General features: G+C 52.5%; 59 protein-coding genes (2 of these 59 cut by a window edge). 12 read left to right on the forward strand and 47 right to left on the reverse strand.

From position 1 onward, the window contains the following. Nucleotides 1–552, forward strand: partial view of a M24 family metallopeptidase gene (locus CHM34_RS02140; RefSeq protein WP_094262916.1) — the 3' portion only. Its footprint begins 549 nt before the window's first position; 552 of the gene's 1101 nt are visible here — the last part of the coding sequence; its start codon lies off the left edge, out of view; the stop codon is at nucleotides 550–552. 411 nt (nucleotides 553–963) lie between these two features. Here the strand turns inward: CHM34_RS02140 and CHM34_RS02150 are convergent, their stop codons facing one another. The 31 genes from CHM34_RS02150 to CHM34_RS02300 form a co-directional block, all read right to left on the reverse strand. Then, on the reverse strand, nucleotides 964–1812 hold the full coding sequence (locus CHM34_RS02150; protein WP_094262918.1) for a hypothetical protein: 849 nt from the start codon (nucleotides 1810–1812) through the stop codon (nucleotides 964–966). Continuing rightward, on the reverse strand, nucleotides 1809–2492 hold the full coding sequence (locus CHM34_RS02155) for a glycosyltransferase family 2 protein (protein WP_094262919.1): 684 nt from the start codon (nucleotides 2490–2492) through the stop codon (nucleotides 1809–1811). Before CHM34_RS02155 ends, CHM34_RS02150 begins: the two co-directional genes overlap by 4 nt. Beyond that, nucleotides 2489–3133 carry a copper transporter gene (locus CHM34_RS02160; RefSeq protein ID WP_169713540.1) on the reverse strand — a complete coding sequence of 215 codons (645 nt, stop codon included), beginning with the start codon at nucleotides 3131–3133 and terminating at the stop codon, nucleotides 2489–2491. Before CHM34_RS02160 ends, CHM34_RS02155 begins: the two co-directional genes overlap by 4 nt. Nucleotides 3134–3145: 12 nt before the next feature. Further along, on the reverse strand, nucleotides 3146–4303 hold the full coding sequence (gene steA / locus CHM34_RS02165; protein ID WP_094263084.1) for a putative cytokinetic ring protein SteA: 1158 nt from the start codon (nucleotides 4301–4303) through the stop codon (nucleotides 3146–3148). Between the two features lie 248 nt (nucleotides 4304–4551). Then, a complete protein-coding gene (gene spo0A / locus CHM34_RS02170; RefSeq protein WP_439116303.1) occupies nucleotides 4552–5319 on the reverse strand; it encodes a sporulation transcription factor Spo0A in 768 nt (255 codons plus the stop codon). Nucleotides 5320–5362: 43 nt separating this feature from the next. Beyond that, complete coding sequence (spoIVB, locus tag CHM34_RS02175) at nucleotides 5363–6760, reverse strand: SpoIVB peptidase (protein WP_094263085.1); 1398 nt, start codon at nucleotides 6758–6760, stop codon at nucleotides 5363–5365. A gap of 170 nt (nucleotides 6761–6930) precedes the next feature. Continuing rightward, complete coding sequence (gene recN, locus CHM34_RS02180) at nucleotides 6931–8625, reverse strand: DNA repair protein RecN (protein ID WP_094262922.1); 1695 nt, start codon at nucleotides 8623–8625, stop codon at nucleotides 6931–6933. 12 nt (nucleotides 8626–8637) lie between these two features. Continuing rightward, nucleotides 8638–9084: a transcriptional regulator AhrC/ArgR gene (gene ahrC / locus CHM34_RS02185; RefSeq protein WP_094262923.1), complete on the reverse strand. Its 447-nt coding sequence runs from the start codon at nucleotides 9082–9084 to the stop codon at nucleotides 8638–8640. Beyond that, on the reverse strand, nucleotides 9081–9965 hold the full coding sequence (locus CHM34_RS02190) for an NAD(+)/NADH kinase (RefSeq protein ID WP_094263086.1): 885 nt from the start codon (nucleotides 9963–9965) through the stop codon (nucleotides 9081–9083). The genes ahrC and CHM34_RS02190 overlap by 4 nt, the downstream gene beginning before the upstream one ends. 113 nt (nucleotides 9966–10078) lie before the next feature. Beyond that, nucleotides 10079–10597: a hypothetical protein gene (locus CHM34_RS02195; protein WP_094262924.1), complete on the reverse strand. Its 519-nt coding sequence runs from the start codon at nucleotides 10595–10597 to the stop codon at nucleotides 10079–10081. Between the two features lie 86 nt (nucleotides 10598–10683). Further along, entirely contained in the window at nucleotides 10684–11514 is an 831-nt protein-coding gene (locus CHM34_RS02200) for a TlyA family RNA methyltransferase (RefSeq protein ID WP_094262925.1), read from the reverse strand. Between the two features lie 5 nt (nucleotides 11515–11519). Continuing rightward, on the reverse strand, nucleotides 11520–13415 hold the full coding sequence (gene dxs, locus CHM34_RS02205) for a 1-deoxy-D-xylulose-5-phosphate synthase (RefSeq protein WP_094263087.1): 1896 nt from the start codon (nucleotides 13413–13415) through the stop codon (nucleotides 11520–11522). Between the two features lie 383 nt (nucleotides 13416–13798). After that, nucleotides 13799–14695: a polyprenyl synthetase family protein gene (locus tag CHM34_RS02210; RefSeq protein WP_094262926.1), complete on the reverse strand. Its 897-nt coding sequence runs from the start codon at nucleotides 14693–14695 to the stop codon at nucleotides 13799–13801. Beyond that, nucleotides 14696–14968: an exodeoxyribonuclease VII small subunit gene (xseB, locus tag CHM34_RS02215; RefSeq protein ID WP_094262927.1), complete on the reverse strand. Its 273-nt coding sequence runs from the start codon at nucleotides 14966–14968 to the stop codon at nucleotides 14696–14698. It abuts the gene before it with no gap. Next, nucleotides 14955–16319: an exodeoxyribonuclease VII large subunit gene (gene xseA, locus CHM34_RS02220; protein WP_094262928.1), complete on the reverse strand. Its 1365-nt coding sequence runs from the start codon at nucleotides 16317–16319 to the stop codon at nucleotides 14955–14957. The genes xseB and xseA overlap by 14 nt, the downstream gene beginning before the upstream one ends. A gap of 21 nt (nucleotides 16320–16340) precedes the next feature. Further along, complete coding sequence (gene folD, locus CHM34_RS02225) at nucleotides 16341–17204, reverse strand: bifunctional methylenetetrahydrofolate dehydrogenase/methenyltetrahydrofolate cyclohydrolase FolD (RefSeq protein WP_094262929.1); 864 nt, start codon at nucleotides 17202–17204, stop codon at nucleotides 16341–16343. 132 nt (nucleotides 17205–17336) lie between these two features. Beyond that, entirely contained in the window at nucleotides 17337–17783 is a 447-nt protein-coding gene (gene nusB / locus CHM34_RS02230) for a transcription antitermination factor NusB (RefSeq protein WP_169713541.1), read from the reverse strand. A gap of 48 nt (nucleotides 17784–17831) precedes the next feature. Continuing rightward, nucleotides 17832–18044: a DUF2273 domain-containing protein gene (locus CHM34_RS02235; RefSeq protein ID WP_094262931.1), complete on the reverse strand. Its 213-nt coding sequence runs from the start codon at nucleotides 18042–18044 to the stop codon at nucleotides 17832–17834. Nucleotides 18045–18056: 12 nt separating this feature from the next. Next, nucleotides 18057–18620, reverse strand: coding sequence for an alkaline shock response membrane anchor protein AmaP (gene amaP, locus CHM34_RS02240; RefSeq protein WP_094262932.1), 564 nt, complete (start codon nucleotides 18618–18620; stop codon nucleotides 18057–18059). A gap of 48 nt (nucleotides 18621–18668) precedes the next feature. Beyond that, complete coding sequence (locus CHM34_RS02245; protein WP_094262933.1) at nucleotides 18669–19091, reverse strand: Asp23/Gls24 family envelope stress response protein; 423 nt, start codon at nucleotides 19089–19091, stop codon at nucleotides 18669–18671. 3 nt (nucleotides 19092–19094) lie between these two features. Then, a complete protein-coding gene (accC, locus tag CHM34_RS02250) occupies nucleotides 19095–20444 on the reverse strand; it encodes an acetyl-CoA carboxylase biotin carboxylase subunit (RefSeq protein WP_094262934.1) in 1350 nt (449 codons plus the stop codon). A gap of 21 nt (nucleotides 20445–20465) precedes the next feature. Then, complete coding sequence (gene accB, locus CHM34_RS02255; protein WP_094262935.1) at nucleotides 20466–20960, reverse strand: acetyl-CoA carboxylase biotin carboxyl carrier protein; 495 nt, start codon at nucleotides 20958–20960, stop codon at nucleotides 20466–20468. 352 nt (nucleotides 20961–21312) lie between these two features. Next, a complete protein-coding gene (locus CHM34_RS02260) occupies nucleotides 21313–21879 on the reverse strand; it encodes a SpoIIIAH-like family protein (protein ID WP_094262936.1) in 567 nt (188 codons plus the stop codon). Between the two features lie 15 nt (nucleotides 21880–21894). After that, complete coding sequence (spoIIIAG, locus tag CHM34_RS02265; protein ID WP_169713542.1) at nucleotides 21895–22533, reverse strand: stage III sporulation protein AG; 639 nt, start codon at nucleotides 22531–22533, stop codon at nucleotides 21895–21897. A 13-nt stretch (nucleotides 22534–22546) separates the two neighbouring features. Next, a complete protein-coding gene (spoIIIAF, locus tag CHM34_RS02270) occupies nucleotides 22547–23200 on the reverse strand; it encodes a stage III sporulation protein AF (RefSeq protein WP_169713543.1) in 654 nt (217 codons plus the stop codon). 9 nt (nucleotides 23201–23209) lie between these two features. Then, nucleotides 23210–24394 (reverse strand): stage III sporulation protein AE, encoded by a 1185-nt coding sequence (spoIIIAE, locus tag CHM34_RS02275; protein WP_240511816.1) that lies wholly within the window; start codon nucleotides 24392–24394, stop codon nucleotides 23210–23212. Nucleotides 24395–24407: 13 nt separating this feature from the next. Further along, entirely contained in the window at nucleotides 24408–24797 is a 390-nt protein-coding gene (spoIIIAD, locus tag CHM34_RS02280; RefSeq protein ID WP_094262939.1) for a stage III sporulation protein AD, read from the reverse strand. 19 nt (nucleotides 24798–24816) lie between these two features. Then, entirely contained in the window at nucleotides 24817–25023 is a 207-nt protein-coding gene (gene spoIIIAC / locus CHM34_RS02285) for a stage III sporulation protein AC (RefSeq protein WP_094262940.1), read from the reverse strand. A gap of 20 nt (nucleotides 25024–25043) precedes the next feature. Beyond that, a complete protein-coding gene (spoIIIAB, locus tag CHM34_RS02290; RefSeq protein WP_169713544.1) occupies nucleotides 25044–25562 on the reverse strand; it encodes a stage III sporulation protein SpoIIIAB in 519 nt (172 codons plus the stop codon). Next, on the reverse strand, nucleotides 25559–26524 hold the full coding sequence (gene spoIIIAA, locus CHM34_RS02295; protein WP_094262942.1) for a stage III sporulation protein AA: 966 nt from the start codon (nucleotides 26522–26524) through the stop codon (nucleotides 25559–25561). Before spoIIIAA ends, spoIIIAB begins: the two co-directional genes overlap by 4 nt. Before the next feature lie 132 nt (nucleotides 26525–26656). Then, on the reverse strand, nucleotides 26657–27109 hold the full coding sequence (locus CHM34_RS02300; protein WP_094262943.1) for a CD1247 N-terminal domain-containing protein: 453 nt from the start codon (nucleotides 27107–27109) through the stop codon (nucleotides 26657–26659). A gap of 140 nt (nucleotides 27110–27249) precedes the next feature. Here CHM34_RS02300 and CHM34_RS02305 point away from each other — a divergent pair, with 140 nt between their 5' ends. The 4 genes from CHM34_RS02305 (at nucleotide 27250) to CHM34_RS02320 (ending at nucleotide 30681) form a co-directional block, all read left to right on the forward strand. Then, on the forward strand, nucleotides 27250–28515 hold the full coding sequence (locus tag CHM34_RS02305) for an MFS transporter (protein ID WP_206093731.1): 1266 nt from the start codon (nucleotides 27250–27252) through the stop codon (nucleotides 28513–28515). Nucleotides 28516–28591: 76 nt separating this feature from the next. After that, nucleotides 28592–29398 carry a phosphosulfolactate synthase gene (gene comA, locus CHM34_RS02310; protein ID WP_094262944.1) on the forward strand — a complete coding sequence of 269 codons (807 nt, stop codon included), beginning with the start codon at nucleotides 28592–28594 and terminating at the stop codon, nucleotides 29396–29398. Further along, on the forward strand, nucleotides 29395–30102 hold the full coding sequence (locus CHM34_RS02315) for a 2-phosphosulfolactate phosphatase (protein WP_094262945.1): 708 nt from the start codon (nucleotides 29395–29397) through the stop codon (nucleotides 30100–30102). Before comA ends, CHM34_RS02315 begins: the two co-directional genes overlap by 4 nt. Nucleotides 30103–30219: 117 nt before the next feature. Then, nucleotides 30220–30681: a DUF441 domain-containing protein gene (locus CHM34_RS02320; RefSeq protein ID WP_094262946.1), complete on the forward strand. Its 462-nt coding sequence runs from the start codon at nucleotides 30220–30222 to the stop codon at nucleotides 30679–30681. 51 nt (nucleotides 30682–30732) lie between these two features. Here CHM34_RS02320 and efp read toward each other — a convergent pair whose 3' ends face one another. The 3 genes from efp to aroQ are packed head-to-tail and all read right to left on the reverse strand — an operon-like array spanning nucleotide 30733 to nucleotide 32851. After that, nucleotides 30733–31290, reverse strand: coding sequence for an elongation factor P (gene efp / locus CHM34_RS02325; protein ID WP_094262947.1), 558 nt, complete (start codon nucleotides 31288–31290; stop codon nucleotides 30733–30735). 34 nt (nucleotides 31291–31324) lie between these two features. Further along, nucleotides 31325–32395, reverse strand: a complete 1071-nt coding sequence (locus CHM34_RS02330; RefSeq protein WP_094263090.1) for a M24 family metallopeptidase — start codon at nucleotides 32393–32395, stop codon at nucleotides 31325–31327. Between the two features lie 15 nt (nucleotides 32396–32410). Then, nucleotides 32411–32851 carry a type II 3-dehydroquinate dehydratase gene (aroQ, locus tag CHM34_RS02335; protein WP_206093732.1) on the reverse strand — a complete coding sequence of 147 codons (441 nt, stop codon included), beginning with the start codon at nucleotides 32849–32851 and terminating at the stop codon, nucleotides 32411–32413. A 321-nt stretch (nucleotides 32852–33172) separates the two neighbouring features. Here aroQ and CHM34_RS02340 point away from each other — a divergent pair, with 321 nt between their 5' ends. Together CHM34_RS02340 and CHM34_RS02345 are read left to right on the forward strand one after the other, a co-directional pair. After that, nucleotides 33173–34087, forward strand: a complete 915-nt coding sequence (locus tag CHM34_RS02340) for a DUF1385 domain-containing protein (protein ID WP_094263091.1) — start codon at nucleotides 33173–33175, stop codon at nucleotides 34085–34087. Between the two features lie 21 nt (nucleotides 34088–34108). Next, nucleotides 34109–34432, forward strand: a complete 324-nt coding sequence (locus CHM34_RS02345; protein ID WP_094262949.1) for a hypothetical protein — start codon at nucleotides 34109–34111, stop codon at nucleotides 34430–34432. Nucleotides 34433–34450: 18 nt separating this feature from the next. On the opposite strand, the gene CHM34_RS02350 is transcribed toward CHM34_RS02345, so the two are convergent. From CHM34_RS02350 to mntR, 3 genes are all read right to left on the reverse strand, one after another. After that, entirely contained in the window at nucleotides 34451–34825 is a 375-nt protein-coding gene (locus tag CHM34_RS02350; RefSeq protein WP_169713545.1) for a protease complex subunit PrcB family protein, read from the reverse strand. A gap of 1 nt (nucleotide 34826) precedes the next feature. Next, nucleotides 34827–35792: a patatin-like phospholipase family protein gene (locus tag CHM34_RS02355; protein ID WP_240511817.1), complete on the reverse strand. Its 966-nt coding sequence runs from the start codon at nucleotides 35790–35792 to the stop codon at nucleotides 34827–34829. Nucleotides 35793–35889: 97 nt separating this feature from the next. Continuing rightward, nucleotides 35890–36327: a transcriptional regulator MntR gene (gene mntR / locus CHM34_RS02360; RefSeq protein ID WP_094262951.1), complete on the reverse strand. Its 438-nt coding sequence runs from the start codon at nucleotides 36325–36327 to the stop codon at nucleotides 35890–35892. 280 nt (nucleotides 36328–36607) lie between these two features. On the opposite strand from mntR, the gene CHM34_RS02365 reads away from it, so the two are divergent. From CHM34_RS02365 to recQ, 3 genes are all read left to right on the forward strand, one after another. Beyond that, nucleotides 36608–37072, forward strand: a complete 465-nt coding sequence (locus tag CHM34_RS02365) for a DinB family protein (RefSeq protein WP_169713546.1) — start codon at nucleotides 36608–36610, stop codon at nucleotides 37070–37072. 367 nt (nucleotides 37073–37439) lie between these two features. Next, nucleotides 37440–38984 carry a histidine ammonia-lyase gene (hutH, locus tag CHM34_RS02370; protein ID WP_094262953.1) on the forward strand — a complete coding sequence of 515 codons (1545 nt, stop codon included), beginning with the start codon at nucleotides 37440–37442 and terminating at the stop codon, nucleotides 38982–38984. Between the two features lie 124 nt (nucleotides 38985–39108). After that, nucleotides 39109–41232, forward strand: coding sequence for a DNA helicase RecQ (recQ, locus tag CHM34_RS02375; protein ID WP_240511818.1), 2124 nt, complete (start codon nucleotides 39109–39111; stop codon nucleotides 41230–41232). Between the two features lie 67 nt (nucleotides 41233–41299). Here recQ and CHM34_RS19935 read toward each other — a convergent pair whose 3' ends face one another. Together CHM34_RS19935 and CHM34_RS02385 are read right to left on the reverse strand one after the other, a co-directional pair. Further along, nucleotides 41300–41422: a hypothetical protein gene (locus tag CHM34_RS19935; RefSeq protein ID WP_276207671.1), complete on the reverse strand. Its 123-nt coding sequence runs from the start codon at nucleotides 41420–41422 to the stop codon at nucleotides 41300–41302. A gap of 150 nt (nucleotides 41423–41572) precedes the next feature. Continuing rightward, on the reverse strand, nucleotides 41573–42310 hold the full coding sequence (locus CHM34_RS02385; RefSeq protein ID WP_240511819.1) for a metallophosphoesterase: 738 nt from the start codon (nucleotides 42308–42310) through the stop codon (nucleotides 41573–41575). Between the two features lie 183 nt (nucleotides 42311–42493). Here CHM34_RS02385 and CHM34_RS02390 point away from each other — a divergent pair, with 183 nt between their 5' ends. After that, nucleotides 42494–43153 (forward strand): SGNH/GDSL hydrolase family protein, encoded by a 660-nt coding sequence (locus tag CHM34_RS02390; protein ID WP_094262956.1) that lies wholly within the window; start codon nucleotides 42494–42496, stop codon nucleotides 43151–43153. A gap of 58 nt (nucleotides 43154–43211) precedes the next feature. On the opposite strand, the gene CHM34_RS02395 is transcribed toward CHM34_RS02390, so the two are convergent. Next, complete coding sequence (locus tag CHM34_RS02395; RefSeq protein WP_094262957.1) at nucleotides 43212–46544, reverse strand: vitamin B12-dependent ribonucleotide reductase; 3333 nt, start codon at nucleotides 46542–46544, stop codon at nucleotides 43212–43214. A 224-nt stretch (nucleotides 46545–46768) separates the two neighbouring features. On the opposite strand from CHM34_RS02395, the gene dat reads away from it, so the two are divergent. Beyond that, a complete protein-coding gene (dat, locus tag CHM34_RS02400) occupies nucleotides 46769–47596 on the forward strand; it encodes a D-amino-acid transaminase (RefSeq protein WP_094262958.1) in 828 nt (275 codons plus the stop codon). A gap of 117 nt (nucleotides 47597–47713) precedes the next feature. On the opposite strand, the gene CHM34_RS02405 is transcribed toward dat, so the two are convergent. The 7 genes from CHM34_RS02405 to proB form a co-directional block, all read right to left on the reverse strand. Beyond that, the gene (locus tag CHM34_RS02405; RefSeq protein WP_141201614.1) at nucleotides 47714–49462 is read right to left on the reverse strand and encodes a serine/threonine-protein kinase; all 1749 of its coding nucleotides are present in this window, start codon (nucleotides 49460–49462) and stop codon (nucleotides 47714–47716) included. Between the two features lie 200 nt (nucleotides 49463–49662). Continuing rightward, a complete protein-coding gene (locus CHM34_RS02410; RefSeq protein ID WP_094262960.1) occupies nucleotides 49663–50907 on the reverse strand; it encodes a ribonuclease H-like domain-containing protein in 1245 nt (414 codons plus the stop codon). A gap of 76 nt (nucleotides 50908–50983) precedes the next feature. Continuing rightward, complete coding sequence (locus tag CHM34_RS02415; protein ID WP_094262961.1) at nucleotides 50984–52756, reverse strand: hypothetical protein; 1773 nt, start codon at nucleotides 52754–52756, stop codon at nucleotides 50984–50986. 195 nt (nucleotides 52757–52951) lie between these two features. Continuing rightward, nucleotides 52952–53698: an SDR family oxidoreductase gene (locus CHM34_RS02420; RefSeq protein WP_094262962.1), complete on the reverse strand. Its 747-nt coding sequence runs from the start codon at nucleotides 53696–53698 to the stop codon at nucleotides 52952–52954. 201 nt (nucleotides 53699–53899) lie between these two features. Then, a complete protein-coding gene (locus CHM34_RS02425; protein ID WP_094262963.1) occupies nucleotides 53900–56155 on the reverse strand; it encodes a DEAD/DEAH box helicase in 2256 nt (751 codons plus the stop codon). A 145-nt stretch (nucleotides 56156–56300) separates the two neighbouring features. Further along, nucleotides 56301–57611 (reverse strand): glutamate-5-semialdehyde dehydrogenase, encoded by a 1311-nt coding sequence (locus CHM34_RS02430; RefSeq protein WP_276207672.1) that lies wholly within the window; start codon nucleotides 57609–57611, stop codon nucleotides 56301–56303. Nucleotides 57612–57627: 16 nt separating this feature from the next. Beyond that, nucleotides 57628–57671, reverse strand: the final stretch of a protein-coding gene (gene proB, locus CHM34_RS02435; protein WP_094262964.1) for a glutamate 5-kinase. The gene runs 1078 nt beyond the window's last position; only the last 44 of its 1122 coding nucleotides appear in the window; its start codon lies beyond the right edge, outside the window; its stop codon occupies nucleotides 57628–57630.

The raw sequence follows: 57671 nt of genomic DNA on the forward strand, positions 1-57671 counted from the left end.
AAACAAAAAGGAGTCCGGGAAATGTCCTTTTCCACGATGGTTCTGTTCGGTGAAAAATCGGGACAACCTCACGGTGTACCCGGCGAGCGGAAGCTAAAGGAGGGGGATTTCGTTCTGTTCGATCTGGGAGTGATCTACAACGGATACTGTTCGGACATCACCCGTACCTTTGTATATCGATCCGTGACCGAAGAACAGATCCGCATTTATGAGACCGTGCTCCAATCTCAGACCGCCGTACTGGAGCGCTGTCATCCGGGAACCCCGATCAGTGAACTGGACCGGACTGCCCGGGGAATAATTGACGGGGCCGGTTACGGGGAATACTTCCCCCACCGTATCGGACACGGGCTGGGGATCGAAGCCCATGAATTCCCTTCTTTGCATGAAAAAAACGAAGATTTGCTGCGGGAAGGGATGGTCTTCACCGTTGAACCCGGTATCTACATTCCGGAGTTGGGCGGCGTTCGCATCGAAGATGATCTCGTCATTACCGCTGACGGACACCGGACCCTGACCCGTTTTCCCAAAGAGCTTCAGGTTGTGAGCTAGTGCTCCATCTGGTAAACCAAGTTGGGAGGGTGGTAGGCCGGCGTAGATCCTTTGCACTCAGGAGAGCACAAGTCTCGCCAAGGTCGCTCCGCTTCCCGGTCTCACTATGCGTTTTTTGCAAGAGATCGGAGACGGTCCTACCAGCCCGACCACCCCCAGTAAGGGATCAAACCGATCAAAGTTTCCTGAAGAGGCACTAGAAGCATTGTGATTTTAGCACATCCTTGGTGGGTCGGGGTGGGGTTCCACACTCCGTTTCGTTGTTCTGACGAGCCAAAGGCACTCCATGTGGAACCCCACCCTCCCGAACAGGGGCTTTGTCACAACGTTTCTAGGTATCAAAAAGCCGCAGGTGTTTATAAGACACTTGCGGCTTTTTTCGCGGGGAAAGGCTCTCCCGTCCCGTTCACTTCACCGTTTGGGAGTGGGCCGCCATAAACGGTCCAGATAGGAAAGCCATCGGTTTTCTTCGATCAACCGGGTGAAAGAAAAAACCTCCCCGTAGTAATGCCCCCATAGGAGGAGCAGTGTAAACAGGGAAACCAACCACAAGGGAGCGATGGAAACCGTCCACAAGGCCAGTTGCACCCCCAACAGGTTAGCTCCACTGTCCCCCAACATCAAACCGCCCTCTAAGTCATAAGGAAATACCGCTGCCGCCAAACCCAGAAGGGGAATAAAAATCAGGGCGTCCGCCGTACCCAGTGTCCACAGAAACAAGACAGCGGCCGCCGCCAGGTAAAATTTAAGACAACGGCCGGGACGAAGATCCAATAAGTTCAACCCGTTAATCATTAATGCGATAAACAAGGTGTGAATCACCCATTCCAATCCTCCCGAAGCAGTCACTGTAGCGGAAATGGCGGCGGTGATCCCCCCTCCCACCGCTTTTAGCGATCCGGTCGTAATCCGCTGTTCCCGGAACAGAGTTCGAAAATGGCCACGAAAGCCCTTATCCTCATCACTTCCCAACGTATCGTCCAACCATCCTAGATAAGTAACCATGACGGAAGCGAACAAAACCGTTAAAAACAGCGATAGAGAAAACAGGGGAACTACCTGGGAAAGTCCGAGAAGAATCAGCGACAGGAATAACAGCAAAACCGACAGAAATCCGCCAAAACTGGCGGGAATCCGGTCTTTTCGGTAATTGAGGGATGTTACTTTTTGATGATGAAAAAAAGAAAGTCCGAAGGGGATGCAACGTTTTCCGAGACGGTAAGCAAAAAAAAGCAGGAAGAGAGAAAGAAGAACATTCATGCCGGCAACCTCCAGAGACGAAACAACGTCGACAAGACCTCCATCAACTGTTTACCCCGATGACGGAAACCCTGCCAGTCTCGTCCCGTTTCCCGATGACGGATGGGAAGCGGCACCTCCCGTACGGTGTAACCGCTTTGTAACGCATGCACGGTCAATCCCAGTTCGACCCCGAACCCGGCGGGGAAATAGTCCAGACTTTCCCACACTTCCCGTCTGACGGCCCGCTGTCCCGAAAGGGTGGCATCCAGTTTGACTCCGGTCAACCAGAGCACACCGGAACGAGCGACTCCCTTGACCAGTCCGAATCCACCCTTTCGAAGGGAAGGCGGAAAACGGGCGATCGTCATGTCCGCATCCTTACGAAGCAGAGGAACCAGCAGAGAACCGCACAGTTTCGCGTGTTCTTTTAAATCCGCATCGACAAAGAGAAGAACTTCCCCCGCGGCACACCGTACCCCTTCTCTCATCGCTGTCCCCTTTCCGCAGTTGGATGGGAGACGGATGACAGAATCCGCATACCGGCGGGCGATCGGCGAAGTAAAATCTTCGCTGCCGTCATCGACCACAATGACCTCGTCCACTTCGGGGATGGACCGAACCCCCTCCAATGTAGCTTCTATGCGCTCAGCTTCATTATAAGCGGGTATGATGGCACTGACGGCTGCTTTTCCCTTCACGAGGTCTTCTCTCCCTTCCCTTTCGTCACATTTCGGATCAGACAAACAAGGCGGTACATATTGAGTGAATCCCGGCTGATCGCTCCCTGGAAAGGGATCAGACGTCCGGTGAATGTTCCGGACCAGACAGGTTCCGTCGGCTGATCCCGATACCGCAGAATCACCGGGCCGGAAAAAGTACGATAAGCCTCGTCGATTTTAGGTGAATCCTCGGCGGCGGCGGAATCGGGCTCCGTTAAGAAAACCAGGACATCGTAACGGTTCGGGTCGGGAAACACATCCGATACATCCGCCATCCCCCCGGCCTTCTGAATCGTTTGCTTTAAAGCCTCTCCTTCCCGGGTATCCCTGTCCCAGATCAGAACGCGCCGCCCCTTCAACTGGCCGGCGGACAACCGCTCCAACGTTTCCTGATGATTTCGGGTTTGTTGATTCAGTTGCTTTTCCAGGGATTCGATTTTTTTCTCCAATTGAAGGTTGGCTTGTCTCGCTTCGTCATATCGTTGTTCCATCCGATAGACCAATGAACGCTGGTGCTCTTGCAACCACGGCCGTCCGAGAGTCCCCCCCAGCAGGATTCCGGTTCCCAGGGAGAAAAAAACGGCCACGATCGTTATAAGATGATACCGATTTGACAGCACATGACACCACACCTAGGTCCAGATCAATTTGAGCTGCAGCCACAGCAGCTTCATTCCGTGAAGCAAATCCGGGTCCACGGCAAGCAAGGCACAAGCGGGAAACACAGAAGCGAGTCCGACGACGGAAAGTTCCTTCCACCGTACCCGGCTGCGGTAAAGCCGGTTCACCCCTTTGGCATCCACCAACTTGGATCCGATTTTCATCCGAACCAGCAGGGTACTGGCCATTCCCTTTCTCCCTTTTTCCAAAAAATCCACCATGTTGGAATGGGATCCCACTGTCACAATCAGATCGGCCCCTTCCTGAAACGCCATCAACATCGCCACATCTTCACTGGTTCCGACGGAAGGAATGACATAAGGAGCGATACCTAGACGTTCCAACCGTTCTCTTCCCGGCGCTATTCCGTCGGGATAAGCATGAACGATAAGCTCCGCCCCGCTTTTTAAGGCACGATCGGATACGGAATCCATATCCCCTAGAATAATGTCCGGTTGCAGGCCGATCTGTATCAGCGCATCGGCTCCACCGTCAACGGCGAGTAAGACAGGACGAACCTCCCGGATGTACGAGCGAATCGCTTTTAAATCCTTTTTGTAATTCGTACCCCGAACAACCGCCACCACGTGCCGACCTTTCATCCGGGTACGGAGGGACGGAACCGGTAAAGAGGACGTCACCAACGACTGCTCTTTACTGGCATAAGACAGGGTATTGGCGATAAATCCTTTCAGGGAATCCTCCAGGTTGGCCCTTCCCTCTTCCATCTTCCTTTGGCAAACTTCCCGGGTAAAACGACGTCCCTTTGCCACCATCCGCTGATCACCGCTGTCCTCCAACCAAAGCGTGTCCTCATCCAGGACGATGTGCATGCCTTCCTTCACTTTCTCAAAAATACACGGCCCCACTCGATCCAACAAAGGAATCCCCGCTTCCAACAAACGCCGGGAACCCGCCGCAGGATACCAACCGGTAAAAGAGTCCGCCGCGTTGATCACTGCCTTGACCCGTTTTTCCACCATAGCTTCCGCCGCCAGTTCATCGAGATCCTGGTGATCGATCACCGCAACTTCCCCGGGGCGAATCCGCTTGACCAAATGCTTGGTTTTTCGATCCAGCACCGCTCTTCCCGCCGGTTTTCCCTCTCGGCGAAAACGTTTCGGAAGCATGGGAACCACTCCTGTCCCGATATGAAAAGAACTTTTACCTTTAGTATGGATTGGCCCCCCCTTTGTCATACAAAACCGCGACCACCCTTTCTGCCGAAAAAAAAACCGAAGGCGATGGTCCGCTTCGGGTGTGATACACGGATGATTTTGCCGCACGCTTTTAATCCCCCCTGCCTTTGTTTGCATCGTTCACTGCAATCATCAGCGAGGACGGGATCATTTCAAAAAACATTTTCGTCGTTTGCAAATCAACCCACCTTATGTTCAATTCGGAGCTTATCCGCGACCATGGCGATAAATTCCGAGTTGGTCGGTTTCGCTTTGCTCACGTTGATGGTATAACCGAACAACTTGCGGATCGAATCCATATTCCCCCGACTCCAGGCGACTTCGATGGCATGACGAATCGCTCGTTCCACTCGGCTCGGAGTGGTATTGTATCTTTCGGCGATCCGAGGATACAGGGTTTTCGTAATCGCTCCCAGTAATTCCACCTCGTTATAGACCATGGTAATCGCTTCGCGCAGATAAAGGTAACCTTTAATATGGGCCGGTACACCGATCTCGTGAATTACGTTGGTGATATTGGCATCCAGGTTATCGGCGCGAACGGAACCGCGTTCGGTTGACGGGCTTCGGGTGGTGGTGACCGGTCGGCCTTCCATTTGGCGAATCCGATGGGTCAAGACATCCATATCAAAGGGCTTCAAAATGTAATACGCCGCGCCCAACTCCACTGCCCGCTGAGTGATATTTTCCTGACCAAAAGCAGTCAGCATGATGATTTTCGGCACCGGCCCCGATTGTTCGTTCAGCTTTTCCAAGACACCCAACCCGTCCAAGTGAGGCATGATAATATCCAGAACCAACACGTCAGGCGTCTCCTCTTCCAGCAGTTCCATCACCTCATTGCCGTTAAAAGCGACACCGATCACTTCTATATCGTCCTGCGAATCCAGATGCTCCCTCAACAATTCAGCGAACTCCCGGTTATCATCGGCTAAAACGACACGCATCTTCTCCAAAACCGGCCCCTCCCTCTCTGATTTCGCTCTTTAATTACAAGGGTTCGACAGTTCTTTGTTGCATTCCTTCTTTGAACGACGACTTTTTTCTATAAATTACCGTTTTTAAACTCAAAAAAAGCGGGCTCTTCTCGAGTCCCGCTGATTGCATGACGCCCGCATCCTGCAACATCCATTCAATATAAGTTCCGTACCCCGAAGTCGGATCGTTGACAAACACGTGGGTCACAGCACCCACCATCTTCCCGTTTTGCATAATGGGGCTCCCACTCATCCCCTGAACGATCCCTCCTGTCTTTTTCAGCAGTTCGGGATCCGTAATTTTGATAATCATCCCCTTAGTAGCAGGAAATTTTTGGTGAATGAGATGAACGATTTCAATGTCATAACGCTTGACCTTCTGCCCCTCGACAACCGTCAAAATTTCCGCGGGGCCTTCCTTTACTTCTTCGGCCAATGCGACAGGAACCGGATGATGATACAAACCGGATTCCGGCTGATTTTTCATCTTCCCGAACACACCGAAACGGGTATTGTTCAGAATCGAACCGAGTACTTGGTTTTCACGGAAAAAGATGGCTCGCTTTTCTCCCGGTTCACCGGTGGCTCCTTTTTGGATCGAGGTGACATTGGAATGAACCACCTTCCCGCCTCCCGCTTTAATCGGTTGGCCTGTATCCATATCCGTGATCACATGGCCTAAAGCACCAAAAACCCTTTTTTGGGGATCATAAAAGGTGAGGGTGCCCACACCCGCCGCGGAATCCCGAATGTACAGCCCGATCCGATACGTGTTTTCCTTCGAATCCAGAACGGGCCGAAGGGTCGCCTTCTTTCGATGACCATTTCGGGAAAGCACCACCCGGATGGGCCTTTTTTCTTTTCCCGCTTTCTCCACCATCCGGGCTACCTGGCCCATGTGACGAATCGGCGTACCATCCATCTGCAAAATATAATCCCCGACACGAATATCCGCTTTTTCCCCCGGTGACTTTTTCATTCCCTGAACAAAGTGATGGCCAACCACCAAGACTCCGTTCGATTTTAGTTTGACCCCGATGGACTGTCCTCCGGGAATAACCCGGATATCGGGCAATACGCTCACATTCAGTTTTTTGAAGGGCAACTTTCCAAACAAACGAAGGGTGAGCTGTGTTTTTCCCATCTGTTTGGACAACAGGGTAAACGGTCGGCTTAAATCGATGCGTACAGGGGTTCGGCGGGTACCGTTCACCTCGATCACTTTCGGGTCAGAAACGGTAACCGTCGCCGTCGCAGGCAGACTTAAACGCATTTCTTTCAGATTTCCGGAAAACAAACGCATTTCCGATGGAAACGCCATAAATTGGCGAAATGGAGTGCTCATACTCCCCAGTGCGAGCAGAAACACCAAGAGTAAACCGACCCATTTCGTTCTTTTTTTATGCCCCAAAGATCTCACTCTCCTGCGCCCTCCTGCCTACACCTCCACGCGATGTTTCCATCGTAACGTTAAGGTGTCCGCACCCGATTTCTTTTATGTTACGCAAATGATTCCTCGACAGCGGCGCACAGGAAAGGGATCTAACAAAAAGACCCCGATTCCCCGGGGACAAAATCCTGCTATATCGCTTTTTTGGTCTGTTCCGCCATCCGAAGCATCTCCAGGGCGTGGGTGCGGGTCGTCTCCGTCACTTCCACCCCTCCCAGCATCCGAGCGAGTTCCAGGGTCCGACCTTGATCGGTCAAGTGCTTGACCCGAGTACGGGTTTTTTGATCATCGGACTCCTTGAGGATGTTGAAATGGATATCCGCCATACAGGCCACCTGAGGCAAATGGGTCACACACAAGACCTGACTGCTTCTGGCCAACCGGGCCATTTTTTCAGCGATGGCTTGAGCGGCCCGACCGCTCACACCGGTGTCGATCTCATCGAATATCAGCGTTTGCACGCCATCCACATCGGAAAAAATGGTCTTCAAAGCCAGCATGATCCGGGAAAGCTCTCCGCCGGAAGCGATTTTAACCAAGGGTCGCAGCGGTTCACCCGGGTTGGGTGAAATCCGAAATTCCACGCGATCCGCCCCAGTAGGCAGATATTCCGGACTTTCCTTTTCTTCCTGAAAAGCGACGGCAAAGCGGGTCCCTTTCATGTTGAGATCGATCAATTCCTCTTCTACCTGCTTCTCTAAGCGAACCGCCGCTTTTTGACGCAACGCGGTCAGGGCATCGGCCTCTTCCTTCATTCGTGTAAACAACCCGGCCAACTTTTCCTCCAATTCCAGTTTCTTTTCGTCATGGTGGACCAGGTTCTCCAGCTCTTCCCCCGCCTGTTGTCCGTGTTGAATCACTTCCTCTACGGATTCGCCGTATTTCCGTTTCAACTGATCAATGACAGCGATCCGGTCTTCCACCTCCGCCAACCGGGCCGGATCGAACTCCAACTCGTCCCGGTATCGCCCCAACTCTCTGGACGCTTCCTCCACCTGATAATAGGCGGATTGAACCAGTTCCTTCACCGTCTCCAGACTGTCGTCGTAACGGATCACTTCCTCCAGATCGCGAAGAGCCTGACTCAGGTTTTCCGCGCTGGTTCCTTCTCCGTATAGGGATTCAAAGGCGTAGCCGGCATGTTTTGTTAAGCTTTCCGCATGAGCCAAACGGCTGTGTTCCTGGTGAAGTTCCTCATCCTCTCCCGGAGTGAGGCGGGCTGCGGCAATCTCATCCACCTGGAAAGAAAGAAGGTCGATTCGCTGGGCGATTTCTTTTTCATCGGCATGAATCTGTTCCAGTTCCCTTTTTATTTCTTTGTATTGGTGATAGATTTCCTGGTAGGCTTTTTTGCGGTCCAGTAAAGCCTTTCCTCCGAAATCGTCCAGCCAGGCCAAATGTTCATCGACCCGTAACAGGGATTGGTGTTCATGTTGTCCATGAATATCCAGGAGATATTCCCCTACCTGTTTCAACATGGCCAGGGTAATCAACTGCCCGTTGAGACGGCAGGTGCTTTTCCCGTTCCGAGCAATGTCGCGACGGATCAAGAGGTTGTCATCATCCGCATCCAACCCCAATTCCTCCATCTTTTGTCGGGCGGGATGGTTTTTGGATACCTCAAACAGAGCCTCAACCTCCGCCTTTTTGGCTCCATGGCGGACAAACTCGGCGGAGCTCCTTCCCCCCACCACCAAAGCAAGGGCATCGAACAGAATCGACTTTCCAGCTCCTGTCTCACCAGTCAAAACATGAAAACCCCGGTCAAATGTAAGGTGGACCTGTTCGATGATAGCGAAATCGCGAATCGACATCTCACGCAGCATCAGCATTCACTCCTACAACATATCGATCAAGCGGTTGACGATATCTGGAACGCGATCACTCCCACTGCAGATCACCAAGATCGTATCGTCCCCGGCGATGGTTCCCAATACATCAGACCAATCGAGATTATCGATCAGTACCGCGATCGCATGGGCGTTCCCGGGCATCGTTTTCATGACGATTAAATTCTCACTCTGCTCGATCCCTACAAAGGCTTCTGTCAATAACCGCTTTAATTTCTGATGGGGATTGAACCGATTGTCCGCTGGCAGGGAATATTTGTATTGTCCGTTGTTGGTTGGAACCTTGACCAGATGCAACTCTTTGATATCCCGGGACACCGTGGCCTGGGTCACATTGTATCCCGCTTTTTTCAGTTCATCCACCAAGTCCTCCTGGGTCTCGATCGATAAACTTGTAATGATCTCGCGAATTTTGATGTGACGTTGCGCTTTCATTTTCTGCCCTCCAGCCCCTGGCCTTCTTCCTGTTCACCCTGCAGTTTTTTGCGAACCACCTCGAAGAAGGACCGTTCCTTCCATTTGATCAGGGAAGTGATGGAATCCGACGTGCGGATTCGAATCACATCGTCTACTTTGAGTCGGAATCCGAGCTGTCCGTCGATCGTTAAACCGATATCCCTGTGAGTGGCGCTCACCCGGATTTCCAGCAAGCAATCCGAAGGCAACACCATCGGGCGCGATGTCAACGTGTGCGGACAGATCGGAGTGAGGAGCAGACTTTGCACTCCCGGCCACACGATCGGGCCGCCGCAAGAGAGGGAGTACGCCGTCGACCCCGTAGGGGTGGAAACGATCACGCCGTCACCGGAATAGGTACCCAGATAAACACCGTCCATATAAATCGTTCCGGTAATCATCCGGCTGAATGAACCCTTGGCGATCCCCACATCATTTAAGGCAATGCTTTTTTCCAGCACTTCCCCGTCCCGGTCCACTTCAGCATCCAACATGATTCGTTCTTCTATGTAATAATCCCCCGCCAATACACGATCGACAGCCATCGCCAAGCTGTCGGGTTCCGCTTCGGATAAAAAACCGAGATGGCCGAGGTTGAAACCGAGAATGGGAATCGGATAGGAGGCGAATTGCCGGGCTACTCCCAACAAAGTACCGTCCCCTCCCAGAACGAAGACGATATCCACCCGTTTCGGAATCTGTTCCAAGTGAACTCCCAGACCCTGTCGACCGATCTCTTTGGCGATATCCGTTTCGATCAAAACCCCGGCCCCCCGGCTCTCCAACAAACGAACCAGTTCTCTCAAAACTACACGAGCCTTGGGCTTGCCTTTGTTCACAAGAATACCGATCGTCGTCATGGACACCACCTCGCCGGTCTCGACCGTATTGTTTACTGTCATTCGCAGGGAATCCAACCTCTCGGAACCAAAATCCCATGCTTTCAAAACAGAAACATTCGGGAAGGTTCCGTTTATTGAATCAGAATGGCAATCAGAGCACCGACGCCCAGTGTAATCAGGTGGGAAAGATAATACCTTCGCAAGGGGCGGCGAACCCCGGTTATATCGAAGGTGATCTTTCGGAAAGATCCGCGATCGGTGTTGACATATAGAACACCGGCAGCTTGAAACGCCAAGACATGGGCCAAAAATTGATCCCGTACCGCCGCTCCCGACAGACGCAACGGTTTTTTGGCCTTGGCGACTACAACCAAAAAATATTCATGATTCTGTTTGGCGATAAAATCCACATACAAACGGCTGTCATAAGATTGATCCCCCACATGAACCTGAAGGGGAAGACGCTGCTTCGACGCGACGACTTCATATCCCTCTTCTCTCAAAAGATCAGGAACTTCCCCCCTGATCCTCCGCCCGGACTCCAAAACCAACGGGTGGACCGTTTTTTTCCTCCTCCACCTCCTGAACACGAGGTAAAGGAGCAAAATGATCAGCAGAAAAAGGATGATTACATCCCCGTCGTGCAGCAAGAACACCCCCTCCTTTTCCTACATATTCGGTTCATATCCGGCAAAATCCTGTTTTTACCGGTGAAAAGGAAGGGAACTTCCAATCCTTAGTGATTGCTACCTGATTCGTGCGCATCCTTTACTGCCCGTTCGATCTCGGCGGTTACTTCAGCGGAAGAGTGAGTGGTCTGTGTGGAGTCCCGATACAATAAACTGACAAATTCGATATTGCCCCCGGCCCCGGTTATCGGGGAAGGAACCAGGCCCGACAAATAAAACCCCTCGTCACCGGCCATCGATGAAAACCGGGTCAGGACTTCCCGGTGAATACGGGAATCCCTTACAATCCCCTTTTTCCCCACTTGCTTCCTTCCGGCTTCAAACTGCGGTTTTACCAGAGCAACCACTTGAGCGGATTCTTTTAATAACGTTTTCAGTGGGGGCAGGATCCGTGACAGGGAGATAAAGGATACGTCAATGGTGGCGAAATCCGGTCGTTCCCCGGACAGATCCCCGGGCTTCATGTAACGGAAGTTGGTGCGTTCCATGACCACGACCCGATCGTCCTGACGGAGCTTCCAGGCTAGTTGCCCATACCCTACATCGACAGCATAAACCCGTCGGGCTCCGTTTTGCAGAGCACAGTCGGTAAATCCTCCGGTGGACGCCCCGATATCGAGAACGACCCTTCCAGATAAATCCAAGGAGAAAGCCTGTATGGCTTTCTCCAGCTTTAATCCGCCCCGGCTCACATAGGGATGTTCGTTTCCGATCCTCTGAATCCGGGCATCCTGCCGTACTTTTGTCCCTGCTTTATCAACCCGCTCCCCGTCAATGCGAATCAAGCCGGCCATAATCGCTCGTTGCGCTTGCTGTCGGCTTTCGAAAAAGCCCTTTTCCACCAGCAATACATCCAGACGTTCTTTGCTCAACGGCAACCCCCTCACGCCCGGCGGCGTTGGCGGGGAACCACAGTTCGGGCTGTATGGACAATCCTTTCCGGGGTCAATCCCGCTTCCGCCCGTTGGTCACCCACTCCGCCGTGTTCGACAAAAACATCCGGAACACCCATCCGTTTGACGACCATGTCATATGCTTCCTGCTCGGCATAATATTCCAGTACTGCACTGCCCATCCCTCCGGATTCAGCACCCTCTTCAATGGTGACAATCGGCAGCTGTTCCCGGTATAACCGATCCAACAGCTCTGTATCGAGAGGCTTGACAAATCGGGCATTGATCACCTTGGCCCGAATCCCTTCCCGGACCAGTTGATCAGCGGCATCCATCGCAGCGGGAACCATCGTCCCGAAAGCCATCAGCGCCACATCGCCGCCTTCCCGAAGCACTTCCGCTTTACCGAGGGGCAGTTCCTTCAGCTCTTCGTCCATTTTCACTCCCAGACCCGTTCCCCGGGGGAAGCGAACGGCGATGGGCCCCTCATCGTAGCGATACGCGGTATAAAGCATATGCTGGAACTCGTTTTCATCTTTGGGCATCATGATAGCCATGTTGGGGATACACCGCATGTAAGCGATATCGTACACCCCTTGGTGGGTTTCTCCGTCAGCTCCGACGAACCCGGCCCGATCCACCGCCAGCATAACATTCAGCTTTTGTCGGGCGATATCGTGGATCAACTGGTCGTAGCCGCGCTGTAAAAAAGTAGAGTATATAGCCAAGACCGGCTTCATTCCCTGAGTGGCCAGCCCAGCGGAAAATGTGGCGGCGTGCTGCTCGGCAATCCCCACATCATAGGAACGCTCCGGAAAGCGGGCGGCGAATTCGTTCATTCCCGATCCGCCCAACATGGCGGGAGTGACGCCAACCACCCGGGGATCCTCTTTCGCCAAACGGATCAAGATATTGCCGAATACCTTGGAGTATTTGACGGGCCCCCCCACCGGTTTGGGCTTTTGGCTTCCCGCTTCCAGCTTATAGTTTTTACCAACGCCATGAAACGTTTCCGCATCTTTTTCGGCGGGCAGATATCCTTTGCCTTTCACTGTAACCACATGGACAAGAACCGGTCCCGAAGTTTGATCCGCCTGACGCAGACACTCCATCAGCTCGTCTAAATCATGGCCGTTGACGGGGCCCAAATAGGTAAATCCCAGTTTCTCAAAAAGCACCCCGGAAACGACGAGGAACTTCAGGCTGTCCTTGATGCGTTCCGCCGCTGAGGCAAAAGCTCCTCCGACAGAGGGTATTTTTTTCAGGAAGTATTCCACTTCTTCTTTGACTTTATGGTAATGCTTATGGGTCCTCAACTTGCCCAAATAGTTGTGAAGAGCTCCCACATTGGGGGAGATGGACATTTCGTTGTCATTCAAGATGACTGTCATATTCCGCTGCTCATTACCGATATGGTTCAACGCTTCCAGCGCCATTCCCCCGGTAAGGGCACCGTCTCCAATCACGGGGATGACCCGGTGTTTTTCCCCCTGTAAATCCCGAGCCACAGCCATCCCCATCGCCGCGGACAAGGAAGTACTGCTGTGCCCCGTCTCCCAAATATCGTGCTCGCTCTCATTCCGTTTGGGAAAACCACATAATCCTTCATATTGACGAAGGGAGGGAAAAAGGTGCCTCCGACCGGTCAGGATCTTGTGAACATAGGACTGGTGTCCGACATCCCACAAAATCCGGTCCCGGGGACTATCGAATAAGTAATGCAAAGCAAGGGTCAATTCCACGACACCCAAATTGGAGGCCAAGTGCCCGCCGGTGACGGAAAGACTTTCCATCAAAAACTGACGAATCTCTTCAGCTAAGCGGGGAAGCTCCTCCACAGGAATTTTCTTTAGTTGTTCAGGGGATTGAATTTGTTCGAGGTGCACGAAGAACGCCTCGCTTTCGCTTTCATTTTTCTTATCCTCTGCACGGATCCAAAAGGATATCAAACACGATCTTTCCTATATCGACCCTCAGATGCGAAATGCCGACCGCTTGCGGCGGGCCGGCATTTCGCTCCGGCTTGACCGGCATAGGAAGGCTTCTGGCCGGTATGCCAACGGTCGATCATACACGGGATCTATGGAAAGTGAATGCTTCATAAAAGAGTGATACAATCAAAATCCCGGTCGCTTGATCGATCCACTTGCCCTGGGCGGGCACCTTGATATCGGGGCTATTATATCACAACCCTATGAGCCCGACAACGAAAGGAGGGGAAGCAAGGCTCTCTTCCAACAGAACCTGATGAAAAATCGGGAATGCTCCTTTACTGATCTCTGTTCGTGAGATAATCGGCAATCCCCATCAAACGGGTAGAATCAATCCCGGGTTCTGAACGAACGAGGTCTTTGGCTTCTTCCACCAATCGTCTCACCCAATCCCGCGATTCTTCCAATCCGAGCAGTGCGGGATAGGTGGCCTTGTTCTTCTCTTCATCACTGCCCACCGGTTTCCCCATTTTCTCCCGATCTCCGATCACGTTGAGCACATCATCCTGAATCTGAAAGGCTAATCCTAATCGCTCGGCGTATCTGGTAAGCGCATCCATCTCGACCGGCGACGCTCCGGCGACCCAGGCGCCGAGACGAACGGAATAGACAATGAGGTCGCCGGTTTTGGACCGGTGAATATCCCGCAACTGCTCCAGATTGACAGAACGGCTTTCCCCCAGAATATCCTTCACTTGGCCGCCGACCATTCCTTCACCGCCGGTACGGCGGGAGCCCTCCCGGATCAAGGAAAGAGCGGTTTTTTCCTCCAGACCGGCCTGAAGGGAAGCCTCGGCGAAAATACCGAATGCCTTCGTCAACAGAGCGTCCCCGGCCAAAATCGCCATCGCATCGCCGTAAACCTTGTGATTGGTCAACCGACCGCGACGGTAATCGTCATCGTCCATCGCCGGAAGATCATCGTGAATCAGGGAATAGGTATGGATCATTTCCACAGCACACCCGAAGGGCAAGGCTTTCTCTTCATTACCCCCCAGCGACTCACAAACAGCCAACACCAGAACCGGACGCAACCGCTTGCCTCCAGCCAAAAGGGAGTAGGCCATTGCCTCCCTCAGGCGCAGAGGCACCTCCTCAGACTCCTCCATATAGACTGTCAGCCTCTCCTCCAGCCGTTCTGCTTTCTCTTTGATGTATTGCTGAATTTCCCGCACCTAATCCGTATCCCCCTCGGTTTGAAATGGTTTTTTCACCCATTCCCCGTTTTCTTGCACTAGCATTTCCACTTGCTGTTCCATATGTTCCAGCTTTTCCCCACAAACCCTTGACAGCTTCATCCCTTTTTCAAACAGGCGAATCGCCTCCTCTAAAGGAACATCGCCGTTTTCAAGCTGTTCCACCACCTCTTCCAACTTTTTCATCGCCTCTTCAAAGGGGAGCTGATCTATTCCGTTCCATTCGTTGTTTTCCCCATCAATCGTGCTCATCGGAGTTTCCCTCCCGTCCCCAGACTTGACACTTCAATGTTCCGTCGGCCAACCGAACACGGATTAAATCCCCCGACTGAACCCGTTTCACGGACTGAATGAGTTCCTGGCCGTCATAACGGTAAACCAGCGAATATCCGCGCCGCATCACCTTCAAAGGGCTCAAGGCGTCAAGGCGATCCACCCGGCGAAGCCACGCTTCCTTACGGTCTTTGTGAAGGCGGAGGAATTTCTCCCGGCAATCCCGGTCCAACTGGGACAGCTGTTCCTTTAATGCTTTGAGACGGACCCGGGGCTGGTGGGTGTGTAACCGATAAGCCCAACGTTCCAATTCATTTCGGTGCGGAATGAATTGAAGACGAGCCGCACGCACCAGGTTGTTCGTTAAATGATTCAACCGCTGTTCATACGGTTTCAACCGCGCATCCGGCTGGCGAAAAACCGGGCGTTTCATCGTCCGGCGCAAACGCTCCCCCGCCTCCGTCAACCGCCGAATTCGCGCCTGGTGAAGACGTTGTTGTAACGAAGTCAGGTGATCCTGCAATCCATCCAAGCGAGGAGCAACCAATTCAGCAGCCGCAGTGGGAGTCGCCGCTCGCATGTCGGCGGTAAAATCGGCAATGGTGGTGTCCGTCTCATGTCCGACCGCCGAAACGACCGGAATCCGTGAGCAATGGATACTGCGGGCGACCACTTCCTCATTGAAGGCCCACAGCTCTTCCAGGGAGCCTCCGCCTCTCCCTACGATCACGACATCCACTTCTTCCTTGTTCATCCGGTCCAGAGCATCGGCGATCTCCTCCGCCGCTGAGCCTCCCTGCACCGCCACCGGATGAAGGAGAATATCGACAATCGAAGTCCGCCGCCGAATGGTTGTAATAATGTCCCTCACCGCCGCACCTGTGGAGGAAGTGATCACTCCCACTCGACGGGGTAAATAGGGAAGCGGCTTCTTGAGCAGCGGAGAAAAAATCCCCTCTTCTTGCAGCTTCTCCTTCAGTTGCTCATAGGCGGCGTATCGTTCACCGATCCCCTTGGGCTGCATCCAGGTGACATAAAGTTGCACCTGTCCGCCCCTTTCATAAACCGCAATCCTCCCCCACACCAAGACATCATCGCCATCCTTGGGACGGAACCGGAGGCGCCGGTTATTTGCGGCGAACATCACCGCCCGAATGCGAGTCTGTTCATCCTTGAGCGTAAAGTACATGTGTCCGCGGGAATGGTGTTTGAAGTTGGAGATTTCCCCCTTCGCCCACACATGAGCCAACCCTTCATCCTGCTCGATCACCCGGCTGAGGTAATGCACCAAATCCGTAACGCTGAGCACATCGCGTTGCTTGATCCCCATCCTTTTGACCTCGCTGTTCGTCTAAAGGTTTTGATCTCCGCTGGCTTCCGCCGCCAGGCAAGTGTTATACAGCAGCATGGCGATCGTCATCGGACCGACTCCTCCGGGAACCGGTGTAATATGGGAAGCAAGCGGACGTACCTCTTCAAAATCGACGTCCCCGGCCAATTTTCCCTGTTCGTTCCGGTTCATGCCGACATCGATTACTACCGCTCCGGGTTTGACGTCATCTTTTGTGATCACATGCCGTTTGCCGACTGCTGCGATCAGAATGTCCGCTTGACGGGTGTGCGCCTGTAAATGTTCCGTTCTGGAATGACACATGGTGACTGTAGCGTTTTCCCGTTGTAAAAGGAGGGACACGGGCTTTCCGACGATGTTACTGCGGCCGACAACAACAGCATGCTTCCCGGCTACTTGGACCCCGGTCCTTTTCAACAGTTGGAGGATTCCATGAGGAGTACAGGGCAGGAAAGAGTCCAACCCCGTTGCCAATCGTCCGGCATTGATGGGATGAAAGCCGTCCACATCCTTGTCGGGGTCAATTTCGGAGATCACTCGGTTCGGGGATATATGTTCCGGAAGGGGTAATTGTACGAGAATACCGTGAATGGAAGAATCTCTGTTTAATTTTCTGATTTGATCCAGCAACTCATCCTCCGATGTTTCTTCCGGCATCCGAATCTGTTCGGAATGAATACCCACTTCGGCACAGGCCCGGACTTTTCCCCTGACATAGGTCTCAGAGGCTGAATCCCGTCCCACGAGAATCACCGCCAGCCCGGGCTGTACACCATTCTGTATCAAACGATCCGTTTCCGACTTCAATTCCTGTCTGATTTGCGCTGCGATCGCTTTACCGTCGATCAAAAGACCCCGTTCCACGATATCACTCTCTCCTATCCATTCCAGTTTGTTCGCCCTCAGTGTACCCTTTGTCACCGACGCTGTAAAGGATATATACGAACGATAATATGATAAATATAAAAAACGTTCGTATTATACCCAGGCATCAAGTTACAAAGGTTCCTCCGGGATCAGGCCTCCTTTCACCTCTTCCAGATTTTCTGTGATATTCCCCAACACTCCGTTGATGAAGCGAGCGGATTCCTCGGTACTGAAGGTTTTGGCCAATTCCACTGCCTCGTTCAAAGTGGCTCCTTCGGGAATCTCCTTCTCCAACAGCAACTCATAAGCGGCCATCCGCAAAATCATCCGGTCGACAATGGATAGCCGGGACATCGTCCAATCCTTTTTCAAAAAGGGTTCTACGGCATGATCCAGTTTTTCCTGGTTCTGAATCACCCCCCGGGTCAAACGTAGAAAAAACTCAAGACTGTCTTTCCCCGTTTCTCTTTCCAGAGCACGACCCTTTTTTCGGATCAGGTTTTCCCGGGCCTCTTCGTTCATCTCGTACTGATACAATGTCTGAAGCACTTTTTCTCGAACCTGTCGTCTTCCCATCTCCATCCTCCTTTCAGAAAAAAATCCCGAGCCGACAGGGCCGGGATATTATTTACGCCATTTTTCCGGAACTATCGCCTCAAGAAGCTCCCCTAAATCGTCCCGACTGTCGATCTGTTTTCCCACCCCATAACCGACTGCTACAAACAGGCCAAAAACAAGCGTTTTCCAAAACCCGGCAATGAGATAGATGAATCCCAACAAAACTCCTGCCGCGATTCCAACCATTCGTCCGCGGTGTGTCTGCCAAAGCTGGTCCATTCCTTCACCACCTTATTCAACACGAACTCGCGACCGATCCGGTTGAACGGTATCCGATATGTACACGGAAATTTGGTTGACAGCCACTCCCGCGATCTCCTCGATGTGGTTTTTGACCGTTTGCTGCAATTCTTCGGAGAGAGCCTGGATCGGAGTATCTCCGTCTACAGTCAGCTTGAGTCCGATACCGATAGAGGAGTGATTTCCGTCATGTCTCACCCGCGCCGTCAGATCCCGGATTCCCCGAACCCTGCGGGCCGCCTTTTCCGCAAGATTTTCCAGCGTCTTGAGGGAGATCCGGATGTGACCGATTTCCGTCAACCGGTCGACTCCGGGGGCTTCCCCCTTCCGCTGAAAAGAGTACCAGATCAGACGAAGACTGGCGATGAAAACCACGATACTGATCATGAGTACCGGCCACCTTACATCGGGATTGTGGTTTAATTGACCGATCCAATCGGTGACAACCCGCTCCCGGCCGGTACCGGCTCCCAATGTAAACGCCACGGCCACTGCCGACAGAACCGCGAAAATCAGGCTGTAAAAAAGTAAGAGGAGCCGATTCAGCATATCCATCCCTACACCTCCCCCCCTTCATTTTTATGAGAGAATTTCGCCCCTCATTTATTGGACTCGTTGCGAACCCTCAGGGTCTTGTGGAAGGTGTTCCGGCTGTTCCCCTTGAAACCGGACCTCCGCGATTCGAACGGTTACATCATCCACTGCCAGTCCGGTCATTGATTCTACCGAGGTTTTGATCCGTTCCTGGACCTCTTTTCCCACGTCCGGGATGTGGAAACCATAGGTCACGATAATGGAAACGGTAATCCGCGACCGTTCCCCAAGTTCCACCTTGATCCCCTGTTTCGGGCTTTTCCGACCCAAAAAGTGATTGAGATCATCCACCACGTTGCCGCTTGTACCGGCGACGCCATCCACTTGAATGGCGGCCAAACCGCTGATCATCTGAATCACTTCAGGAGCGATTTCCACCTTGCCCAATTCCGTAACCCGGGCCTCCCGGTTCTGCACCTCATCATTTGCCATCCGTTATTCCTCCTCAAGGTTCGTCTTTTCCAGGAATTGAATATGAAAGTCTCCGCTGTTAAATTTCGGATGGTTAAGGAGTTTCATATGGAAGGGAATCGTCGTACTGACACCTTCAATCTCATATTCGCTCAGCGCCCTCTTCATCCGGCGAATCGCTTCCTGGCGATCCTTCCCCCATACGATCAATTTTGCAATCATGGAATCATAGAAAGGGGGAATCATGGCACCGGGATATGCGGCACTGTCCACCCGGACCCCCGGCCCCCCCGGAGGAAGATAGAACTGAATCGTCCCCGGTGTCGGCATAAAATTCTTATCCGGATCCTCCGCGTTGACCCGGCATTCCATGGACCAACCGTCAATGACGATATTATCCTGAGTGACGGACAAAGCCTCACCGGCGGCCACCCGTATCTGTTCCTTCACCAGGTCAAGTCCGGTCACCAGCTCCGTCACCGGATGTTCCACCTGGATTCGGGTGTTCATCTCCATAAAATAAAAATCCCCGTTTTTATCCAAGAGGAATTCCACAGTGCCGGCACCTGTATACCCCACCGCTTTCGCCGCATCAACCGCTGCCTGTCCCATCCGCTCTCGCAAACCGGGATCCAAAGCAGGGGAGGGCGCTTCCTCGATCAATTTCTGATAACGGCGTTGGATCGAGCAGTCCCGTTCTCCCAGATGAATCGTATTTCCGTGGCTGTCCGCCAACACCTGAATTTCCACGTGACGGGGTTCAACCAGGTACTTTTCCAAATAGACACCGGGATTTCCGAAATTGGCTTCCGCTTCCTGCTGTGCTGTACGGATTGCGCGTTTCAATTCCTCTTCATCGTGAACAACACGCATTCCTTTGCCGCCACCGCCGGCTGTCGCTTTAACCATGACGGGAAAGCCGATATTGCGAGCCGTTTCCACTGCCGTTTCGAGGTCTTCGATGACGCCTTCCGTTCCCGGAACAACGGGAACTCCGGCGGCTTTCATCGTGTCCCGCGCCGTTGTCTTGTCCCCCATCTGCACGATGGCATCAGGGTGAGGACCGATAAACGTGATATTGCAGGCGGCGCACAGCTCGGCAAAGTCGGCGTTTTCCGATAGAAAGCCGTAACCGGGATGGATGGCGTCAGCCTCGATCAACGTCGCTGTACTCATTAAATTGGTTTTATTGAGATAGCTGTCCCTGGCGGAGGCCGGGCCGATGCAAAAAGCTTCATCGGCCATCTTCACATGGAGAGCCTCCCGATCCGCTTCGGAGTAGATGGCGGCTGTCTCAATCCCCATCTCCTGGCAGGCTCGGATTACGCGAACAGCGATTTCGCCGCGGTTGGCAATCAGTACTTTATTAAACATGATTCTCTCTCCTTCCGCTGTTTAATCGGTTTTAACCAAAAACAGCGGCTGACCGTATTCCACCAGCTGTCCGTTTTCGACGAGTACTTTGACAATCTCGCCCCGCACTTCAGCTTCGATTTCGTTCATCAATTTCATCGCTTCCACGATGCAGACCACTGTTTTTTCTTCGACCGTATCTCCCTTGTCTACATACGGATCTGAGTCGGGTGACGGTGCGCTGTAAAAGGTCCCAACCATAGGGGAGACAATCGGATGAAGATCGGTCTCCTCTTCCTGCTCGACACTGGGCTCCGGTTCCCGGGGTTCTGCCGCTTCTCGCGGCGCGGAAGGGGCCGGCGCAGGCGCGGCGGGCCGCTCTTGAACAGGTTGTTCCGGTTGTTGTTCCGGAGCAACGGGCGCTTCCGACAGCGCTTTCTTGATAACGACTTTGGTTCCGTCGTTATCCAATTCAAACTCCTCAATGGATGATTCGTCAACTAGACGGATCAATTCGCGAAGCTCATGCATCTTCATAGACACGCAACATCCACTCCCTCCGATGTCAATCATCTTGGTCATGCTGGTACAGGACTGTATAGTCAGCCCCGTTCCAAGCGTCCTGCCTATCAGGTATGTACCGAGAGTTTCCCGTACCCGTATGCTGGAAGACCTCCAGCCTTCGAAAAGTCCGCAGATCAAGATTTTATCTCAACAGACGGAACCTCTCAAGCAGGGCTTGTCTGGATAAGCAGACACACCTTGGCCGTAAGCCTGCCCAAGGGCACTTCTGTTCAGTCTATGACCATTTTACGCTCTCTGCCCCACGGAATCAATTGTGCGACAAAAAAGAAAACCCTCTCGGCGAAGAGGGTCCTTCCCGTTTCAATTATTCTCTGTATGCAACGGATACCTTGGTCGCCGGCACATCCATCTGCTTTTTAACCATCCCGATCAGCTGGACGACTTGGTTATTGGAAAGTTTGTCACTCTGAACGATCACATCGACGGATTGATCTTTGCCACTGATGACTACAGCGTCCCGAAACCCTTCATTCCGGATGAGGTCTTCCATCACCGATTCCGTTTTGTCCACTTTCATCAGTTCATCGATCTTCGCCTCAGCTTTTTTCAGTTCCTTTTTGGATGATTCGGGGTCGGTCAGAACCTTCATGTATTCCTCGGTCATCTTCGATCGCAGGGAATTGCGTTGGAGTTGATACCCCACAAAGTAATCGCTTTCCGCCTCCTTGGCGGATGTGTCCTTCTCCTCACCGGTATCCGGTTGGTCCTTCTCCTTCGTCTTCACTTCCACATCGTCGCCCCCTTCATCCTCGTCCTGAACCGCCACCTGATCCGCCGGCTCCACAGGCCCCGTCACGATGTAGTAAGCGGAAAGAACCACCATCAGCGTCAACATCGTTACCAGCCAAACCGTCTGTTTGTTCATATTCATTTCAAACGATCCCCCTCATCCTTTTGGCATCACCGAAATGCGATGGACCGGTACATCCAGTACCCGCTGTACCGCTTCGATCATCGCCGCTTTCACCTTCAGGTTTTCCGCCCCCTCGGCTACGATCAGTACCCCCCTTACCTGGGGCTTGATCTTTTTGACGACAATCGGTTGATCCCCGTTTCCGTTCCTTTGCAACACCACCTTTTCATCCCGGGTCTCTTCACGGATTTTTCTAGAGCCTCCCTTCTGATCCGTTTCGTCGGTAACTTGGTCCGAATGGCGAGTATTCTTTTCCAAAACATTTTTCTCCGACGAATCCAGATTGACCATCACCGACACATCATTGACACCGACCACCTTTCCGAGAACCTCTGACAACTCGCTTTCATACATCGCTTCATAGTCTTTCATCGTCATGGAGTCGGAATTTTTCTTTTTCCAGGCGGGGGTTGCCGCCTCGTCCTCATTCTTCTCTCCGGAAGATTCCGGAGGCAACGTTTCTTCATGGACGGAAAAGAATGAGGACAGGATCATCAGCGCTACACCCAAACAGCCGAGTACAATCAACCAGCGGAATGTATTCACTTTCTTAGCCCCTTCTTCTCCGCCGCCAATCGACTGTTCGATCCGGTCGAATAACCGCTTGAACACCGGGACTCCCTCCTCAACCATCCTCCACTTCCACTTTGATCTGTTCGGGAGGCAACTTCCATGTTTCTTCCACGTATTGGACGATTCGACGGCTCAATGCCCGCTGTTCTGATGACGGCTCATCCTTTTGGTGATCCTCTTTATTGCGGGATTCCGAATCCATGCCGATATCCACCGGATCAACGGGATCGACAGGATCAACCGCTTCCTCCCCCCCTTTGTCGGCGGCCCGCCGAACCACCAGGTGAACGCCTTCAATCCGGGCTTCCTCCTTCCCTTTTGTCTTCACTTCCGACTGGATCACCTCGACAGGGAAGCGCTTTTCCACACCCTTCCGCAAGGTAGCCGCCATCCTTTGTTCCGCCTGCTCGTGAATCAGCCGGTTTTGCGTTTCGGTAAGCTGTTCTCCTTTCTGTTTGATCGCCTTGACGGAGGACAGGTTTTCCCTGCCACTTCCTTCCAACTGCTGATCGCTCAGAGAAGTCAGGTCCAAATCCTGTCGAATCAGCTGAAAGATCGGAGAGAGGATCGCCAGAATGATCAGAAGGCCCATGACCAATTTGACGTAGCGATCCATCGCGTTGTTGGGCAGGAGTAGATCCATGAAGGTAGCCAAGAGAACGAGAATAATGATCTGCTTCAGCCAACCGTTCAAAAGTTCAAACACGGGTCTCACCTACCGAATCATGACGGAAATGTTGCCGGATGCCACAATGATCGTAATCGCCAGGAAGAACATCAGCCCCACCGTAGCCATAGCGGCAAAAACGTAGATCAAAGTTTTAGAAATGATACTGAGGCATTCGACGATCGGACTGTTTCCCAAGGGTTGCATCACAGCCGCCGAAAAACTGTAGATCAACGCTAGAGAGAGGATTTTCAGGGCGGGAAAAGCGCTGATGAAGAGGAGAATCAGAACTCCGGCCATACCCACGGCATTCTTGACCAAAAGGGAGGCCCCCACTACCGTATCCGCCGCATCGGAGAACATCCGCCCGACAACGGGAACAAAATTGCCGGTTACATACTTGGCCGTTCGGATCGTCACTCCGTCGGTGACTGCGGCCGTTGCTCCCTGGACTGAGATAATCCCGAGAAAGATTGTTAACAGGCTTCCCAGCAATCCGACACTGACCCGGCGAAGCAATCCGGCCAACTGGTTTACTTTGTATTTGTCGGACAGACAGCTGACGATGGAAAGCACCGCCGAAAAGAACAAAAGGGGGAAGACAACGAGATGAATCAGTGTGCCGATGGTGTGAATCATCAGAACAATCAAGGGGTGGAACATACCGACGGAGCCGAAATTACCCATTGATGCGAGCAGTGTTAGTACCAGCGGAACCAAAGCCATCATGAAATGAATCATTCGTTCAATCGCTGTTTTAGCGGATTCCACCGCCACCGAGAAACTGTCCATCGCCAGGATGATGATGACCATGAAAGCGATCGCATAGGCGATTTTGCTCACCTGATTCCGTTCAAAGGCGGTCTGTAAAGTGGATAAAATCATGCTGAAAACCGTCAAAACAATGATGGTTCCCAGAAGCTTTCCGTTATAGAGGATTTCATGAAACAGATATTTGAGAAAGCCTTGAACCAAGTTTCCCCATTCAAAACCCTCTGACCCCTTGGACAGAACCAGATCAAACAGGTCCGCCGGCTGTCCTTCCGGAAAAAAGCGTTCATATTCCCGACGAAGTTCTTCCCAGAAGGACTTTACCTCTTCTGTCTGCAGCTGATCCAGTTGCGTCCGAACCACCTTTTCTTCCACCGATTCGTCCGCCTCCGCCGCAGCAGGAACGGGAAGAGACCCCGCGATCAGGAACAGGAAGCACAGAAGGCGAATCCTTTTAGCCATCGGAACCATCCTTTTAAGTAGGCAGAATTTGGACGATCGTTTCAATAATCATGGTAATAATCGGAATCGCCATCACCATAATCAGAATTTTCCCGGCCAATTCGATTTTGGAAGCGATGGAACCTTGTCCCGCATCCCGGGTCACCTGCGCGCCGAACTCGGCGATATATGCAATACCGATAATTTTGAGAATGGTTTCCAAAAAGAGAGTGTTCACTCGGGCCTGTTCCGCCAGCCGGGTCAATACATGAAGCACATCGGCGATTTTTCCGATCAGGCTCAGGAAGATGATAACTCCAGTAAAAGTGGCCAACAGAAAAGCAAAAACCGGCTTTTGCTCCTTAAGCACCAGGACGAGGAAGGTGGCGACGAGTCCCAGCCCCACCACCTGGACGATTTCCAAGTGGATCGCCCCCTTCCGTTTACGCGTGGAATAAAAAGACATTCTTAATCGTTTGGAACAGGTCCTGGACTAACATGACCACCATGAACAAAACGACAATAAACCCGATCAGCGTCACCCAGTGGGCGTAATCTTCCTTTCCCATCTGCTTGAGTACCGTATGCATCATCGCGACAATGATCCCTATGCCCGCAATCTGGAAGATCGCATCGACGTTATAAGGCATCGGTGTCTCCCCCCACCTGTTCAGTAAATCAGAATGACGATCAGAGCCCCCGCCAGGATCCCGAGACTTTTGCACATTTTTTCATAACGGGTCTGCTCCTCCCGGGCCTGATTTTCTTCCACCTGAAGATTGCTCTTTACCCGGGCCAGATTGGCGAGCTGGTCTTCCCTGTTGGAAATCCCCAATGTTTTGCCAAAATCGATGAGGACTTCCCGCTCAGGTGCCTTCATCGCAGTCTCCGGCCAGACCTCGTCAACCGCCTTTTTCCAACATTCATAGGTGGATACCCCGTCCAACCCTTTCAGATACTCCGTACAACGTTGATAAAGGATTCCTATCGGCTTTTTCTCCCTGCGGGCGATATGCTCGCAAACCTGATCCAACCGCCTGGATCCATAAATGATCTCTGTCTCCAACAACGAAAGAGAAGTGCGTAACCGACGGATTTGCCGGGGGCGGTCCGCAAAGCTTTTTGCGGTTCGAAACCCGATAATGGAGGTGGATAGGAGGATCAAGGCGGCTCCCAGCAGCTTGATCACAGGGTTTCCGCCACCTCCCGACGAGTCAGCCGTTTTAAGGATCCGTCGAAAACGGCTTCCACCGTCCCGGGTCCCTGCTTGCGACTGAGCAATACGTAACGGGAGAACACTCTTTCCCGGATCAGCCGGCTAAGGGCCGGACGTCTGCAAATTTCGTCCATAGAGCGTCCGTGAGCGGTTGTGATCAGGTGAACCCCGGCATGAACAGCCTCGAAGATCGCCTCTGTATCCTCCTTGCGGCCGATTTCATCTACGACCAGAAGATCGGGAGACATGGAACGGATCATCATCATCATTCCCTCCGCCTTGGGACAGCCGTCCAGTACATCGGTTCTCGGTCCGACTCCCAACTGGGGAACACCGTCCACACAACCGGCTATTTCCGAACGCTCGTCGACGATCCCTACTTTTTGCGGAATCAAGCCACCTTCTCCTAGGCTCGCCAAGCGGGCAAGATCTCGGATCAGAGTGGTCTTGCCGCACTGGGGCGGGGAAACGACGAGGAGTTGATCCAACCGATTCCGCCGGCGGATACGGGGTAAGAGCGGAAGGGCCACCCCCGTGATCGGACGGGCAATGCGCAGGTTGAACCCCGTCACCTCCCGAAGGTGCTTCACCTCCCCCCCTTCCACGACCACCCGGCCGGTCAACCCGATACGGTGCCCGCCTTCGATGGTGACGTAGCCTCGTCGCAATTCCTCCTCCAAAGCATAAAGGGAATGGTTGCTAACCAAATTGAGCATCTTGGCACAATCGTCTTTGGTCGGGTGATATCCCTCGTTCTCTTTTTGAACCGGTTGACCCCGAGCGCTGACAAACCGGGACTGCGACCGGGTGATCACTTCCAACGGACGCCCCTGCCGTACCCGGATCTCCTCCAATGAATGTTTCATCGGTTCCGGCAGCGACTCTATCATCCGGCGCAAGCTTTGTGGAAGCGTTCCAAGGATGGGCCGGGGCATCGGAACCCCCTCCTGTCCATACGGGATTTACCTAATAGTTATGGCGGAGGGACAATCATTATGACCCGGCACATAAAAAAGAGCGGACCTCGTCCGCTCTCTCGAAGGTTTGTAAAAATCCATAGAATCCACTTAATGAAGATCGGCACCGGTACGGGCCCGTTCCCCCTTTTCCCATACATCGCCTTCGTCATTCACCAACACGACTTTGTCACAGTGCGGACAGAGTACATCCATTTCAGGGCCATCGGCAAAAATCTCCTCGTCGACGAGAAGGGATTCATCGCATCCCGGACAATGGACCTCCCAGAATCCAATGTCTTCCTCCTCTTCCCACCCTGTCTCTTCATCCTCTTCATACAAAAGTAACTCCAGTTCATTCAGATCTACGTCCACCGCTTCTACATAATCTTCCAGTTCAGTCAACCGCAAGCGCAATTGGTCGTGTTCCTCCGCCATTGCGTCCAGCAGTTGGATCATTCGCTTTAAAACATTGCTTTCCGGCCTTTTTTCCATCTGTTCGTTGCCTTCCATCAATCCCCGGATGTAGGCCAAGTCTCTGCGTACACCATTGGATGGATCCACGGGTCTCGTTCCTTTCCTGAGAAGTTTCCCGTTAGTTTCCCACTCCCATCCGGAGACATACCCTGTCAGAGTTTAAATAGCAAAACGGCTTTTGGGTTAGGCTATCGAAGTACGCACTACTCGAACGAGGTGAACACGATTTGGCTACTCAATCTTCCGGAAAAAAACCGAAAACCGGTGTATGGGTACTGGCCAGCTTAAGTGCCGTTCCTCTGATCATGGTTTTGGGCAACTCCATGCTAATCCCGGTCCTGCCCACCATTGAATCGAAAATGAATGTCTCCCCGCTGCAAGTGAGTTTACTGATCACATTGTTCTCCGTTCCAGCGGGACTAGTCATCCCTCTGGCCGGCATTTTATCGGACCGACTCGGACGGAAACCGATCATCATTCCCTCCCTGATTCTGTATGGGGCCGGCGGTTTGCTGACGGGGTTCGCCTCTATATGGGGGATGTATGGACTGATGCTGACCGGCCGGATCATTCAGGGAATCGGAGCCGCCGGAACCGCTCCCATCACCATGGCGCTGGTCAGCGATCTATACCAAAAGGAGGGAAGGAGTAAAGCTCTCGGTGTCATCGAAGCGTCCAACGGCATGGGGAAAGTGTTAAGTCCCATCCTCGGATCCCTGCTCGCTCTGATTACATGGTACACCCTTTTTTTCGCCTTTCCCATTTTAACTGTTCCCTCCGCCTTGGCCATTTGGTTTTTGATCAAAGAGCCGAATCGGAATCAAAAAGAACAACCCCTCGCTCAATACAAGGATCATCTGAAAAAAACCTGGGACCGGCAGGGTCGTTGGTTATCCGTCGCTTTTTTCGCCGGATTGATTACCATGTTCACTCTGTTCGGCGTTCTCTTTTTCCTGTCGGACCTGTTGGAGAAGCGGTACGGGATCGATGGGGTCCTCAAAGGACTGATCCTGGCCATTCCCCTGTTGGCGATGAGTACCACTTCTTACTTGGCTGGAAGTCATGTCAACCAAAAGATGAGCATCATGAAAAAATTCATCGTCATCGGCCTGTTTATGATCGCCGTCGGAATGGGTTTGGTACCCTTTTTCAACAATACTTACGTTTTATTGGCAATTTTGGTGGGAATCGGCGTGGGGAGCGGATTGATCCTCCCCTGTCTCAACACATTGATCACCTCTGCCGTCGGTTCTCAGGAAAGGGGCATGATCACCTCATTATATAACAGTATCCGTTTTTTGGGAGTCGCACTGGGTCCACCGGTCTTTGGCGCCTTAGCGGGAGCCAAGATCTGGCTGTTTCTCGGTAACGCCTTCCTCTCCGCCATCGGCGGTTTTCTATCCATGATCTTCATCCGAAAGCCGGAACGCCTGAAAGGGAAAGGGGGAAAATCGCGTCTGCTCCTTCGCAAAAAAGGGTTGCGACCCACTTGATCTTCCGGGGCACCTGTACCCTCCTCACCGCATAACATAGTGACCGAACGACTCGTCAGGAAGTGAGGAGAGCCGGATGGACCCCTTTACCGAGAAAACATGGGAAACGCGATTGCTTGATCCGTCCCTGGAACGAGAGTCCAAACCCCGTTTAAGCGGATTGACTATGGTTATTGATAAGGGACTGGGTTTAACCGCTTTTAAAGATTTGTTGGATTTAGCCGGTGACTACATCGATTTCATCAAGTTGGGATTTGGGACCGCCAGCCTAACGCCCTTTCCCGTACTCAAAGAAAAACTGAATCTGGCTGGCCTTCACGGGATCCATCTCTATCCCGGAGGAACCTTTTTTGAGGTGGCCTGGGCACAACAACAAACAGATGACTTTTTCCACACCTTGTCGGACATGGGTTTTTCCTGGGTCGAGATCTCCGACGGGACCATCGATTTGCAGGACGAGGAACGCTCCCGGTGCATCCGGAAGGCCCGTGACTGTTCTTTCCGGGTGATCACAGAAATCGGAAAAAAGATGAAAGGATCCGTAACCCCTGTTTCCGACTTGGCTCACACCTTTTTCAAAGACCGGGATGACGGTGCTGAGTACATTATTGTGGAGGGACGGGAATCAGGCCGGAATATCGGTATCTTCGATTCCCAGGGGGGTGTGGATACGGATTACGTGCTCAATATTTATGAACGAGTGGAAAGCCACCGATTGATTTGGGAATGTCCCCAAAACCCGCAACAAGTGGCGATTCTCAAACTGCTGGGCTCAAAAGCGAATTTGGGTAATATTCCCGCTCAGGAAGCTCTGTCCGTGGAATCTCTGCGCAGGGGTTTGCGTTCGGATACCTTTTTTACTTTCGGAGGGTATTCCATATGATGGTAACGGTGGTACCTCATGTGGATGAATTAAAGAGCGATCAGCTCGTTCACAAAACCATCGTCGTCATCGATATATTCCGTGCCTCCAGCTGTATCATCACCGCCCTGGCCCATGGAGCCGCCTTTATCCGGCCTGCCGAAACCGTCTCCGAAGCCCGAAAGCTGGCCGGAAAAAGACTCCTCACCGGCGGGGAGCGATATGGAAAAAGATTGGAGGGGTTTGATCTGGGTAATTCCCCCTCCGATTACACCTCGGACAAAGTGAACGGGCGCGGGATTGTCATGACGACGACCAACGGAACTCGTGCCCTGATTAAAGCGGGACGAGGAACTCATGTCCTCATCGGCGGATTTCTCAACGCCGCGGCTTGTGCCTTATCCACCAAAAATCTACACAGGGATGTCCTGCTACTCTGTGCCGGAACCCGAGGGGAATTTTCTCTGGAAGACGGTGTTGCCGCGGGTTGTCTCCTGGACCGAATGCAGACACTGGATCCCTCTGTACACTGCGATGACTTGGGCCTCGCATTGAAAAACTGTTACCTCTCTTGCCGGGAACGGCTCTTTGAAACCCTCTCCCTGAGTCAATCGGGACAACGTCTGACGGGAAAGGGATTGCAGCGGGATCTCCGGGATTGTCTTCAGCCGGACCGCTATCGGCTTGTCCCCCGTTGGCAGGAAGGAAAAATTGTATGTGAATAACCCGCTCCAGACCCGTCTGAGAGCGGGTAAAACTTGTATCCGCCCATCCGATCTTTAATAATTTTCCGTATCCCCCCATAGATTGAACCAAAAGAATTTTTGGACAGGGGATACGCTATGAAACCGGACCTTCTTCTCGTCTTGCTGATCGTGATCGGCCTCGTCGGTCGTTCTCCGATCATCGCTACTGCGGCGAGCCTGCTCCTCATCCTCAAATTGACCCACCTGGAACGCTTTTTTCCCGCAGTGGAACGCCGCGGCCTGGAAATAGGACTTCTTTTTCTCACGATCGCAGTCTTGGTACCCTTCGCCTCCGGACGTATATCCTTAAAAGAGGTTTTCTCCGTCTTTACGACATTGCCGGGCCTCTTGGCATTGGCAGGCGGGGCGCTGGCCACCTATATGAACGGAAAAGGATTGGATCTTTTGAAAGTGGATCCCCAAATGATCGTCGGACTGGTGATCGGATCGATTTTCGGGATTGTCTTTCTGCGGGGGATTCCCGTGGGGCCGTTGATGGCGGCGGGAATTACCGCTTTTTTAATCAAGATTATGGACTGGTTATGGAAGGCTTTCTGATCTACTGAAAAAACCGCCGGGTGATACCGACGGTTTTTTGGCTTCAGCGGCTCAAGCTCGGGAGACGTATTCCTCTTTTCGGGTATCGATGATTAACCGTTCTCCTTCGTTGATGAAAAGAGGAACCTGAACCACCAGTCCCGTTTCCATTTTCGCCGGTTTGGAACCTCCAGTGGCGGTATCACCCCGAATACCGGGATCCGTCTCCACGACTTCCAGTTCCACGGTATTGGGCAATTCCATTCCGATCGTTTCTCCCTGATAAAGGATCAGATTGACATTCATGTTCTCCTTGATAAATTTCAGTTCGCGCTCCAGCTTCTCACCGGGAATTTGGATCTGATCAAAGGTTTCATTATCCATAAATGTGTAATCGCCGCCGCTTTCATAGAGATACTGCATCTGACGACTTTCCACATGGGCGCGGGGGACTTTCTCGCCGGCGCGGAACGTGCGTTCCTGGATGTTGCCGTTGCGCAGATTGCGTAACTTGGAGCGGACGAAAGCCGCTCCTTTGCCGGGCTTTACGTGCTGAAAATCGATGACCTGCCATACATCGTTGTCCAGTTCAATGGTTAAACCGGTCCGAAAATCGTTAGTCGAAATCATCAACGTTCCTCCTTTACATCCTAAAACATGAGCTCTATTCGATGATGATGAGTTCTTTCGAGCTGTGAGTCAACACTTCATATCCTTCAGCCGTCACCAACACGTCGTCTTCAATCCGGACTCCGCCAAAGTCCGGCAGATAAATCCCCGGTTCCACCGTCACGACCATTCCGGGTTCCAGGAGGGTGCCCTCCTTTACAGATAGACCCGGCTTTTCGTGAACTTCCATACCCAGGCTGTGACCGGTGCTGTGGCCGAAATATTCTCCGTAGCCCCTGCGAATAATCCAGTCACGGGCAACAGCGTCCGCCTCCTTCCCGGTCAAACCCGGCCGAATCGCTTTGACTGCTCTTTTTTGAGCCTCCAGAACGATCTCATAAATTTCCCGTTGCCGGTGATCAGGCTGTCCCAGCATCACTGTACGGGTCATATCGGAACAGTATCCCTGATATAGCGCTCCGAAATCCATCGTGACCAAATCACCTTTTTGCAAGGATCGGTCGCTGGCAACCCCGTGAGGCAATGCCGACCGGGGACCGGAAGCGACAATGATATCGAAGGAAGAGGAATCCGCCCCCATCTCCCGCATCAGGAACTCCAAACGCATCGAAATTTCCCGCTCCGTTTTACCGGGCCGGATCTCCCCCAAGACGGCTTCAAAAGCATGATCGGCAATTCGCGCCGCCTCCGTTATGGTTTCAATCTCCCAGGCATCCTTTACTTCCCTCAACTTCTCCACCACTCGGCCCACCGGAACCGCCCGGGTGGACTTTAGGCTCTCGGACAACCGCTGATATTGGCCAAAAGTGAGATGGTCCTTTTCAAAAGCGATGGAACGGATGCCCAGGTTGTCGCATTGTTCCTTTACTGTAGTAAAGGGGTTGCCTTTATGCTGGATGAAATCGTAATTCGGCGCTTGTTCCTTCGCTTGAACCCTGTAACGGAAATCGGAAATCAAAACCTGTGCCTCTGAAGTGACAATCACCCACCCTGCTGACCCTGTAAAACCGGTCAGATATCGGCGATTGATCGGATGGCTGACCAGAAGCGCCTCCATACCCTGGTCATCCATCCATTTACGCAATCGATTCAGCCGCTTTTTCAACAACCTCTCTCCTTTCTAGGGCCCTTTCAAAAACCGGATCGCCGCTCTCAAGCCCAACTCGTATCCGGCACTGCCGAAGCCGACGATCTGCCCCGCTGTGACAGGTGCTGTCACGGAAATCCCGCGAAATGCTTCACGGTTATGAATGTTGGACATATGTACCTCAATGGCGGGTACACTGACCGATGCCAGCGCATCCCGCAAAGCGTAACTGTAATGGGTGAGAGCCCCTGGATTGATGATTAGGGCGTTGTATTCTCCTTCTGCCTCGTGAATGCAATCGATAAGGGCTCCTTCATGGTTGGATTGGAATACGCTTACCTCCAACCCCCATTCCCTTCCGCGTTGTTGAAGACGGGCATTGAGCTGATCCAGTGTTTCATGCCCGTAGATCTCCGGCTCTCGCTGTCCGAGACGGTTGAGATTGGGGCCGTGTAGTACCAATATCTTCGACAAAGGATTCACCCCCATTCTTCCTTCGCCATTGTAACACAAAACCCTGTAACCCCGACGAATCCGTCCCTTATCTATTCTCTGAAAGCAAAGAGCGGGTCATTCGTCGAAAATAACAACGTTTACAGCCGATTGATCCCATCCACGGGAAAGAGATTACACCCTCCTCCCAGTGATATGTTAAAATGGGAATATTGCATCGGATCATTGTCAATTCGATAAAAAACCAGGATAAGACATCGAGCTCAGCGTGGTGGAGGTGGAAAAAAACCAGTGGCCGAAAAACCGACAGCATACGGCGGTCAGGCCGTTGTCGAAGGTGTCATGATGGGCGGACGTCGAGCCCAGGTAACAGCCATCCGTCGGAAAAACGGCGAAATCGAACTGTACGAATTGGCTCGACGGACCCCTGCACCCTTGGGCTGGCTGAAAAAGATTCCACTGATTAGAGGAATCATCGCGCTTATCGAGTCCAGCGCTTCCGGATCGAAGCATCTGCAATTCGCTACCGACCGCTATGATCTGGAACCCGGTGAGGAAGTGGAAGAAGCATCCGCCTCCAAACTGCAAATGGTCCTGGGCGTCACAGCCGTAGGCGTTCTATCGCTGGTGGTCGGGAAATCTCTGTTTACTGCCTTGCCCGCATTTTTGGCCAGCATTCTCTTCGACGGCACGGTTACCAACCTGATCCTGCAAAACCTGATCGAAGGGGGGATCAAAACCCTCCTGCTCCTGGGCTATCTATTTGCAATCGCCCAGACCCCCATTATCAAACGGCTGTTTCAATACCACGGAGCCGAACATAAAGTGATTAATGCCTACGAATCCGGGGTAGAATTAACCATAGACCGTGTTCAAAAACAGTCGACACTCCATTATCGGTGCGGGAGCAGCTTCATTATCCTGACCATCATCGTCGGAGTTGTCCTGTATTCCTTCTTCAGCTACGACAACGTGTGGGACCGAATCGCCATCCGGCTGATGCTGATTCCCGCAGTCGTGGGGCTTTCCTATGAGTTGCTCCGAATCACCAATGCGCTTCGGGACATCCCCGTACTGACCTATCTGGGATATCCGGGTTTGTGGCTGCAAAAGCTGACAACGCGTGAACCCGACGATGAACAAGTGGAAGTCGCGATTGCCGCCTTCAACCGAATGCGGGAATTGGAGGATCAACCGGCAAAAACGTTGAACCGTTCTTCCCCGGCCCACGACCGGATCAGCAGTGTGGGATCTTGAAGAAACGAGGGAGATTGTTCCATGTTCAGTACCAAGCAGAAGTTTTGGCGATGGATCGTGATCGGTTTGATCACCGTCGGCCTGGTACGACTCCTGTTTGTGCAAACCTCCACCGTCATTCTGTTTACACTCGTGATCGGTGGTATCTACTACCTGTACAAACGGCCGCCCCGGTGGTTGATTCGGCTCGGTTACCCCGGGAATGCCCCTGGACAGTTTCAGGTACCCAAACAAGCCCCTTCCCGGCATCGGAAGAAGGAAAACAAGTATACAAAAAAACGCCGTTCTTTTCGGGTGATTGATGGCAACAAAAAAAATTCCGAGAGAAACACCAAAACCCAGTAGTCTCTTCTACTGGGTTTTTCACCGTTTTTGCCCAAAGGGGGTACCTGTTGCCGCATCGATCACTGACGGCGGCTTTCCCCGGATTTGAAACGCCAAATACGGGTAAGCCAACACCTGGGGGTGCATAGCTCCCGGTTCCGGGGCCTCTTCCCGGACCACAATCAAGAGCTTCCCCCCTTCCTTCTTTTCCTCGACAAACACCAGCCGATAACCCGGATTGGGCTTGACACCGGAGGCAACTACCAAAAGCCGCTTCCCTTTGACATTCATCCGGTGAACCCCTCGCTCCTGTTTGATGTGCTTCAACCAGTGCAGGGCGTCATTCGGCAGATTCCGTTCCGCTCGTTTCGTAAGGAGGCGTACCGCGGCCTCCCCTTTTCTCTCCGAATCCACCTTATACACCTCCTTCATCCGACTTGGAAGGTCTGATCCGATAAGTGATACCATCCGTACACCGATCGGCCAGATACCGTTTAAAGGTCCAGTCCCGAAAAAAACATCGCGCGGCATCGACTCCCGCTTCAAACAAAGCTCTCCTTCTCTCCTCTTCGAGATTGAAATCCGTCATTTCCACTCCCAAGGTAGGTACCTGAATCGTCCGAATTTTGTCCTGCTCTTTGATATGACGGTTATCATGGGCATCCAGCATGGTGAGAAACATCGCCCGGAGCAAGGAGATCGGTCCGTTGATGCGACGCGGTTCTCCTCCCGTCTCTGACAAGAACCGAAATCCGAAAGTCGGCCAGCGCGGGGGATTTTTATCAAAGATCCATACCGGAAAATTGCTCAGTACGCCTCCATCCACCACATAACTGACCGCTTTGGAAGCGCGGTGATAAACTTTGACCGGATCGAAAAAGAGGGGGATGGAACAACTCATCCGCACGGCTCGCGCGACGGAGAACTTTGCGGGATGGATCCCGTAATCCTCCAAATCCCGGGGTAAAACCAGCAAGTTTCTCCGGCTGATGTCGGAAGCGATGATCGAAAGCTCCCGTTCCTTCAAGTCGGCAAAGGTATAAACCCCCTTTTCCGCCAAAAGCCCCCCCACCCACTGCTCCAGGGGTTTCCCGGGATACAGCCCCTTATGAATCCACAGACGAAGAACGGTTCCAATCCAGGGAATTTTATGCCAGGTATCAGGAGTGAACCGGGTAAAATCATGTTGATATAACAGTCGATACAGTTCCCCACTCCGATAACCGGCGGCCAACAAAGAAGCGATGATCGCCCCCGCCGATGTCCCGGCCAGCCGTTTCCATTCGTACCCCTTCTCCTCCGCCACGCTCAAAGCTCCCACTAAACCGAAGGCCTTAATCCCTCCACCCTCCAGCACAGCATCCGCGCGAATGGAAAACACCCCCTGTTAGGATGAGACACCCTACACCTTTCGCTTTATGTGTATGCCGACGATCGATAAAAAACCCCCATGGCCGGCCACAGGGTTCGATTCATCATCAGGGACTCATATCTTCTTCCACCTCGTCCGCCTCTTTGAGAGCTCGCAGTTCCGCAATCCTCTCCGGATTTTTCTGAAAATATTCCACCAGGTATTCAATGCTGGTAATGGAATCCCAACTGAGATGATGTTCAATTCCTTCGACATCGTCATAGATGAGCTCCTCACTGACTCCGATGATACGCAGGAATTCCTCCAACAACGTATGCCGGTCCACTAACCGCTTTCCGATCTTTTTTCCTTTTGACGTCAGAACCAGTCCGCGGTATTTCTCGTAGACCAGGTATTTACTCTGGTCGAGCTTTTGAACCATTTTCGTGACAGACGAGGGATGTACCTCCAACGCCTCCGCAATATCGGAAACCCGTGCATACCCTTTTGTATCGATCAGTTTATAAATGTTCTCCAGATAATCTTCCATACTCGGCGTCGGCATGTCACTTCCCCCTATCCACATTCTGCTGACCCGCCGCTGTCGACGAAACATATTCCCGCCGCTTATTACATAGGCACGGGATTCACACTCGCATGAGAAGTATACCATATATTTATCGATCCATGGATAATCGGGCTTAACCTTCTTACGATCCCCTTACGATCCTTTCCGATCGAATACTCATCGACTCCGTCGCATTTCGCCACCTCCACAAACATTGTCATATCATTCAAAATAAAGTATGATGGATGGACTAAAAAAACAGACAGGTGGGATGACAGTGAATCATTTTTTAATAACGCAATTTGAGATGGGCCGGGAACGTCTGCAATCCTTTTTACAATCCACCCCCGAAACGTTATCCGATCAAATGCCGAAAGGATTCAACAACACGATTCATTGGAACGCAGGCCACATCTTAACGGTGGCTGATGCATTGTTCGAGTTAAAGATGCTTCCCCCGAAATATAAGGAGTTATTCTGGAATGGAACAAAACCCGCGGATTGGACGGGAGACGTCCCTTCTCTGAAAACCTTGATCTCTCAATTACAAGAACAGATGGAACCCATCAAAGAAACCCTCAGCGACGGATTGGAAAAGAAGTTGGAAAAACCCATTCAACTCCCGAATGGTTACCAAATGGAAACGACAGGATCCGTCGTCGGTTTCAATAATTCTCATGAAGCGATACACATGGGATATATGAACGCATTGAAACGAACGATCGAAGGGCAAAGCCAATAAGAGTGACCTCGGATGGGGCATCGCCGTGAAAAAAAGAAACCCGGAAAAGCTTTTCTGAATACAATACACCAATCACTCCACGGGGCTGAAAACGCTGACTTCATCTTCAACACAGCGGCGTTGAGCGTTCACAACAACCCGCCCTTTATCCTTGTGCCGCTTTGGAGTACAATGAGAGAGAAATCTTGAAATGAGATGAGTGGTTGAAATGGGACGGATCCTGTTTCGATATCACCCCACAGGGGTGAATCCTGACAACAGGAAACCTTCCGCAACGGCGGCTGCTTCCGTTGGGGGGATCAGGTTTTAATAACCTGATCCCCCTTTTTCGTGCACTCTTCTCTCAGATAAAGGAGGAAAGCATCCAATGAATTCAACGATCACTTCATCCCAACCCCTTCAGCTCGACGGCGACAGGTTGACTCTGGACGATTTCGCCCGCGTTGTTGTTTCCGGAAAAACCGTTTCCCTTTCTCCACAAGCTGTAGCCAACATGCGCCGTTCCCGGAACCAAGTAGAAAACCTGGTGCAACGGGAACAAACCGTATACGGAGTAACAACGGGCTTCGGAAAATTCAGCGATACTTTCATCGACACCTCTCAGTCCTCTGAACTGCAGCAAAACCTAATCCGCAGCCACGCCTGCGGTGTCGGCAAGCCCCTGTCCGAGGAAACCGTCCGGGGTATGATGTTGCTTCGGGCCAATGCCTTGGCCAAGGGGTACTCCGGAGTGCGCCCCTCCACAGTGGAATTATTGATCGAGCTTTTAAACCGGAAAATCCACCCCGTCGTTCCCAGCCAGGGATCGTTGGGAGCCAGCGGGGACCTCGCCCCTCTGGCCCATATGACGCTTCCGCTGTTGGGCGAAGGTGAAGTCTTTCTGCATGGTAAACGAATACCCGCTCGAGAAGCCTTAAACCAGTTCGGTCTGGAACCCGTCGATTTGCAGGCGAAAGAAGGTCTGGCTCTGATCAACGGCACGCAGATGATGGCCAGTTTGTCGGCTCTCGCGCTTCTACGGGGAAAGCGGCTTCTCCTCTGTGCCGATATGATCGCCGCAATGACTATGGAAGCCTTAAACGGGATTCCTCACGCTTATCACTCCCTTCTCCACCAGGCCCGGGGGCAACAAGGACAGACAGTGACCGCCTCCAACCTTCGCCGCCTGTTGAAAAACAGCGGACGAACCAGCCTTCCCGGAGAAAAACGGGTCCAGGATGCATACAGCCTTCGGTGCGTCCCCCAAGTTCACGGCGCATCCAAAGACGCCTACCGATACGTGCTGGATATCGTCACCCGGGAACTGAATGCAGCTACAGACAATCCGCTTCTCTTCCCGGTGGAGGGCGAAGTGATCTCGGGAGGTAATTTCCACGGCCAACCTCTGGCTCTCGCCGCCGACTTTTTGACGATCGCCCTGGCCGAAATCGCCAATATCTCCGAACGAAGAACCGAGCGCCTGGTAAATCCTCAGTTGAGCGGATTACCCGCTTTTTTAACCCGTCAAGGAGGGCTCAACTCCGGTTACATGATTATGCAGTACACCGCCGCCTCCTTGGTGTCGGAAAACAAAACACTGTGTCACCCCGCTTCCGTCGACTCCATCCCTTCTTCCGCCAACCAGGAGGACCATGTCAGCATGGGTTCCATCAGTGCACGGAAACTGCATTCCGTCATCTCCAATACAGAGCGTGTATTGGCGGTGGAATATCTTTGTGCCGCACAAGGGTTGGAATTCGGACAGGGGCCGATGGGATCCGGTACATCGGAGGCCTACTCGATGTTGCGGAAAGAGGTTCCCTCTTTGACCCGGGACCGGGAAGGGCAAGCGGATATTGAACGAGCTGTGGGCTTAATCCGAAAGAGTTCCATGGTGGAGAATATATCGACAAAGCTCGGATTGGAATACTGATCCTTCCGGAAGTGTTCACCATCGCTGAACCTATCAAAAACCATCGCTCCTCCCCGTTTTTCCCTGATATACTGATCTCATGGATCGAAGAAAACGAAATGCCGAATCAAAGAGGGGTGATGGTTTGTCCTCGGAGAAAGTCCGTCAGTACTTACAAAACATCTACGGTTACCGTTCTTTTCGCAAAGGCCAGGAGGAAATCGTGAAAAACATTCTGGAAGGGCGGGATACCCTCGGGGTGATGCCGACCGGCGGGGGAAAATCGATCTGCTATCAAATTCCCGCGCTGATGATGGATGGGGTGACTCTGGTCATCTCCCCCCTGATCTCCCTGATGAAGGATCAAGTGGACAACCTCCAGCAATTGGGAATTCCGGCCGCCTCCGTCAACAGCACCCTGTCCGCTTCAGAAACGGAACGATGTTTGCGGGAGACCTCTCAAGGGGCCTACAAGCTTCTCTATGTCGCCCCGGAACGGTTTGAATCACCTCGATTTCAAACCTTGCTCTCCTCCCTTCCCGTTTCCCTCGTCACCATTGACGAAGCTCACTGCATTTCCCAGTGGGGGCACGATTTCCGGCCCAGTTACCGTCGGATGGCGGAACAAATCCGTCAACTTCCCCAACACTCGGTCATCGCCGCTTTTACCGCGACAGCCACCCGGGAAGTTCGCCGGGAAATCGTGGATCTGCTTTCGATCGGCGAGCATGATGTCTTCGTCACCGGATTTCAGCGGAAAAACCTGTCCTTTTCCGTCCTTCACGGAGAGGAGAAAAGGGCCTTCGTTCTCCGGTACCTCCGGGAACGACCGGAACAGTCGGGGATCATCTATTGTTCCACTCGGAAAGAAGTGGATCATCTTCACCAGTTTCTGCTGGATCGCGGATGGGCGGCCGGCAAATACCACGCCGGTCTGTCCGAAGAAGAACGGCGCGACTCCCAGGAACAATTCGCTTACGACCGGATACAGGCGATGGTGGCCACTAATGCCTTCGGCATGGGGATCGATAAATCCAATGTCCGCTTTGTTATCCACTACAACATGCCCCGCAACCTGGAATCCTACTACCAGGAAGCGGGACGGGCCGGCAGGGACGGCGAAGAGAGCGAGTGCACCCTTCTGTTCAACCCCCGGGATGTTCACACGCAAAGATATCTGATCGAACAGTCCCAACTACCCCCGGAGCGAAAAGCCCGGGAACACGAAAAACTGCAGGCGATCCACCAGTACTGCCACACCCAGCAGTGCTTTCAGCACGTCATCATTCGATACTTCGGAGACTCCCCCGGTGAAACTTGCGGAAAATGCGGCAATTGCACCGACACCGGCGAAAAAGAGGATGTAACGGTAGAGGCGCAGAAGATCTTCTCCTGCATCAAGCGCATGCGGGAACGTTTCGGTGTCTCTCTCATCGCCAAGGTATTGAAGGGTTCTGCCGATAAACGGGTCAGAGAATTGGGTCTTACCCGCCTTCCCACCTACGGTTTGCTGAAAGAACAGACGAGCAAGGAAATCACTAACCGGATTCATCGTTTGATAGCGGATGGCTACCTCTCCCTCACCGAGGGAACCTATCCTGTCGTTCAATTGAACGACCAGGCCGTAGAAGTGCTGAAGGGGGAACAACAGGTCTTACAACGGGTGACAAAGCGACAGCCCCAGGTACAAGTTAAAAATGAGCTCTTTGAGTCCCTGCGCGGGTTGCGCCGGGAGATTTCCGAACGGGAACAGATTCCCCCTTATATGATTTTTCATGACAGTACATTGAAGGAATTGAGCCGGGTGTGTCCCGTGGAGGAATCGACAATGCTGGCCGTTAAAGGAATCGGAGAGCAAAAGTTTCAGCGTTACGGGCAGGAGTTTCTCTCCTTTTTGCGTTCCTATATCGAAAAAAACGGCCGCCCTCTGGCAACGACAGTGCCTTCTTCCGCTTCTTCCTCTACCGGTTCCGGGGAAGCGAGTCACCTCACTTCTTACCGCCTTTTTCTGGATGGTGAATCCCCGGAAGCAATCGCGGCTCACCGCAATTTGTCAACATCGACGGTGGAAAATCATTTATTGCGGTGCGGGAGTGAAGGCCACTCTGTGGATTGGAACCGGCTGATCCCTGAAGGACAGGAAGAAATCATCCGTCAAAAGATTGAAGAAATCGGAGCCCAACGATTAAAACCGCTCAAAGAAGCCCTTCCGAATGAAATCAGCTACACCGCGATCAAAGCCGTCATCGCCAAAGGGATGGAAACTTGACTACAAGTAAAAAGCCGCTTCGAAGTCTGCTGTTCCGGATTCTCTCCGTAGGGGAGACCGACAAAAATCATTCCAAGGTGGTCAAAATCGTCGTTTCCTGTCCTCCGTGAATGGAACCGGTACTGGTAAAAACAGCCGTCGGTTTTCCTTCCAGTTCCCCATTTAACCGCAAACCTCCCGCTGCGTCCAAAACTGTTTCATCTGGGCGTGCATGACACCGAAGCGAAGTCGGAATTCCCCATATAATCCCGTCCGCCCATCGAAGATCATCGTAGTTACATCCGATCCTTTTTATACGAAAAACAAAAAAGACTGCTGACCTCTCGTCAGCAGTCCCTCTTCACTCCTGCAACTCCAGCAAAACGGGTTGGAAATCGATATAGTCACAAGATACGAGCCGCAATCGGATCCCGTCTACCATCCCTTCCACCGCATCCCGGTGGGCCCGACCGTGAAGGTGTCCATATACGCAAAGGCTCACCCCGTATTCCTTCATCAGATCCATAAACAACGAGCTTTTGCTTTTCTCTGTCACCGGGGGAAAGTGAAGCATCACAATCCTCTCTCTGTCGGGATGATCTTTGACAGCCGCCTCAAGGGCGATTTGAAGCCGTCCGGCCTGTCTTTCGTAGATTTTTCGGTCGGTCTCCTCATCCCAGTGATAATCCCCTGGCAGGTTCCACCCTCTTGTCCCGGCAACCACCCGATCTTCGACAATCGTGTAGTCGGCATCAATCCACTCCATTCCCTCGGGCAGGACCTCCCGGACCTTTTTTTTGCTTTGGGCGTAGTAACAATGGTTTCCCGGAGACATCACTTTTTTTCCAGGGAGTTGGCGGATCCAGTCGAAATCGTACCGGGCCTGATTCAGTTTAAGTGCCCAGCTGATATCCCCCGGAATCAACACGGTATCGGATTCCCGGACGGTTTCAATCCACCGGTCCCGCACTTGTTCGTAATGCCGTTCCCAGCCGAAAATATCCATCGGTTTGTCCACATCGGTTTCAAAGTTGACATCGTATAAGGAGACCGGTCGATTAAATGAAAGGTGAAGATCACCGATTGCATAAATGCTCAAAGCTCGTCCACTTCCTTTGTTTAGCATCGTCGCCATGCATTATAACACGACAGGGTCCGTTATGATGAAAAAACGGAAACGACCACTGTCGCACTTTCGACGAAGGCCCCGCGGACACTGCCCTGCCATTTTCGAAAGAGCTACATAGAATATAGTATTCATTCAGGCGGAAAGGGGGATCCCATGACGCCAAAGAAATGGTACGTAGCATTGGGCGATTCCATCACGGTGGGATATTCCGCCGTCGGCCGGCGGGGATTTGTCGACCGATTGGCCGACCGCTTATCACAACAGGGGCACCCTATAAACGTCTATAACGCGGCACGAAAAGGGATGACCAGCCGCCTGCTGGTTGACCAGCTGGCCGGTTCACCATACCTGCACCATTTGCTTTACCGGGCGAATCTGATTACCTTGTGTATCGGGGGCAATGACCTTTTGTACGCCTATATCCGTTTCTTTCTGTCGGGAGATCCTTCGGTCTATTTCCAGACGGTTTATCATTATGAATTCCGTCTCCGCCGAATCTATTCACTCATTCGCTCCCGCTCCTCGGCCCCTCTGTTCACCCTGAACCTCTATAACCCGTTTCCCCATTCCCCTTCAGCCGTTACCTGGATTTCAGCCATAAATGACCGCATCGAAAAAATCTCGGCGGGTTGGAGTGTCCCGATCATTGATCTGTATCATCACTTTCTCGGATCGGAACCTTTTTTGATTCGCGGATACCGAACCGGGCACCTGTCCGATTACCGCCTGTTCGGCAGTAATCCTGTTCACCCCAATGATCGGGGCCACCAACTGATCGCAAATGCTCTGTGGCCGTGGATTGTCAGTGATTAAAATCAATCCCGCATCCGATTTCAGATGCGGGATTCAATCCATTCTTAGATGGGATGGATCAGGAACAGCCGGTTGTGGCACCGCAATCGAGGCAGACGTAACAGGAGCCGTTACGTTTGGTCATACCTCCGCATTCGACGCAGATCGGAGCGCCACTGCTGGCCCGGATCGCCTCCAGGTTATCCCGGGGAACATCCATCCCCCCTGTCACTTCCCGATATCCACTCTCCAGCTCGGAATTGGCGTGAGCCGGTGTTTCCCCTGTCTCTTTCCTTTCCGCCTGATCCTTCTTCCAGCGATTGGCGTAGGTGCGGAGCTCCTCCTGCTTGGGAGGCACCTGAACGAAATCAGTCCGTCCCAGGTATTCCATTCCCAACAGCCGGAAGACGTAATCGATGACAGAAGTGGACATTTTGATGTTCGGATGGTTCACTGTTCCGGCGGGTTCAAACCGGGTGAACGTCATGGAATTAATATACTTCTCCAGGGGCACTCCATGCTGCAACCCCAGAGAGACAGCTACGGCAAAGGCGTCCAGCAACCCGCGCATCGTACTTCCCGCCTTATGCATGTCGATGAAGATCTCGCCGAGAGAACCATCTTCATATTCTCCGGTGCGGACAAAGATTTTGTGACCGGCCACCCGGGCCTCCTGGGTAATACCGGTTCGCTTCTTCGGCAATCGTCTCCGCACGCTGGGAACATGCCCTTTGGCAATCACTTCTTTCATCTGGGACGCCGCAGCAAAGGGTTCCGCCGTCTCTAATTCCGCCGCCGGCGTCTCGTCATCTTTTTCCTTGTCGTCGCCCCGGGCGTTAAGCGGTTGGGAGCTCTTGGATCCGTCCCGGTACAGAGCCACAGCTTTCAAGCCCCGTTCCCACCCCTGATGATACGCATGCTGAATATCTTCCACTGTGGATTCCTGGGGCATATTGATCGTCTTGGAAATCGCGCCGGAGAGAAAAGGCTGTGCCGCGGCCATCATCCGGAGATGCCCCATGTAATGAATAAACCGTGTCCCGATCCTTCCACAGGGATTGGCTGTATCAAAGACCGGATAATGTTCCTCCTTCAGGTGAGGTGCTCCTTCCGTGGTCATCCGGCCGCAGATGACATCGTTGGCTTCCCGGATCTGGGCGCGGGTAAAGCCGAGGGCACGCAGAAGGTTGAAGTCCGGCGCCTCGTATTCCTCGGGTTCGAAGCCGAGGCGGTTCAAGCATTCTTCTCCCAGTGTCCAGCTATTGAAGGCGAAGGACAGTTCAAAAACGGTCGGCAACACCTTCTCCACCTTATCCAGATCCGCATCGATAAATCCTTTTTCCTTCAGGGTATCCCGGTTGATATGAGGAGCCCCCTGCAGAGTGAGCGTCCCGGTGACATAAGAGAGTATCTCCTCGATCTCTCCGGGAGGGTAACCCAGATTTTTCAAGGCGGGACGGATGGATTGATTCGCGATCTTGAAATAACCGCCCCCAGCCAGTTTCTTAAATTTGACCAGGGCGAAGTCAGGTTCGATACCGGTGGTATCGCAATCCATCAACAGGCCGATCGTCCCCGTCGGCGCCAATAAGGTTGTCTGGGCATTCCGATAGCCAAACTTCTCTCCCATTTCCAAGGCTTGATCCCAGCTCTTCCGGGCCGCTTCCAGAAGATCCGGCGGGCAATAAGTCGGGTGAATGGCCATCGGTTTGACTGTTAAGTCTTCATACTCAGCGTCAGGGACATTATAAGCGGCGCGACGATGGTTCCGAATCACCTTCAGCATGTGATCCCGGTTCGTCGGGTATGCCTTGAAGGTGCCCAATTCCCTGGCCATCTCCGCAGAAGTGGAATAGGCGGTGCCGGTCATAATCGCTGTTACCGCACCAGTGATGGCCAAACCTTCATCGGAATCGTAGGGAATACCGGAAATCATCAACACGGTTCCGATATTGGCATATCCGAGTCCCAACGTACGATATTCATAAGAAAGCTGAGCGATCGCCCGGGAAGGATACTGGGCCATCAGCACAGAGATCTCCAGTACAATCGTCCACAAGCGGGACGCGTGCTTCAGCCCCGGAATATCAAATTGCCGCGTATCCGGATCAAAGAATTTGAGCAGGTTCAGAGAGGACAGGTTACAGGCGGTATTATCCAGAAACATGTACTCGGAACACGGGTTGGAGGCATTGATCCGGTTGTGGCGAGCCCCCAGCCGCCCATCGGTCCCTGCCGGGGTCGTATGCCACTCATTGATCGTCCCGTCATACTGAAGACCCGGATCGGCACACTCCCACGCCGACTGCCCGATTTGACGCCAAAGCTCCTTGGCCGGAACGGTCTTGTTTACCTGGCCATCGGTCCGATTTTTCAGTTCCCATCCCCCATCTTCCGACAACACCTGAAAGAACTCGTTGGGGGCGCGAACGGAGTTGTTGGAATTTTGTCCGGAGATCGTCTCATAAGCCTCTCCGTTGAATGAGGGATCGTAACCCGCTTCGATCAGAGCCTGTACCTTTTTCTCCTCGTCGGACTTCCAATTGATAAATTCCTCCACATCCGGATGGTCCATATCCAGGCAAACCATCTTCGCGGCGCGGCGGGTCGTCCCTCCGGATTTAATCGCACCGGCGGCGCGATCCCCGATTTTCAGGAAAGAAAGAAGGCCGGAGGAAGTTCCCCCGCCGGAGAGGGATTCTCCCTTACCGCGAATATTGGAGAAGTTGGAACCGGTCCCGCTCCCGTATTTAAACAGCCGCGCTTCCCGTACCCACAGATCCATAATCCCGCCTTCATTGACCAAGTCATCCTCGACGGACTGGATGAAACAGGCATGAGGCTGGGGTCGGCTGTAAGCATCCTCTCCCTTTTTGAGCTCTTCGGTCTCCGGGTCGACGTAGTAGTGTCCCTGCGGCTTGCCGGTAATCCCATAAGCATAGGCCAGCCCCGTATTAAACCATTGCGGGGAGTTAGGGGCCGCCATCTGATGCAGCATCATATAAACCAGTTCATCATAAAAAGCTTGCGCATCCTCTTCGGTATGGAAATAACCGTTTTTCTCTCCCCACTCTCTCCAGCAGCCCGCCAGTCGGTGGATCACTTGTTTGACACTCGTCTCCGGACCGGTCACAGGCTCCCCTTGGTCGTTCAGGACCGGTTTTCCCCGCTCATCATACTGGGGAACCCCCGCTTTCCGGAAGTATTTCGAAATCATGATATCCGCCGCTACCTGAGACCAAGGCTTGGGAACTTCAGCCCCCTTCATCTCGAATACGACAGATCCATCGGGATTGGTAATCCGGCAATCCTTTTTCACATACTCGACAGTTTGAAACGGATCTTCGCCTTTTTGGGTGTAGAAACGCTTGATTTGCAACCCTTTCTCCCCCTTTTTTTGCGACAGAATCATCCTTGAAGTCTATTCTCAGCGGAATGGAATCGCAATATGTAGGTTTTATACTATTATACCACTACTATATGTGGAGTTAAATCTCATTTTTTAGGAACGGAAACCCATTCATTCAAAGGGTACCCTTCCCATTCACCCCTTTTATCGTTTCATTTTTTTACTTGTCAGATCCTGCTGAATCAGGCAAACTGGTTCTGACGACTTTGACGAGGAGGCAGGTAAACATGGCGATCTTATATAATGATCGGCTGACCGAGCGGGACCGGATCCACGTCGATATCGAGGATCGGGCCTATCAATTTGGAGACGGTATCTATGAAGTGATCCGTGTTTACGAAGGACGTCCGTTTTGCCTTTCCGAACATATCCAACGCTTTGAACGCAGCGCCGAAGAGATCCGACTGCAACTTCCCTACGGAAGAAAACGGTTGGAGGGGTTTCTTCAGGAACTGATCGCGAAAAACCGTCTCAAAGACGGAACCGTCTACCTTCAGGCCAGTCGTGGAGCGGCACCGCGTTCCCATCCGTTTCCCGACGGAGCCCGTCCGGTGATTATCGCTTACACCCAGGAGGCTCCCCGCCCTCTTCAATTCCTGGAACAGGGAATACAGGCCACTCTTACGAAAGATATTCGCTGGCTCCGCTGTGATATCAAAACACTGAATCTACTCGGTGCTGTTTTGGCCAAACAATACGCTGTGGAGCGCGGATGCCAGGAGGCGATCTTGCACCGGGACGGTCGAGTCACCGAAGGAAGCGCCACGAACGTGTTTCTGGTCAAGGACGGGATCTTGTATACCCATCCCGCCAATCACCTGATTTTACACGGCATTACCCGTGCGGTCACGATAGAAGCGGCGAAAGAAGAAGGAATCCCTTGCAGGGAGGAAGCCTTCACGACCGATTCCCTGTTTCGAGCTGATGAACTCTTCGTTACCGGAACCACCACCGAGATCAGCCCCGTCATCTCTATTGACGGGAGAAAAGTGAATAAAGGCACTCCAGGACCCATCACCCGAAAGTTGCAACAAGCCTTTGAAAAACGCATCTGAACCGGGAGCCGGTCCATCATAACACAGAAAAGCCCTGTCGCCTATGGTACAGGGCTTTTCTCATATGAGGAAATGAACGGAAATAAGGTCGAAGGTTTGAATCTGGGAAAACCTATCCTATGGCTCCCGCAATTGAAGATCGGACGAACTGACAATGGAAATCCGGCGGATGGAAACCGGGTTATCCAGCTGGGCCTTGACTTTTCGCTGATCCCCTCCCTGTTCCATCTCAACCGTAAACTCCCGGGATTCACTGGCGACTGAAACCCGGGTCTCCTGATCCGGATTCCACGAACTTCCAACCCAGTTCACTCCTAAGCTTTCCCCTCCTTCATCCATCCGGGACAACTCCATTTTCCCGTCCCGATTCCAATGAAATATAAAGCGGCTCCCATCTGTACTCTCCAGCTCCATCTGAAGGGGTTGCCCCGCATATCCGGAAGAACGCTTAAAGGCGAAGGAGGAGTTTCCCTTTCGTAAGTGAACCCGGCCATCGCCGTCCAGAAGAAGGTTATGTTCTTCCACCACCCCGGCCCCATTAACCAGCAGCCAGGGATGATTGTTCATCCAACGTTCAATGGCCCCGGATTCTTCGCCCACTTTGATCATTCCGGGGTTGCGGACAAAAGTCCCCGAATCTCCCTTCAAATTCATCTGGTATGTGGAGTCGATCGGTACATTTCCCACGGCAATCCACTTTTTCCCCGTTTTCTTTTCTGTGACAGAAACGCGAAAGGGTTGGCGAGGTATGTATAAAAGCTCCATCCGATAGGATTCATCCGGTTGAATCCGGAATGTTCCCGACTGCGCCACATCAAAAGTTTCACCGTTAATCCGTTGGAACAGAGTTAACCGTCCCTTCTGATCGAGTCGAAAGCCGAATCGCGAATCGATATTTTCAGACTCCAAAAAGAGGGAGAAGGGCTGATCCCCAGTCCATTTCAACTCACCGAAGACGCGGAAGGAACCTTCCATGGAGAGAGGAAGAGTCTCGATCTGTTCTTTTTTAAACCGGATCGAATCGAACCGAACCGCCTCACCGGACTGTTCGAACTGCTCTTCCTTCGATCGGGACGATCCCGCATCCGTATCGAAAATCCAGCTTCCCCAGAAAACACCGATCGTGACCGCCAAGACGACGATGGCAGCGGAATAAATCCACCTCCGATGTTTCCCGATTTCTTCTTTTTTACTGCGGAATTTTGGCAGCTCCAACCGATCGGCCTCTTCCAAAACACTCTCCATTGTCTCCTTGGGGTCCATGGAACGGATCAGGAGTCTCTTCCACTCCGAGGATAAATCGCGGACTTTTTCATCCGACTCAATATCTTGGATAGGAGTTTCCAGCCGATATCCGGTCAGCAAAAAGTACAACAGATACCGCCACTTTTCCGCCTGGTTTCGACTAAACCGATGAAAACTGATAAAAAGGACAAAGGGGCGATTATCTTCGATGATGATATTTCGGGGATCAAGTGTCGTAAACAGAGGCAGGGGTAATTTTGACAGCTGGATCGCCGTTCGAAGAAGGTTGCGAAAAACCAACAGGGCTTCAGTCGGATCCAATCCCTGTCGGGGCGGAACCAGTAAAGACAGGGGCTCACCTTCCAGTGTAGGATGAACGAGAATGATACGGCCCCGTTCTTCAATCACATCCAAAATCGGAGCCAGGTTCTCATTTTGAAACCCAAGTAACATCTCCTTGGAGCCCGGGGGCAATTCCCGATTCAGCTTCACCTCCTGGAGGTAAACCTGGGTCCCTCCGGGTGACCGGGCCAAAACGAGCTGACCGGAGAAGAAGGTAAGAACATCTTCCACTTGATACTGCTCATAATAACGGCCCTTCTTTTGTCCCATAGACCTCATTCAATTTCCTCCCGTAACATACAAAGGATTCACGTATCAATAGATGATCAGGCCGGACCCATGAGTGCAAAAACCTGATAATAGTTGGTATGTTTATCCTACCGTTTATTATGACATAAATAATGAAATTTCGACAACGTTCCGGAAAAAAGAAAAGGTTCGAAGATCGTATTAAAGCCGGGGATGAAGTCTCCCCGGCTTTAAAATAAACTCTTTTTCCGTTTTGCCTCCAAGCGTTGCGCTCTATCAGTCAAAGCCTTCATTTCCCGATCCCCCCGAAGCGGGGAACCAAACCTTCTTTTTCGCTTCAAACGATGGATGGCTTGCTGTGTCCAATCATAAGCCCGGCCAACCTCCCGTGTCCGGTGCTCGTAGTATTTTGCCAGTTCAACACATGGTTCGGCGTTCCATGGATCCTGCTCCAACCATTCATGCCAAAGATCAGTAGCCGTTTTCCAATCTCCCTCGCGTTTTAAAACCGCGGATATCAGTCGAAAAGCTTCTCTCCGAGTTTTCAGTGAAGCTGATGGATCCCGGATCACCGCTTGCAACCAATCTCCAGCCCTTTCTCGATCCCGGACCATCCACCATTTTCCCACCGCCAGTTTTTCTTCCGCGAATTGGGGAGTCCCATCCCCAATCAACAATCGCTGTATATGAGTGAACAAGTATACGAGTGAAAGGATATCCCGTTCATTATGACAAAGAACCCCATCAAGAGCCGTTAGTCCGCCTTTTTGCAGATAATCGAAATAAAAAGCGGGAGCCTGATGCCCGGGAACATCATTTTGCCGGAGAAGTCCCAAACAGGAAGATTCCACTTCTTGCATGCGGCAGGAGGGGAGAACATCCGACCATAAGCGCCGTGCCGGGTACAATAAATCGCAGTGGGCCGGATCCATATCCCGGCTGAGCCGGTTGAGGGTCAATCTCGTTTTCAACTGAGCCCAGTCGAAACCTTTTCCGTTATATGTAACCAACACGCCGAAGGTTTGAATCCGTTCCGCCAAATCCGTCAGCAAAGCCGGTTCATGGGAAACATCCGGTAGAAAATAATGCTCCAGGACAAAAGAACCGTCCCGGAAGTAACCCACTCCGAACAAAAAAATCAAATTCCCGGCTCCGGTACCCAACCCAGTGGTTTCCGTATCAAAGAATAAAAGCTCTTCCAGTTTCCTGACACCGACGGGAACATCGGCGATCAAATCGATGGCTTCCAGACCGACATCAACTAGATCGCGCAACTGATACCGGCCCTCCCCGAAGTCCAGAGGATATACTCTACGGCGAAACAGATACGATCCCTGCTGATTGCTTCGCCAGGAAAACCCCAAAGGGAGAGACTCCCGTTTGGGATCCGGGATCTGCCGCTCCACCTCTGCGGGCTTTTGGTTTTTGTCCTTTGAGTGATGTAAGCGCAAACGTTCATGCAGGGATCGCATCATGAATCACTCCGCAGTCGGAAGGATGGGAAAAAGCGATCACAGGCCGGAGGATATCCTCCGACCTGATTGAAAGTATTTATGGATGAATCAGTTCGAGTCCGGATTCGCTTTTGATCGATGCCTTTTGAATATCGATCGGCTCATCATGGGTATAACTTAAAGACACTTTTTCCGAATCTTGGGAGACATGAACCGCCAGCTTGTTCCGGTCCGTTAGAAGGGACACTTCAGCATCTACTCCCGTTTGAAAGGGCCAGTGAACCACCTTTTCCGCCAATAACTTCCCGGCCGGACTGTTCCGGTGAAGTCGAAGCCGTCCGTCTTGACTCCAGATCAAGCTATATCGGCTACCGCCCGCTCCTTCCAGTTCCATCCGGATCGGGTCGCCGTCATAGCCTTCCTTTCTCCTGAAAGTGAAGAAGGATACCTTGCCGCTACCGGACCTCAACAACGCATTTCCATTGAGAGACAGACTTTCCTGGTTCATCGTTCCTTCTCCGAACACCAGTCTCCAGGGTTGTGGCGCCATCCAGGTTCGCCGCGCCTGCCCTTCTTCCGTCACGGGAGTCACCTCTCCGGAGTCGAACTGCGTCCCCTGTTCCCCTTTCACTTCCGCCTGCAGTTGGGTATCCTGGGGAACGGTGCCCACAGCCATCCATTTTTCTCCGGTCTCCGTATCCCGCAAAGAAACGCGGAGAGGTTCACCGGCTATATATAAAAGCTCCACTTGATATGTTTGTCCTTTCTCCATATGGAAAGAGGGATCCGTCTGCTTGATCGTGTGCTCCGACTCCCCTCCTTTCTGAAAAAACTGGAACCGCCCTTGAGAATCCACTTGGATTCCATATGTATACGACAAGGATTTGGAATCGAGTTGCAGGGAGAAAGGCCGAACTTGTTCCTGCTTGATGATCCCCCGAATACGGGCGGACTGGTTGATCTCGGCCAGGGAATGCGTCTCTGGTTTTTTCTCCGTAAACTGTATCGGATCTAACGTTATTTTTTCCCCGGGTTTTTGATCGGCCACCTTGTCTTCCTCTGTCGTCAACCAATCGTTGGACTTCACCAAATAGCCGACGGCACCACCGACCATCAGGATAACCAACAGGGTGGCGATCAGAGGAGAGAGTCGCCTTTTTTCCTGCCTCCTGCTCCGTTTCCCCACAGTCGGCGATGGAACCTTGTCCAGCGCTTCATCCGCTCTTCTCAGCATCTCTTCCGGGCTGGGTTTCCGATCCAACAGATCGATGGCCAACTCCCGGATGGGAACAGGCACGTGTTTGATCCTCTTTGCTAAATCCTGTCCCCTGTATTTGACATTCCGAGGGTGTTCCCCTGCCAGCAGATAGTACAGTAAATTTTGTTTCTGATCATCCATCGGCTTGGGCGTATACTTTTTCAACCCGCAGAATAAAACAAAGGGTTCATCCTCATAAAGACAGATATTCCGGGGATCCAGTGTCGTCCACATCGGGATCGGAAATTGGGCCAAGTCGATTAAAGTCCGAACTAACTTGCGGAAAAGGCGAAGAGCCTCCACCGGTTCCATCGGATGATCCTTATTGACCATGAGGGGAAGGGGTTCTCCGGAAAAAATCGGATGCACCAGCACAACTACGTCTTTTTCCACGATAACGTCCAAAATGGACAACATGTGGGAGTTCCGCATCCGTTTGAGCATCTCCTGCGCCCCGGCAGGAAGAGGGCGCACCAGCCGGATCTCCTGAAGAAGCACCCTCGCCCCGTCCGGAGAACGTGCCTGAATCAATTGTCCCGTAAAAAAAGTCAAAACGTCTTCCACTTGAAAACGCTCATAATACCGTACCTGTCGCTCCCTCTCCCGTATCATACAAGCCTTCCCTCCAGATCTTCTTCTTCGCACCCCATACGGCGACACCGTTCAGAACGGATCATAAATACCATAGTATCTTCATCCTAGACATCCCCAGGGTAAAAATCAAGGAATTTCGACAAACTCAACTCTAAGCATACGAAAGATCCGTCGTCCCCCGAAAGGGGAAAACGGATCTTTCAGCTGGAGGAATCAAGATTCCTTTCGATTGGTCGGCCGCACGATCACTTCATTCACATTGACATTCTCCGGCTGGCTGACGGCGTAAAGAATCGAACGGGCGATATCCTCCGACTCCAAGGCCTTTAATTCCTGTTTGGAAAACTTATCGGTTACCGCCCGGTCGGTAATATGATCGGTCAGTTCTGTAGCCACCGCTCCGGGGGAGATATTGGTGACCCGGATCCCGGAACGGGACAGCTCCTTTTCAATCCCCATGGAGAACGCCCGAACGGCATATTTAGTGGCACAGTAGACGGCGGAGGAGGGAAAGACTTCATGGCCGGCGACAGAAGAGATATTGACGATATGTCCGGAGCCCCTTTTGAGCATTCCCGGGAGCGCCGCGTGAACGCCAAAGAGAACTCCTTTCACATTGACGTCCACCATCTGTTCCCATTCGTCCACATGGTCGTTTTCCAGAAATGAAAGAAGCATAACCCCGGCATTGTTCACCAGAATATCGACGGACCCGGTCGATTCCTCAGCACGGTGCATCAACGCCTCCACTTGTTCGCGCTTGGTTACGTCCGTCGGTACGGTCAATACATCGGCAGACGTTTTGGATTGGATCCTGGAAGCCAATTGCTCTAACCGATCTTCCCGACGCGCCGCCAAAACGACTGTAGCTCCCGCTTGGGCCAGGTGAAGAGCCGTCGCCTCTCCGATTCCGCTGCTGGCTCCGGTAATAACCGCCGTTTTTCCTTTCAGTTCAGCCATAGAACATTCCTCCTGTTATGGGTGGTCTGTAGGGCATGTCTGATCATCAATGACCGCGATTGGGGGGAGGGCCGATTCCGACTCTGCAACGAGTTATCCTTCCGCAATGCCAAGCGGTCCGCGACCTTTTCTCCGGACCGAATCAGCATTCATTCAGGAAAAGCAAGGGCGGCCGCTAAAGGGGTCGGTCCGTGAACCTTCTCATTCCGCCTGTTTCATCATCGCTTCGATTAAAGAGAGTGTGATCCCTTTTCCCCCGGTTCCTGTCTCAACAGCGGGTCCGACACACGATGGGCATCCATCTTCGCAGGTGCAGTTTCGGATATGGGATCGGGATGTAAAGAGAAGCTCTTCGTGCAACTCGTACAACTTCTCACTGAGTCCTACGCCTCCAGGGTATTTGTCATAAATGAAAACCGTCGGTTTTTTGGAGTGAATGGCTTTCACCTGGGCGCTTACGCCCAAATCCCCGGGATCGCACATCAGGTACAAAGGGGCCAACTGGGATAAAACATGGCTCAAACCGATCAGCCCCGATTGAAGCTGTTCTTCGGTAAATCCGGAAGCGACCGAATTCTCCACCGTCGCCCAATAGGCGGTGGTATGCATCTCCTCCTCCGGCAGGTGAACCGGCCCGGAACCGATGTTTTCATGGGTACCGAACTTAATCTTCTTAAAGATCGTGACCAGAGCATTCACCGTAACTTCACCGATCCCGCGGGAATGATTCGCCAAACATTCTTCCCGGTCCACCTCCAGCACCTTCAACTGGACCGCCAGGTTGGCGTCGGTATAGTAGTCCACATCCACCTTGCGGACATAGGCCTTTTTCTCTTCGTAATCCAGCTTTTCCACCTGGTATTGAGCCCCTTCGTGCAGATAGATCGCTTCTTCATGGATCAGCGTTGGTGCGCTGAACCGGTCCACTTCCCCCAACACCCGGTGCTGGCCGGTTTGACTGATGTCAACGATGACGAAATTCTCCTGAGCTGCGGAGCGAAGACTGATCTCCTTGGCGGGAAAAGATTGATCCATCCAATACCAACGCTCTCCGGCCCGGTGCAGAATCCGTTCCTCCGCCAGGAAATCGAGGATTTCCTCGGTCGTGGCGACACCGAATGTTTCTCCTTTTTCAAAGGGAAGCTCATAGGCGGCACATTTCATATGATGGACCAGGATCACCAGGTTATCCGGCTGAATCAGGGCGTTTTCCGGTGTTTGACGGAGAAAATAGTTCGGATGCTCAATGACATACTGGTCCAACGGACTACTGGAGGCTACTAGAAAGGTAATGGAAGATCCCTGGCGCCGTCCAGCCCGACCCGCCTGTTGCCAAGTGCTGGCGATCGTTCCGGGATAGCCGCAGATCACGCAGGCCTCCAAGGCACCGATATCGATTCCCAATTCCAGGGCATTGGTACTGACCACTCCGCGGATCTCCCCGCGGCGAAGCCCCTGTTCGATCGCACGGCGCTGAGTCGGCAGATAGCCGCCTCGGTATCCGCGAATCCCTTCAGGCAACACATGGGACAGGTAGGTCAACAATACTTCTACCCTCACTCGGCTCCGGGCAAACACGATCGTCTGTACATCATTGGCGATCAATTCCTCCGCCAGCTTTCTCGCTTCCAGAAGACTGCTTTTCCGGATCCCCAAAGCCTGATTCACCACCGGCGGATTATAAAAGACAAAATGCTTCTCATCGGATGGAGCACCGTTGTTATCGACCAGGGAGACAGGAACTCCCGTCAATTTTTCCGCAAACGCCTTCGGATTGGCAATCGTTGCCGAGGAGAGGATGAACCGGGGATCCGATCCGTAATGGCGGCATATCCGTTGCAGACGGCGAAGCACGTTGGCGAAGTGGCTTCCGAAAACGCCCCGATATGAATGGAGTTCGTCGATCACAATGTGGCGCAGATTTTCAAACAGCTGAATCCATTTGGTATGGTGAGGCAACACCGCCTGGTGCAACATATCCGGATTGGTGACGACAATTTGTCCCGCCCGGCGAATCGCCTTTCTGGCGGAGGCAGGAGTATCCCCGTCATAGGTAAAACCTTTGATATCGGCTTCCAACTCCTCCATCCACCAGTTGAGTTCCGATAATTGATCATAGGCCAGCGCCTTGGTCGGAAAGATATAGAGGGCGCGGGCGGCGGGCTCGTTCAAAAGGGTATGTAGGACCGGAAGATTATAACAAAGCGTTTTTCCCGAAGCCGTCGGCGTCACCGTAACCACATTTTCCCCCTTCAGTACCTTCTCCACCGCCTCCGCCTGATGAGTGTACAATGCCTCGATTCCCCGATCCCGGAGATTTTTTACCAGATCCGGATGCAATTCCTCCGGAAAAGAAGCGTAACGGGCCGGACGGGCCGGTATCACCTCCCAGTTTGTTACATTTCGGCGGATATCTGCACGGCTTTTCATATGGTCGATCAGCATCCCGATATTCATCCCTTCCCCTCCCTCCTGATCCGCAGGATACCGAAAGGACGTTCGTAAATCAAGAGTAAACAAAAAGTGCCCGACACATTACCAGCCGGGCAGACGTATAGCCAAAACGGTAACTGCAATCCGATCCTGTCTTTCCCGTTCTTCCTCAGCGAACCTGCCCGGTTCCGTGGATCCGATATTGGTAGGATGTGAGTTCAGTGACCCCCATCGGGCCCCGGGCGTGAAGCTTCTGGGTACTGATTCCGATTTCCGCTCCGAAGCCGAACTGGGAACCATCCGTAAACCGGGTGGAGGCATTGTGATAAACGGCGGCGGCCTCCACCCCCCGCATAAATGTACGGGCGGCCGTGTCATCTTCGGTAATGATCGCTTCGGAATGGCGGCTCCCGTATCGATCGATATGTTCCACGGCATCCTCCAGAGAATCGACAATCCGAAAGGGTAAAACGAGGTCCAAAAATTCCGTCTCCCAGTCCTCCTCCCCAGCCTCATCCGCTTGAGGAAAGAGGGCCCGCGTCCTGGAACATCCCTTCACTTGCACTCCTTGTTGACGAAGCTTTTCACAGAGAGAGGGCAGGTGCTTTTCCGCCCAAACCCTGTGAACCAACAGGGTCTCCACGGCATTGCACACCGCGGGACGATCCGTTTTTGCATTGATGACGATTTCCTCCGCCATCGCCGACTTCGCTGACCGATCCACGTAAATATGACAATTCCCCACCCCCGTTTCCAGCACCGGAACTGTCGATTCCCGAACCACCCTCCGGATGAGTCCGGCTCCTCCTCGAGGGATGATCACATCGATCCATCCATTCATGGTGATCAACTCGTGAACGGCTTGACGGTCCGGATCCTCCACTAGCTGCACCGCTTCTTCAGGAAGAGACGTACCGGCCAAAGCCCGATGCAGAGCCTCCGTCAGAGCCCGGTTGGTGCGAGATGCGGAGGAACTGCCCCGGAGGACGACAGCGTTTCCCGCTTTCAGAGCGAGACCCGCCGCATCCACTGTCACATTGGGACGGGCCTCATAAATCATTCCGATCACACCCAGAGGCACCCGGACCTTTTCGATCCGGAGTCCGTCTTCGCGCCGCCGAGAATCGAGGATCTCCCCGACGGGATCCGGCATTCGGCGAAGCTGGCACAACCCCTCCCCCATTTCTTCCAGCCGTTTCCTGGTTAATCGGAGTCGATCCATCAGCGCCGGGGGAAGACCCGCTTTTTCTCCCTGCAGCAAATCGGTCTCGTTTGCTGAAAAAATCCGGTCCCGATGACGAATCAACGCCGTTGCCATCGCCTCAAGCGCTTCGTTCTTCTTCTCTTCCTCTGCAACAGCCAGTTTTTTAGCCGCCATCCGAGCCGTTTTCGCCTTCCGCCGTACCTCGGACCCGCTCATTTTTTCAGCTCCCTTCATTCCCTTTTTCGAAACTTGATCTGTTTTTCTGAATTGGAACAACCTTCTCAGAGAGGGACTAACTTTCTTCGACAGCCGTCACCGCCACCCAGTCATCCCGAT

The organism is Paludifilum halophilum (assembly GCF_002245355.1).
Taxonomy (GTDB): Bacteria; Bacillota; Bacilli; order Thermoactinomycetales; family DSM-45169; genus Paludifilum; species Paludifilum halophilum.

What these genes read in the sequence shown, in the direction of transcription:
- CHM34_RS02150 (WP_094262918.1), bottom strand. Translation starts at nt 1,812, where the DNA reads ATGAATGTTCTTCTTTCTCTCTTCCTGCTTTTTTTTGCTTACCGTCTC.
- steA (WP_094263084.1), bottom strand. Translation starts at nt 4,303, where the DNA reads ATGCTTCCGAAACGTTTTCGCCGAGAGGGAAAACCGGCGGGAAGAGCG.
- spo0A (WP_439116303.1), bottom strand. Translation starts at nt 5,319, where the DNA reads ATGCGTGTCGTTTTAGCCGATGATAACCGGGAGTTCGCTGAATTGTTG.
- recN (WP_094262922.1), bottom strand. Translation starts at nt 8,625, where the DNA reads ATGCTGCGTGAGATGTCGATTCGCGATTTCGCTATCATCGAACAGGTC.
- ahrC (WP_094262923.1), bottom strand. Translation starts at nt 9,084, where the DNA reads ATGAAAGCGCAACGTCACATCAAAATTCGCGAGATCATTACAAGTTTA.
- CHM34_RS02190 (WP_094263086.1), bottom strand. Translation starts at nt 9,965, where the DNA reads ATGACGACGATCGGTATTCTTGTGAACAAAGGCAAGCCCAAGGCTCGT.
- xseB (WP_094262927.1), bottom strand. Translation starts at nt 14,968, where the DNA reads ATGAGCACGATTGATGGGGAAAACAACGAATGGAACGGAATAGATCAG.
- xseA (WP_094262928.1), bottom strand. Translation starts at nt 16,319, where the DNA reads ATGGGGATCAAGCAACGCGATGTGCTCAGCGTTACGGATTTGGTGCAT.
- nusB (WP_169713541.1), bottom strand. Translation starts at nt 17,783, where the DNA reads ATGGGAAGACGACAGGTTCGAGAAAAAGTGCTTCAGACATTGTATCAG.
- CHM34_RS02235 (WP_094262931.1), bottom strand. Translation starts at nt 18,044, where the DNA reads ATGGACCAGCTTTGGCAGACACACCGCGGACGAATGGTTGGAATCGCG.
- amaP (WP_094262932.1), bottom strand. Translation starts at nt 18,620, where the DNA reads ATGGATATGCTGAATCGGCTCCTCTTACTTTTTTACAGCCTGATTTTC.
- CHM34_RS02245 (WP_094262933.1), bottom strand. Translation starts at nt 19,091, where the DNA reads ATGGCAAATGATGAGGTGCAGAACCGGGAGGCCCGGGTTACGGAATTG.
- accC (WP_094262934.1), bottom strand. Translation starts at nt 20,444, where the DNA reads ATGTTTAATAAAGTACTGATTGCCAACCGCGGCGAAATCGCTGTTCGC.
- accB (WP_094262935.1), bottom strand. Translation starts at nt 20,960, where the DNA reads ATGAAGATGCATGAGCTTCGCGAATTGATCCGTCTAGTTGACGAATCA.
- CHM34_RS02260 (WP_094262936.1), bottom strand. Translation starts at nt 21,879, where the DNA reads ATGAATATGAACAAACAGACGGTTTGGCTGGTAACGATGTTGACGCTG.
- spoIIIAE (WP_240511816.1), bottom strand. Translation starts at nt 24,394, where the DNA reads ATGGCTAAAAGGATTCGCCTTCTGTGCTTCCTGTTCCTGATCGCGGGG.
- spoIIIAC (WP_094262940.1), bottom strand. Translation starts at nt 25,023, where the DNA reads ATGCCTTATAACGTCGATGCGATCTTCCAGATTGCGGGCATAGGGATC.
- spoIIIAA (WP_094262942.1), bottom strand. Translation starts at nt 26,524, where the DNA reads ATGCCCCGGCCCATCCTTGGAACGCTTCCACAAAGCTTGCGCCGGATG.
- comA (WP_094262944.1), top strand. Translation starts at nt 28,592, where the DNA reads ATGGACCCCTTTACCGAGAAAACATGGGAAACGCGATTGCTTGATCCG.
- CHM34_RS02315 (WP_094262945.1), top strand. Translation starts at nt 29,395, where the DNA reads ATGATGGTAACGGTGGTACCTCATGTGGATGAATTAAAGAGCGATCAG.
- CHM34_RS02320 (WP_094262946.1), top strand. Translation starts at nt 30,220, where the DNA reads ATGAAACCGGACCTTCTTCTCGTCTTGCTGATCGTGATCGGCCTCGTC.
- efp (WP_094262947.1), bottom strand. Translation starts at nt 31,290, where the DNA reads ATGATTTCGACTAACGATTTTCGGACCGGTTTAACCATTGAACTGGAC.
- CHM34_RS02340 (WP_094263091.1), top strand. Translation starts at nt 33,173, where the DNA reads ATGATGGGCGGACGTCGAGCCCAGGTAACAGCCATCCGTCGGAAAAAC.
- CHM34_RS02345 (WP_094262949.1), top strand. Translation starts at nt 34,109, where the DNA reads ATGTTCAGTACCAAGCAGAAGTTTTGGCGATGGATCGTGATCGGTTTG.
- mntR (WP_094262951.1), bottom strand. Translation starts at nt 36,327, where the DNA reads ATGCCGACGCCGAGTATGGAAGATTATCTGGAGAACATTTATAAACTG.
- hutH (WP_094262953.1), top strand. Translation starts at nt 37,440, where the DNA reads ATGAATTCAACGATCACTTCATCCCAACCCCTTCAGCTCGACGGCGAC.
- CHM34_RS02390 (WP_094262956.1), top strand. Translation starts at nt 42,494, where the DNA reads ATGACGCCAAAGAAATGGTACGTAGCATTGGGCGATTCCATCACGGTG.
- CHM34_RS02395 (WP_094262957.1), bottom strand. Translation starts at nt 46,544, where the DNA reads ATGATTCTGTCGCAAAAAAAGGGGGAGAAAGGGTTGCAAATCAAGCGT.
- dat (WP_094262958.1), top strand. Translation starts at nt 46,769, where the DNA reads ATGGCGATCTTATATAATGATCGGCTGACCGAGCGGGACCGGATCCAC.
- CHM34_RS02405 (WP_141201614.1), bottom strand. Translation starts at nt 49,462, where the DNA reads ATGAGGTCTATGGGACAAAAGAAGGGCCGTTATTATGAGCAGTATCAA.
- CHM34_RS02410 (WP_094262960.1), bottom strand. Translation starts at nt 50,907, where the DNA reads ATGATGCGATCCCTGCATGAACGTTTGCGCTTACATCACTCAAAGGAC.
- CHM34_RS02415 (WP_094262961.1), bottom strand. Translation starts at nt 52,756, where the DNA reads ATGATACGGGAGAGGGAGCGACAGGTACGGTATTATGAGCGTTTTCAA.
- CHM34_RS02420 (WP_094262962.1), bottom strand. Translation starts at nt 53,698, where the DNA reads ATGGCTGAACTGAAAGGAAAAACGGCGGTTATTACCGGAGCCAGCAGC.
- CHM34_RS02425 (WP_094262963.1), bottom strand. Translation starts at nt 56,155, where the DNA reads ATGAATATCGGGATGCTGATCGACCATATGAAAAGCCGTGCAGATATC.